Annotated in this window: 64 protein-coding genes and 1 tRNA gene (1 of these 65 running past the window's edge); 50 read left to right on the top strand and 15 right to left on the bottom strand. The window is 34.9% G+C overall.

Translation table 11 applies throughout. The features are described 5' to 3' along the window. From CDIMF43_RS07675 to CDIMF43_RS07715, 10 genes are all read left to right on the top strand, one after another. The coding region (locus tag CDIMF43_RS07675; RefSeq protein WP_269845350.1) for a GH25 family lysozyme at nt 1-865 on the top strand (865 nt) is incomplete at its 5' end. A gap of 5 nt (nt 866-870) precedes the next feature. Continuing rightward, nucleotides 871-1,440 (top strand): hypothetical protein, encoded by a 570-nt coding sequence (locus CDIMF43_RS07680; protein WP_109841660.1) that lies wholly within the window; start codon nt 871-873, stop codon nt 1,438-1,440. Continuing rightward, nucleotides 1,440-1,751: a hypothetical protein gene (locus CDIMF43_RS07685; RefSeq protein WP_109841661.1), complete on the top strand. Its 312-nt coding sequence runs from the start codon at nt 1,440-1,442 to the stop codon at nt 1,749-1,751. The genes CDIMF43_RS07680 and CDIMF43_RS07685 overlap by 1 nt, the downstream gene beginning before the upstream one ends. 13 nt (nt 1,752-1,764) lie before the next feature. Next, a complete protein-coding gene (locus tag CDIMF43_RS07690) occupies nt 1,765-2,049 on the top strand; it encodes a collagen-like protein (protein WP_109841662.1) in 285 nt (94 codons plus the stop codon). Beyond that, on the top strand, nt 2,049-2,510 hold the full coding sequence (locus CDIMF43_RS07695; RefSeq protein WP_109841663.1) for a hypothetical protein: 462 nt from the start codon (nt 2,049-2,051) through the stop codon (nt 2,508-2,510). Before CDIMF43_RS07690 ends, CDIMF43_RS07695 begins: the two co-directional genes overlap by 1 nt. A gap of 15 nt (nt 2,511-2,525) precedes the next feature. Beyond that, entirely contained in the window at nt 2,526-2,873 is a 348-nt protein-coding gene (locus CDIMF43_RS07700) for a hypothetical protein (RefSeq protein ID WP_193553794.1), read from the top strand. Next, nucleotides 2,866-3,030 carry a hypothetical protein gene (locus tag CDIMF43_RS13735; RefSeq protein WP_167554797.1) on the top strand — a complete coding sequence of 55 codons (165 nt, stop codon included), beginning with the start codon at nt 2,866-2,868 and terminating at the stop codon, nt 3,028-3,030. The genes CDIMF43_RS07700 and CDIMF43_RS13735 overlap by 8 nt, the downstream gene beginning before the upstream one ends. A 30-nt stretch (nt 3,031-3,060) precedes the next feature. After that, nucleotides 3,061-3,276, top strand: coding sequence for a BhlA/UviB family holin-like peptide (locus CDIMF43_RS07705; protein ID WP_109841664.1), 216 nt, complete (start codon nt 3,061-3,063; stop codon nt 3,274-3,276). Between the two features lie 42 nt (nt 3,277-3,318). Then, nucleotides 3,319-4,554 (top strand): GH25 family lysozyme, encoded by a 1,236-nt coding sequence (locus CDIMF43_RS07710; RefSeq protein ID WP_109841665.1) that lies wholly within the window; start codon nt 3,319-3,321, stop codon nt 4,552-4,554. 108 nt (nt 4,555-4,662) lie between these two features. Further along, complete coding sequence (locus tag CDIMF43_RS07715; RefSeq protein WP_109841666.1) at nt 4,663-5,127, top strand: hypothetical protein; 465 nt, start codon at nt 4,663-4,665, stop codon at nt 5,125-5,127. A 65-nt stretch (nt 5,128-5,192) separates the two neighbouring features. On the opposite strand, the gene CDIMF43_RS07720 is transcribed toward CDIMF43_RS07715, so the two are convergent. The 4 genes from CDIMF43_RS07720 to CDIMF43_RS07735 form a co-directional block, all read right to left on the bottom strand. Then, a complete protein-coding gene (locus tag CDIMF43_RS07720) occupies nt 5,193-5,726 on the bottom strand; it encodes a hypothetical protein (protein WP_109841667.1) in 534 nt (177 codons plus the stop codon). 18 nt (nt 5,727-5,744) lie between these two features. Continuing rightward, nucleotides 5,745-5,975: a hypothetical protein gene (locus CDIMF43_RS07725; RefSeq protein ID WP_109841668.1), complete on the bottom strand. Its 231-nt coding sequence runs from the start codon at nt 5,973-5,975 to the stop codon at nt 5,745-5,747. A 612-nt stretch (nt 5,976-6,587) separates the two neighbouring features. Beyond that, entirely contained in the window at nt 6,588-7,178 is a 591-nt protein-coding gene (locus CDIMF43_RS07730; protein ID WP_109841669.1) for a hypothetical protein, read from the bottom strand. A 130-nt stretch (nt 7,179-7,308) separates the two neighbouring features. Continuing rightward, nucleotides 7,309-7,382, bottom strand: a tRNA-Ile gene (locus CDIMF43_RS07735). Between the two features lie 554 nt (nt 7,383-7,936). Here CDIMF43_RS07735 and CDIMF43_RS07740 point away from each other — a divergent pair. After that, on the top strand, nt 7,937-8,092 hold the full coding sequence (locus tag CDIMF43_RS07740) for a phage terminase small subunit-related protein (protein ID WP_109841670.1): 156 nt from the start codon (nt 7,937-7,939) through the stop codon (nt 8,090-8,092). 168 nt (nt 8,093-8,260) lie between these two features. Further along, nucleotides 8,261-9,271, top strand: a complete 1,011-nt coding sequence (locus tag CDIMF43_RS13740; RefSeq protein WP_199198161.1) for a phage tail tip lysozyme — start codon at nt 8,261-8,263, stop codon at nt 9,269-9,271. 74 nt (nt 9,272-9,345) lie between these two features. Here CDIMF43_RS13740 and CDIMF43_RS07750 read toward each other — a convergent pair whose 3' ends face one another. After that, a complete protein-coding gene (locus CDIMF43_RS07750; RefSeq protein ID WP_109841671.1) occupies nt 9,346-10,383 on the bottom strand; it encodes a hypothetical protein in 1,038 nt (345 codons plus the stop codon). 143 nt (nt 10,384-10,526) lie between these two features. Here CDIMF43_RS07750 and CDIMF43_RS07755 point away from each other — a divergent pair, with 143 nt between their 5' ends. Then, entirely contained in the window at nt 10,527-11,291 is a 765-nt protein-coding gene (locus tag CDIMF43_RS07755; RefSeq protein WP_109841672.1) for an NAD-dependent protein deacylase, read from the top strand. 44 nt (nt 11,292-11,335) lie between these two features. Here the strand turns inward: CDIMF43_RS07755 and CDIMF43_RS07760 are convergent, their stop codons facing one another. Beyond that, complete coding sequence (locus CDIMF43_RS07760) at nt 11,336-12,355, bottom strand: S66 family peptidase (RefSeq protein ID WP_109841673.1); 1,020 nt, start codon at nt 12,353-12,355, stop codon at nt 11,336-11,338. 144 nt (nt 12,356-12,499) lie between these two features. Here CDIMF43_RS07760 and CDIMF43_RS07765 point away from each other — a divergent pair, with 144 nt between their 5' ends. The 7 genes from CDIMF43_RS07765 to dtd all read left to right on the top strand — a co-directional run bounded on the left by CDIMF43_RS07765 (nt 12,500) and on the right by dtd (nt 18,998). Further along, a complete protein-coding gene (locus CDIMF43_RS07765; RefSeq protein WP_109841674.1) occupies nt 12,500-13,120 on the top strand; it encodes a DNA-3-methyladenine glycosylase in 621 nt (206 codons plus the stop codon). A 17-nt stretch (nt 13,121-13,137) separates the two neighbouring features. Continuing rightward, the gene (locus tag CDIMF43_RS07770; protein WP_034569947.1) at nt 13,138-13,632 is read left to right on the top strand and encodes a DUF3013 family protein; all 495 of its coding nucleotides are present in this window, start codon (nt 13,138-13,140) and stop codon (nt 13,630-13,632) included. 21 nt (nt 13,633-13,653) lie between these two features. Then, the gene (gene prmA, locus CDIMF43_RS07775; RefSeq protein WP_109841675.1) at nt 13,654-14,604 is read left to right on the top strand and encodes a 50S ribosomal protein L11 methyltransferase; all 951 of its coding nucleotides are present in this window, start codon (nt 13,654-13,656) and stop codon (nt 14,602-14,604) included. After that, the gene (locus tag CDIMF43_RS07780; RefSeq protein WP_109841676.1) at nt 14,605-15,363 is read left to right on the top strand and encodes a 16S rRNA (uracil(1498)-N(3))-methyltransferase; all 759 of its coding nucleotides are present in this window, start codon (nt 14,605-14,607) and stop codon (nt 15,361-15,363) included. Between the two features lie 66 nt (nt 15,364-15,429). Next, nucleotides 15,430-16,101 carry a deoxyribose-phosphate aldolase gene (deoC, locus tag CDIMF43_RS07785; protein WP_109841677.1) on the top strand — a complete coding sequence of 224 codons (672 nt, stop codon included), beginning with the start codon at nt 15,430-15,432 and terminating at the stop codon, nt 16,099-16,101. A gap of 223 nt (nt 16,102-16,324) precedes the next feature. Next, nucleotides 16,325-18,535: a RelA/SpoT family protein gene (locus CDIMF43_RS07790; RefSeq protein WP_074402827.1), complete on the top strand. Its 2,211-nt coding sequence runs from the start codon at nt 16,325-16,327 to the stop codon at nt 18,533-18,535. Nucleotides 18,536-18,551: 16 nt separating this feature from the next. Continuing rightward, nucleotides 18,552-18,998 carry a D-aminoacyl-tRNA deacylase gene (gene dtd, locus CDIMF43_RS07795; RefSeq protein ID WP_109841678.1) on the top strand — a complete coding sequence of 149 codons (447 nt, stop codon included), beginning with the start codon at nt 18,552-18,554 and terminating at the stop codon, nt 18,996-18,998. Between the two features lie 36 nt (nt 18,999-19,034). Here dtd and CDIMF43_RS07800 read toward each other — a convergent pair whose 3' ends face one another. Continuing rightward, nucleotides 19,035-20,354, bottom strand: coding sequence for an N-acetylmuramoyl-L-alanine amidase (locus CDIMF43_RS07800; protein WP_109841679.1), 1,320 nt, complete (start codon nt 20,352-20,354; stop codon nt 19,035-19,037). A gap of 504 nt (nt 20,355-20,858) precedes the next feature. Here CDIMF43_RS07800 and hisS point away from each other — a divergent pair. The 4 genes from hisS to CDIMF43_RS07820 all read left to right on the top strand — a co-directional run bounded on the left by hisS (nt 20,859) and on the right by CDIMF43_RS07820 (nt 25,956). Beyond that, a complete protein-coding gene (hisS, locus tag CDIMF43_RS07805) occupies nt 20,859-22,181 on the top strand; it encodes a histidine--tRNA ligase (protein ID WP_109841680.1) in 1,323 nt (440 codons plus the stop codon). Between the two features lie 26 nt (nt 22,182-22,207). Next, a complete protein-coding gene (aspS, locus tag CDIMF43_RS07810; protein WP_074402823.1) occupies nt 22,208-23,995 on the top strand; it encodes an aspartate--tRNA ligase in 1,788 nt (595 codons plus the stop codon). Between the two features lie 148 nt (nt 23,996-24,143). Beyond that, nucleotides 24,144-25,181, top strand: a complete 1,038-nt coding sequence (gene sppA / locus CDIMF43_RS07815) for a signal peptide peptidase SppA (RefSeq protein ID WP_109841681.1) — start codon at nt 24,144-24,146, stop codon at nt 25,179-25,181. Nucleotide 25,182: 1 nt separating this feature from the next. Next, nucleotides 25,183-25,956, top strand: a complete 774-nt coding sequence (locus CDIMF43_RS07820) for an RDD family protein (RefSeq protein WP_109841682.1) — start codon at nt 25,183-25,185, stop codon at nt 25,954-25,956. A gap of 304 nt (nt 25,957-26,260) precedes the next feature. Here the strand turns inward: CDIMF43_RS07820 and CDIMF43_RS13615 are convergent, their stop codons facing one another. Beyond that, nucleotides 26,261-26,398, bottom strand: coding sequence for a hypothetical protein (locus CDIMF43_RS13615; RefSeq protein ID WP_162532925.1), 138 nt, complete (start codon nt 26,396-26,398; stop codon nt 26,261-26,263). Between the two features lie 185 nt (nt 26,399-26,583). Between CDIMF43_RS13615 and CDIMF43_RS07825 the strand changes: the two genes are divergently transcribed. From CDIMF43_RS07825 to CDIMF43_RS07840, 4 genes are all read left to right on the top strand, one after another. Further along, on the top strand, nt 26,584-27,486 hold the full coding sequence (locus CDIMF43_RS07825; protein ID WP_074403108.1) for a deoxyribonuclease IV: 903 nt from the start codon (nt 26,584-26,586) through the stop codon (nt 27,484-27,486). A 117-nt stretch (nt 27,487-27,603) separates the two neighbouring features. Continuing rightward, nucleotides 27,604-29,478 (top strand): DUF2207 domain-containing protein, encoded by a 1,875-nt coding sequence (locus CDIMF43_RS07830; protein ID WP_109841683.1) that lies wholly within the window; start codon nt 27,604-27,606, stop codon nt 29,476-29,478. A gap of 201 nt (nt 29,479-29,679) precedes the next feature. Further along, nucleotides 29,680-30,036: a PadR family transcriptional regulator gene (locus tag CDIMF43_RS07835; protein ID WP_074402819.1), complete on the top strand. Its 357-nt coding sequence runs from the start codon at nt 29,680-29,682 to the stop codon at nt 30,034-30,036. Next, nucleotides 30,011-30,679 carry a DUF1129 domain-containing protein gene (locus CDIMF43_RS07840; RefSeq protein WP_109841684.1) on the top strand — a complete coding sequence of 223 codons (669 nt, stop codon included), beginning with the start codon at nt 30,011-30,013 and terminating at the stop codon, nt 30,677-30,679. The genes CDIMF43_RS07835 and CDIMF43_RS07840 overlap by 26 nt, the downstream gene beginning before the upstream one ends. A 131-nt stretch (nt 30,680-30,810) precedes the next feature. On the opposite strand, the gene CDIMF43_RS07845 is transcribed toward CDIMF43_RS07840, so the two are convergent. Next, complete coding sequence (locus tag CDIMF43_RS07845) at nt 30,811-31,503, bottom strand: response regulator transcription factor (protein WP_109841685.1); 693 nt, start codon at nt 31,501-31,503, stop codon at nt 30,811-30,813. Nucleotides 31,504-31,744: 241 nt separating this feature from the next. On the opposite strand from CDIMF43_RS07845, the gene psiE reads away from it, so the two are divergent. The 3 genes from psiE (at nt 31,745) to CDIMF43_RS07860 (ending at nt 33,717) form a co-directional block, all read left to right on the top strand. Beyond that, the gene (psiE, locus tag CDIMF43_RS07850) at nt 31,745-32,158 is read left to right on the top strand and encodes a phosphate-starvation-inducible protein PsiE (protein WP_109841686.1); all 414 of its coding nucleotides are present in this window, start codon (nt 31,745-31,747) and stop codon (nt 32,156-32,158) included. A 114-nt stretch (nt 32,159-32,272) separates the two neighbouring features. Next, on the top strand, nt 32,273-32,845 hold the full coding sequence (locus CDIMF43_RS07855) for a LemA family protein (RefSeq protein ID WP_109841687.1): 573 nt from the start codon (nt 32,273-32,275) through the stop codon (nt 32,843-32,845). A 29-nt stretch (nt 32,846-32,874) separates the two neighbouring features. Then, entirely contained in the window at nt 32,875-33,717 is an 843-nt protein-coding gene (locus CDIMF43_RS07860) for a TPM domain-containing protein (protein WP_109841688.1), read from the top strand. Nucleotides 33,718-33,764: 47 nt separating this feature from the next. Here CDIMF43_RS07860 and CDIMF43_RS07865 read toward each other — a convergent pair whose 3' ends face one another. The 3 genes from CDIMF43_RS07865 to CDIMF43_RS07875 all read right to left on the bottom strand — a co-directional run bounded on the left by CDIMF43_RS07865 (nt 33,765) and on the right by CDIMF43_RS07875 (nt 36,221). After that, on the bottom strand, nt 33,765-34,592 hold the full coding sequence (locus tag CDIMF43_RS07865) for a pyruvate, water dikinase regulatory protein (protein WP_074402813.1): 828 nt from the start codon (nt 34,590-34,592) through the stop codon (nt 33,765-33,767). A 176-nt stretch (nt 34,593-34,768) separates the two neighbouring features. Next, nucleotides 34,769-35,569, bottom strand: coding sequence for a pyruvate, water dikinase regulatory protein (locus tag CDIMF43_RS07870; RefSeq protein WP_109841689.1), 801 nt, complete (start codon nt 35,567-35,569; stop codon nt 34,769-34,771). Nucleotides 35,570-35,597: 28 nt separating this feature from the next. Further along, complete coding sequence (locus tag CDIMF43_RS07875) at nt 35,598-36,221, bottom strand: helix-turn-helix transcriptional regulator (protein ID WP_074402811.1); 624 nt, start codon at nt 36,219-36,221, stop codon at nt 35,598-35,600. Between the two features lie 212 nt (nt 36,222-36,433). Between CDIMF43_RS07875 and CDIMF43_RS07880 the strand changes: the two genes are divergently transcribed. The 14 genes from CDIMF43_RS07880 to glyS all read left to right on the top strand — a co-directional run bounded on the left by CDIMF43_RS07880 (nt 36,434) and on the right by glyS (nt 49,952). Then, the gene (locus CDIMF43_RS07880) at nt 36,434-36,859 is read left to right on the top strand and encodes a Fur family transcriptional regulator (protein WP_074402810.1); all 426 of its coding nucleotides are present in this window, start codon (nt 36,434-36,436) and stop codon (nt 36,857-36,859) included. Between the two features lie 254 nt (nt 36,860-37,113). Beyond that, the gene (gene rpsU / locus CDIMF43_RS07885; protein WP_010053707.1) at nt 37,114-37,287 is read left to right on the top strand and encodes a 30S ribosomal protein S21; all 174 of its coding nucleotides are present in this window, start codon (nt 37,114-37,116) and stop codon (nt 37,285-37,287) included. A gap of 29 nt (nt 37,288-37,316) precedes the next feature. Further along, a complete protein-coding gene (locus CDIMF43_RS07890; protein WP_074402809.1) occupies nt 37,317-37,760 on the top strand; it encodes a GatB/YqeY domain-containing protein in 444 nt (147 codons plus the stop codon). A gap of 261 nt (nt 37,761-38,021) precedes the next feature. Further along, entirely contained in the window at nt 38,022-38,963 is a 942-nt protein-coding gene (locus CDIMF43_RS07895) for a PhoH family protein (protein ID WP_376711450.1), read from the top strand. Nucleotides 38,964-38,974: 11 nt separating this feature from the next. Then, on the top strand, nt 38,975-41,161 hold the full coding sequence (locus CDIMF43_RS07900; RefSeq protein ID WP_109841690.1) for an HD family phosphohydrolase: 2,187 nt from the start codon (nt 38,975-38,977) through the stop codon (nt 41,159-41,161). 1 nt (nt 41,162) lies between these two features. Next, nucleotides 41,163-41,639 (top strand): rRNA maturation RNase YbeY, encoded by a 477-nt coding sequence (ybeY, locus tag CDIMF43_RS07905; protein ID WP_074402806.1) that lies wholly within the window; start codon nt 41,163-41,165, stop codon nt 41,637-41,639. Then, complete coding sequence (locus CDIMF43_RS07910) at nt 41,617-42,018, top strand: diacylglycerol kinase family protein (protein WP_109841691.1); 402 nt, start codon at nt 41,617-41,619, stop codon at nt 42,016-42,018. Before ybeY ends, CDIMF43_RS07910 begins: the two co-directional genes overlap by 23 nt. 13 nt (nt 42,019-42,031) lie before the next feature. Next, a complete protein-coding gene (locus CDIMF43_RS07915; RefSeq protein WP_227001161.1) occupies nt 42,032-42,442 on the top strand; it encodes a cytidine deaminase in 411 nt (136 codons plus the stop codon). Then, on the top strand, nt 42,442-43,341 hold the full coding sequence (gene era, locus CDIMF43_RS07920; RefSeq protein WP_074402804.1) for a GTPase Era: 900 nt from the start codon (nt 42,442-42,444) through the stop codon (nt 43,339-43,341). Before CDIMF43_RS07915 ends, era begins: the two co-directional genes overlap by 1 nt. A gap of 69 nt (nt 43,342-43,410) precedes the next feature. After that, entirely contained in the window at nt 43,411-44,199 is a 789-nt protein-coding gene (recO, locus tag CDIMF43_RS07925) for a DNA repair protein RecO (RefSeq protein WP_109841692.1), read from the top strand. Between the two features lie 260 nt (nt 44,200-44,459). Then, a complete protein-coding gene (locus CDIMF43_RS07930) occupies nt 44,460-45,653 on the top strand; it encodes a hypothetical protein (protein ID WP_109841693.1) in 1,194 nt (397 codons plus the stop codon). A gap of 75 nt (nt 45,654-45,728) precedes the next feature. Continuing rightward, nucleotides 45,729-46,571 carry a class A sortase gene (locus tag CDIMF43_RS07935; protein WP_162532926.1) on the top strand — a complete coding sequence of 281 codons (843 nt, stop codon included), beginning with the start codon at nt 45,729-45,731 and terminating at the stop codon, nt 46,569-46,571. A 392-nt stretch (nt 46,572-46,963) separates the two neighbouring features. Then, a complete protein-coding gene (gene glyQ / locus CDIMF43_RS07940) occupies nt 46,964-47,866 on the top strand; it encodes a glycine--tRNA ligase subunit alpha (protein ID WP_074402800.1) in 903 nt (300 codons plus the stop codon). 1 nt (nt 47,867) lies between these two features. Further along, nucleotides 47,868-49,952 carry a glycine--tRNA ligase subunit beta gene (gene glyS, locus CDIMF43_RS07945; protein WP_109841695.1) on the top strand — a complete coding sequence of 695 codons (2,085 nt, stop codon included), beginning with the start codon at nt 47,868-47,870 and terminating at the stop codon, nt 49,950-49,952. A gap of 56 nt (nt 49,953-50,008) precedes the next feature. Here glyS and CDIMF43_RS07950 read toward each other — a convergent pair whose 3' ends face one another. The 3 genes from CDIMF43_RS07950 to CDIMF43_RS07960 form a co-directional block, all read right to left on the bottom strand. Continuing rightward, nucleotides 50,009-50,341 (bottom strand): hypothetical protein, encoded by a 333-nt coding sequence (locus CDIMF43_RS07950; RefSeq protein WP_109841696.1) that lies wholly within the window; start codon nt 50,339-50,341, stop codon nt 50,009-50,011. Between the two features lie 13 nt (nt 50,342-50,354). Beyond that, entirely contained in the window at nt 50,355-50,873 is a 519-nt protein-coding gene (locus CDIMF43_RS07955) for a DUF5067 domain-containing protein (protein ID WP_109841697.1), read from the bottom strand. Nucleotides 50,874-50,968: 95 nt separating this feature from the next. Next, nucleotides 50,969-52,153, bottom strand: coding sequence for a serine/threonine-protein kinase (locus tag CDIMF43_RS07960; protein ID WP_233218305.1), 1,185 nt, complete (start codon nt 52,151-52,153; stop codon nt 50,969-50,971). Between the two features lie 132 nt (nt 52,154-52,285). Here CDIMF43_RS07960 and CDIMF43_RS07965 point away from each other — a divergent pair, with 132 nt between their 5' ends. From CDIMF43_RS07965 to CDIMF43_RS07985, 5 genes are all read left to right on the top strand, one after another. Continuing rightward, nucleotides 52,286-52,711 (top strand): helix-turn-helix domain-containing protein, encoded by a 426-nt coding sequence (locus CDIMF43_RS07965; protein WP_233218306.1) that lies wholly within the window; start codon nt 52,286-52,288, stop codon nt 52,709-52,711. Between the two features lie 295 nt (nt 52,712-53,006). After that, the gene (gene dnaG / locus CDIMF43_RS07970; protein ID WP_109841698.1) at nt 53,007-54,902 is read left to right on the top strand and encodes a DNA primase; all 1,896 of its coding nucleotides are present in this window, start codon (nt 53,007-53,009) and stop codon (nt 54,900-54,902) included. 40 nt (nt 54,903-54,942) lie between these two features. After that, nucleotides 54,943-56,061: an RNA polymerase sigma factor RpoD gene (gene rpoD / locus CDIMF43_RS07975; RefSeq protein WP_074402795.1), complete on the top strand. Its 1,119-nt coding sequence runs from the start codon at nt 54,943-54,945 to the stop codon at nt 56,059-56,061. Between the two features lie 110 nt (nt 56,062-56,171). Next, nucleotides 56,172-56,594 (top strand): hypothetical protein, encoded by a 423-nt coding sequence (locus CDIMF43_RS07980; protein WP_082985776.1) that lies wholly within the window; start codon nt 56,172-56,174, stop codon nt 56,592-56,594. Between the two features lie 34 nt (nt 56,595-56,628). Further along, nucleotides 56,629-56,768, top strand: the 5' portion of a protein-coding gene (locus CDIMF43_RS07985; RefSeq protein WP_074402793.1) for a hypothetical protein. The gene runs 94 nt beyond the window's last position; only the first 140 of its 234 coding nucleotides appear in the window; it begins with the start codon at nt 56,629-56,631; its stop codon lies off the right edge, out of view.

The following is a 56,768-nucleotide window of genomic DNA, read 5'->3' on the forward strand; positions in this document are numbered from 1 at the left end:
AGAAACGTCTGAACTGACAATTGGTGATCGTTTTATTTCATTATCACAGTACCAAGCAGAATTAAAAAAGAAAAATAACGCGTTGAATGATATTGCCGGTAAAACAAACTCTTTAATCAAACGCACCAATAATCTTGATAAAACAACAGCTGGATTGGGAAAAGAATTAATTGAAAGTAATAAAATTATTTCCCAACAACAGCAACTAATTGAGGATGCGCTTCGACGTATCAAAGAACTTGAAAATGGAACAGACCCAGAACGTCCAATAGGCAAAATTATTGATGTTTCGGAACATCAAGGGCAAATTGATTGGGTAAAAGTAAAAGCGGATGATATCGAACTTGCGATTATAAGAGTTCAAGATGGCAGCTCTTACGTTGATAACTATTACCGTTATAACATCCAACAATGCCAACAACTTAATATCACTTATGCAGTCTATGCTTTTGCACGATATGTCAACGAAGCTGATGCAGGGCAAGAAGCAACTGACTTCTATAATCGTACAAAATCTATTTCCGGAACAGGTAAGCAACCTTTATTTTATATGATTGATGTTGAAGTGGCCACGATGGAAAACATGAGACAAGGAACTGAAGCGTGGCAAAATAAAATGATTTCATTTGGAATTTCCCAAACGAATCAAGTCGCTTATATCGCAAATCATTTATACGATCAATTTAATATAAATGTAGCTCGCTTTGGAAGCATTGTAATACCTGCTTATCGTAGCACTCCGCCAGATCATCCGTGGGATTTATGGCAATACAGCGACAAAGGAAGCGTACAGGGAATTAATGGCAATGTTGATGTTAACAAAGATCCATCAGAAAGATTTAAAAAACAATATTTAGGTAGGTGAAAAAAATGCCCGTAAATTATAGAGACCCAACTCATATAACTGAAGAAAATTGGGTTGATATGAATAAGGTAGACGAAGTTCATAGATTGTTAGCAAAGTGGTTAAGAGAAAAAATGTATGGAAGAGATGTTCGTGAAGCCTTGGCACGATTGGCAGAACAAGTATCATCTGATATTTATGACGACAGACAAGTTGCTTTAGCTCTTGAAAAGCTAGCAAAAGAATTACAAGCTAAATGGGGTAGAGACACTCAAAAAATTATCGACGAATGGAAAAATACACTTGGCGGATTAACAGTTGACAGCGAAGTGATCAATGCTCGTATAGATGTAAAAGGCGTTGTGTATAAAACGCTTAAAGAGCGCCTTGATGCAATGGAAAATGAACGATTTACCATAAAAAGCGGAGAGAGCGATGTTCTTATCACTTTACAAGACGATAGATTTAGCCAAAACCATATACTCGTTAAAGAGGGGGAAGTTAATAACTCAAAGGGGTTATCTGGTTTGATTATCGCAGAAGTTGATAATGTGAAACAAGATACATTTTATTTAAAAAAAGTAGGTGAGATTTAATGGCAATTGATGTTGTAAAAATGATGGAAACTGATGAAAAGGATATTAATCGACAAGTATATCCAGAAACTACCGTCAATGCAGTTACGGGTTTAAGTGAGGCTTTAGGGACCGCTGGAAAAGGGCAAGTGACATCTGTTAATGGGAAAATTGGAGCTGTAAATTTGACCCCAAAAGATATCGGATTAACTGGTTCTGGGGTACCGTATGCATCTGCAACGACAGATGGAATAATCACGAAAGAAATGTATGTACAATTGCAACGATTAATTAGCGCCGAAAAAAATAGTGTCACCATCGAAAAAGTATAGGGGGAATTGAAAAATGGCAGATATAGTAAAAGTTTTAAATAATGGAGTGGAAGTTTATCCGCGAACCCATGCAAGTGCAGTGCTTGGATTAACAAATATTAAAGGAGATAAAGGAGACACTGGACCAACAGGTCCGGCGGGTCCAAAAGGAGCAACTGGTGCAACGGGACCAGCTGGTCAAAATGCTACAACAACTGCAGTAGCGACAACAACGGCAAATGGATTAATGGCTGCAGCTGATAAAGCAAAGTTGAATAACTTACCGATAATCACATTTGAGAAAGTGGGGACAGTTTAATGGCAGATATTGTACAATTAGCAGAAAATGGGGTATTAAAATATTTAAAAACCCACACAAAAGCGGTAGAAGGGTTGGATAAAGAACTTGCTAAAAAACAAGATATGATAAAAGATACTGGTTGGATTAAAGCGGCGACTGTCGGTAGTAACGTACTTTATTATCGTAGAATTGGAGACGTGGTCTTTATGAATGGCCAAGGAGACAAAACATTGCCAAGAACATCTAATGCGCTTATTTGGGCAATTCCGCTAGGGTTCAGACCTGATTTACCAGCAGCTAAAGCAGAATCTTTTTTTACATTAGATAATACAGATTCAACACCAACGAATATGACGATTGTACGATTGAGAACTGATGCAATAACAATGATTTACAGAAATAATGATATGGGGTGTGCTTTCAGTCGCGTAATTTTCCCGACAAGTGATCCGTTCCCAAATTTAATAACAAATAAATAATAAAGGAGAAAATATATGGAATTTATTGAGGTAATCAATGTTGATGAAAAAGGAAACATTGTAGGTTCTGATTTAGCAGGAAAAGAAATGTTTAAAGAAACAGAATTTACGAAGTTTCAGTGGGAAGGATTTTTCTTGAAGCCTAGATGGTCTTTTTCGCTAAACAAATGGATTGAAACGGCAACGGATGATGAACTTAATCCACCAGTTGAAGAGGAAGAGTTGACGAGTGAAGAAGAATTAGCTCAACAGGTTTCAGAGTTGGAAATTAAAGATATGGAAAAAGATATCTTAATTGAGAACTTGGGACAACAGTTATCAGATTTAGAAATTATGGTATTAGGAGGAAACGGAAATGAGTAAAGCTTATGTAAAATGGTTAGATCGATTTTTAATTAATTGGTGCACGTTGGAACAATTAGAAAAATTAGTAAAGATAAAACAATTAACTGAATCAGAAGTGCAATTGATGGTCAAAGAAAAAGATGCCAAAGACAAAGAAGAAGCTATTGAAATTTAATAGCTTCTTTATTTTTCAGAAAGGAGGTGAATCATGGAAACAATTGAAAAATTATTGACAAATCCAGAACAAATATCTTTTGCAGTTTTATTTGTAGGGCTGTTGGTCTATGTAATGAAGACCAATGATAAAAGAGAGCAGAACTATCGTAATACGATAGACAAGCTCACACAGGCTTTAAGTAACTTTGATGAAGTTAAAAATAAAGTGGAAGAAATTCATAAAAAGATTAGCTCTCATTCATGAGGGCTATTTTTTTATAAATAAAAAAAATTAGGAGAGTGTAAAATGAAAAAATTAAACAAGAATATCTTTGCGGTGTTAATGGTTATGGTTATGTTAGTGCCAACGGTGACGGCAGAAGCTGCACTCAATAAGTACAGTCAAGGTTTACCTAACAAAGATTTTATCGACGTTGCTAGTCATCAAGGATCAATTTCAACAAATGATTATCAAATTATCAAAAACGAAGGTGTAAAAGGCGTATCAGTCAAATTAACTGAAGGTACTAGCTATGTAAATCCGTATGCTCAAGCACAGATCAACAATGCTAAAGCAGTTGGATTACAAGTTTCAGCCTATCACTTCTCACGTTATATCAGCGTGCAAGATGCGAAGAATGAAGCTAATTTCTTTGTGAATACAGCTAAACGTTTTGGTTTGTCAACAGATACACTTATGGTTAATGATGCGGAAGCTTCGGAATTTATGCGTGACAAATTGACTAACAATGTATTTAACAAAGCCTTTGACGATCAAATGCGATCATATGGATTTAAAAATACTGAAATTTATACGATGGGGTCATGGGTAAATACTCGCTTTAACATTAATGATGGGGAGGGCTGGATTGCTAACTATCCTGGTTATCCAACATCAACAATGAACTTGTATTCCAATCGGTCAGCTTGGCAATTTGCTTCTGATTATCAATTTATTGGGATCAATAATACTGGAACGAAAAACTTTGATGTCAGTGTAGATTATAAAGGTAACTTTACTCGTGGGGTAAAAGACCAAAATAAACCAGTACCGACTGATCCAGTAGCACCTTTACCTACAAATGAATATGTAGTTGTAAGTGGAGATACTTTAGGAGGAATTGGCTCTAAAGTAAATAAAAATTGGCAAGATATTGCACGTACAAATAATATCTTACCACCTTATACGATTTTCCCTGGTCAAGTTTTGAAGTTAGCAGGAACAAACTCAAATGGTGGAGGAACAAATCAATTTTACTATAAAGTAGTTTCTGGTGACTCGTTAAGTGCAATTGGTAATAAGTTAGGAGTATCATGGCAAGCTATTGCTCAAACAAATGGAAAAGTTAGTCCATTTGTAATTTATCCAGGAGAGAACTTAAAAGTCCCAAATAGTTCATCTAATCGTTCTTATACTGTAAAAGCTGGTGACTCATTAAGTGGCATTGCTCAAACTATTGGAGTATCAATTAATGAGTTAGCTTCTAAAAATAACATTACAAACGTCAATCTCATATTTCCTAATCAAGTGTTAAATTATTAATATCAAGAAAGAACCTCCTACTTTGTGGGAGGGTACATAATTAAAATAAATCTGTAGATTAAATATGATATAATGACCAATATAGATTATAAAATGGAGGGTTTTTAATTGGAGAAAAAACAAATATTAGGCTGGGTTTTGCTGGTTTTTATTACAGCAGTCGTTTCTATAGCGATGTTTGATGAATTTACAAAAGATGCTGAGAAAGCTGAGATTGGAGAAGAGATAATCCAAGATGATTTTAATTATAAAGTCAATAAATTTGAAATAAAAAATGATAACGATAGAAAAGATATTGTTGTATCTATTGAAGCAAAGAGCAATAATGACGAAACTGTCAGCAATGTATTTTCAAATAATTTTATTTTAAAAATAGATGATAAAACATTTAAACCTGATAATATAAAAAGTAGAAGTATCGTTAATGGAAAGGTGAATTATTTAAATATTAATCAAATAAATCCAGAACAAACAGTGACGTGTTTATTGGTTTTTAATGTTTCAGCGAAACAATCAGAGTCAAAAAAATTCGAGTTATTAATCAATGATAATGTAGTTGTAAATTTAAAGTAAATTATTCAACTTAGATATTTTGCAATAAAAAGACCACCTATAAAAACAGGTGGCATACATACTGGTTAATCAAGTATTTTATGCAAGAAATAGGGGATAACTTTTCTAGTTGATTTAATTTTCGTTTTATTAACATCTCCAAAGCGTCCGTTATAATTTAAAGGTATATCAGCTGAACCATATGGAGTAGATGCTTTTAGTTGATATTTAGGAATACCTTCACCTTCTAAATACGAAATTTTTAACGTATCTCCCGGTTCTACAGTTTTTATTTTTCCAGTACTTTTAAATGAAAGATCACCATCGCTACTTATAGATTCAAATTCCATTACTTCTATTTCTAAAGGTACATCACTAGCAGTAACAAATACAATTTTATTTGATTGTTCATCAGCAATAAGTTCTTCAGCAAGAGTATTTTTGTAAGTAGTATCTTCTTCAGCTTTACTATAAAATTCTAATGAAATATTTTCATAGTAAGTTTTATTTAATAAAAATCCAAGACATAAAATTGTTATAGCTATAAAAATTTTAAAGAACAAAAGTATAAAATCTATCATATCCTTGTTTGATTTATATAATTCAAATAGATTCGTCATGTAAGTCTCCTTGTTAAATTATTTTTCATTTTTTAAATGTTCTTCAAAATTTAAAAGTTCGTCCAATGTTTCCCCGGGCGTTTTGTTTATTGCTTTAGATATAGCGATAATCGTTTTAACTTTAAAGTTGTCAATCGTTTGATTACGTTCAATAGCACTTGAAATTCCAGTTTGAGAAATATTCCCAATTTTTGAGATTGAGTATTTTGTGACATTATATTTTTTAGCAATTGAATCGATAGGATGCAATTAGATCACTTCTTTCTGTAGTTGTTAATAGCGATTATTAAGCCCGCCACGGCTAGTATTAAGATTGCGATGTAAATGAATGTACTCATTTTAAATTCCTCCATTATCATGTTATAATAAGGATAGAGGGGCTTTTGCCCCGTCTATCATTTTTTATTTTTGCGTTTCTTTTTCTTGGACTGTTTCGACGCGGTTACCAAGTTGAGAATCGCTGTGACTAACAGTACTATTGCTGTTAGTCCTTTTATTATATCGTCTAACACTTTTTCACCTCCCCCTTACTCTTATAATTATACTACTCTACAGAGTAGTAGTCAAGTGTTTAACTCAATTAATTTAATAAAGTACTCAAAAGCTTCTTTTTTACTATTAAAGCGTATTATGATTTCAGATTTACAACTATCTACTATAATAGTACAATCCGATAACGTGATGATAATATCTCCATTTGTATACATAAAAACACCTCCTACGGATAATATACGCAGAAGGTGAGATTACATATTAATATATAGGTGGTTAAGATAGCTATATCAGAAGAGGCAACAGTGAAACTAAACTAGCAAAAAGCTTCTCATTCCTAATTGGTTTGAGAAGTTTTTTACGTTGATTCTATTCAAAATGTGTCTCGCCTATTTCTTCAATCGGTCCATTGTCACTTAAGTTAAAACTAGAAATGTATTGTCTTTTTTCAGCATCTTTAACCATTGGGTCTAGAGTAGCAGTAAAAATATACAAATTAATATCTTTTTTGCTACTAACATCTGAGATCAAGGCTTCAGCATTTTGTTTAAATTTTAATAAGTCTTCTTCAGAACTAACATTTAAATTTGTTATTGATAAGGAGAAAAAATCTTGCGATTCATCAGGATTAGTAAATGTTATCGATGCTTGATTCCCGATACCAAAATATTTTTGAAGAGAAATTTCTAAAATTAATTGAGCATCAGCAACTGCTTTTGGCAAATTATCTGGGTACGTACTTTTAAAGCCATTCCAATCAAATTTTGTGAGAGTCCAATCCTCGGAACCGTACGTTTTTAGCTCACTTATGGTAGTTTCCTCAATAGGAGGAGTACTTTCCGCTAAGGTTTTGCTTTGAGTGGTGGCACTATTATCTTTTGTTTCGTTTGTTAATGTAGAGCAACCCACTAAAAATATACTAATCAAACCTACAAAAAAACTTTTAAAAAATGTATTCATTATTATCCTCCAAATAAATTATTTACATAAACAAGCTTACCATAATCAATATGTTTAAACTACTATAATTACAAATGAAAAAAGCTTCTCAACCCTAATCGGAAGAGAAGCTTTTTAAATTACCCCAATATGGACCTTGTAGGACTTGAACCTACGACCGAACGGTTATGAGCCGTTTGCTCTAACCAACTGAGCTAAAGGTCAGTTTCAATAGTATAACACGATGTTTTTTGTAAGTAATGTGATAAAATAATATCAAGGTGCTAGTTTACACCGATCTAATGTCTCCCCTATTTTTTGTCGTAGAGGGGTTTTTTATGAAAATTAGGATCAAGTGTTTAACTCAATTAATTTAATAAAGTTTTCAAAAGCTTCTTTTTATAAAGGGTTGCTAAAAATGTAAGGAAATTGTATAAAAGTTTAAGAATGAGAGGAATCCCACTAGATGGTTTGGTGGGCTTAAATAACTAACTACACAATAGTAGGGATTTGAAATAGGTGTTACCACATTTTGACCACAGCGTATAAAAATCTGACAGATATTCTAATTATCTCTTAAATGTTATAATTATTTTAAAAGCCAATGAAACATTTACATATCAATGTTTATAAATAGTTATTGAACGCTCTAAAATGTTGTGGAAATTTTGCAATCTATAAGAAGCCTTCATGGTAGTTCTGAAAATGGATGAGAATCAACCTAAGAAATAGCATGGGAGTTAATTGATGAGAAAAGATGAAATAGAGCTGATAGTGCAATTGGATTGAAGAAGTCATCTAGCACTATCCGAAAATGGAAATCAACAGATAAGTGGGACGATGAATTGAAAGGGAGCGCTCCCTTAAAAAAAAATCAGAATGCTATGACACATGGTTTGTTTTCTAAATGGCTACCAAAGGAAACTGTGGAGTAGTTCCACTTAATAATCTAGTATTTAAAAAGACTTTTGAAAGAACTTAGTTAGAATATTAAAAGATTCTAGATAGGAAGAGTATCCCTAAAAAAGATATGATTGAGTCAGTAAGAAAATAGTACAAACGATCGTTAGTTTTCTTATAAAAATTATTTGGAGGGAAAAACAATGGTAGAAAATGCAACAGAGAACGCAAAAGCAATTTATTTATTTTTTAGAAATAAAGGATGGACAGCACAGGCCATTTCTGGATTACTTGGGAATATGCAAGGGGAGTCAGGCATTATTGCAGATAAAGACGAGCTTGGCGGTGGGGGTGGCTATGGTCTTGTACAATGGACACCGAAATCAAATTTAGTTAACTGGGCGAATAGCAATGGACTCAATTATCGTACGGTAGAAACACAATGTAAAAGAATTCAGTGGGAACTTGAAAATGGACAACAATTTTATGCGACGACTGCTTACCCACTAAATTTTAGACAATTTACTCAAAGTACGCAAAGTCCAACCTATTTAGCAAGTGTCTTTATTCATAATTATGAGCGTCCAGCAAATCCAAATCAACCACAAAGAGGAGTTTGGGCAGAAGAATGGTTCCGTTTATTGTCAGGAAATGATGGTGGAACTGTTGAAAAACCTCACTTATATCGTGCGGCAATTCGCAATCTTTCTCCTCAAGCTGCAGAAATTTTAAAAACAAGATTTACCCAAGAAATGGCAGAAAATGGCAAAAGAATTTGCCAATCTAGTGATATCACAATTAATTATAGAGACAACGGTTCATCTGCCATTGTGATGATTAATGGCATTGCAGAAGGTGTTGCAAATTGGTTGCAATCAATCTGGATCAATCAATATGTTAATATTGAACATTTAGTAAATGCAGAGAGTATTTATGTAGAAAAAACAATTCAAGAAGTCTATAAGGTTGAATTTAGAGGATTGAATTTAAATGATGCTCGAAATATTCGGAATGAATTACGTAGAGATTATGGAAATGCAGGTGTACGTTACATGAACAATCCCGAATTTATTACAGACGGGGATGGTAAAGTGACAATATTTAATATTTCTTTATATAATGCAGCTCAATTAGTTCCAATTTTTCAAGATGATTATGCTTTAAAACGTAAATTACTACCATCTGAAAATATCCAAGGTGTTAAAATCAGTTAAATTAAAGTTTAAAAATTAAAATAGAGCAAAGAGGATGACAATACTCTCTTTGCTCTATTTTATTATTAATGAATTTAATAACAAAACTTACAAGGCGTTAATCCACGATTCTGTGCTTCTTCAAGCGTAGCTGAACGGGTAGAATTAGCATTGTTCAAACCGCGACAATTAGGCGAAGCATGATAACGATGCCCAGTATTTGTAACGTATACAGTATTTCCGACGGGTGTTTGTGCTGCCTGAGCCGCTTGAGCTTGTTCGTTGGCAATACGATTTGCTTCAGCAAGTTGCGCTTGTTCTGCTGCAACTCGTGCAGCTTCTTTTTGTTCATTAGCAACGCGTTCAGCCTCCGCTTTTTCGGCTGCTAGTCGATCTTCTTCAGCCTTCTTTTCAGCAGCAAGACGGTCGGCTTCAGCTTTTTCGCTCGCTAAGATAGCGGAGTTTACAGTTGTTAGACGATCAGATAGCCCCTTATTTTTTTGACTTAATGATGCTACCAATGTATTGGCTTTATCATAATTTTCTCTGGTAGGCGTTGCTTCAGCAAGCTCAACAGCTTTTACAGCTGCTTCAAGTTGTTCTTTTGCAATCTTTTCCGCTTTAGCCTTTTTCTTTGCTGCTGCTGTTGCAACTTTTTGTTCGTTTATTAATTTTTCATTTTTACTTTGTTGTTTAACGGCTACTTGTTTTTTTCCCTTTTGGACAGTCAACTTTTCTGCATAGGTGCCAGTTCCTTTGTAAACAAATTTCCCAGTTAAATTAGAACCATTTTTTCCTAATTTTTTTTGAACATTGCTGGGTTGTTTTTTTGCTACTTGAGTAGCATACGTGATTTTATAGGTACCGTATTTTTTTCCTTTAAATGCTTGTTTGACAAACCCTTTTTTGTCGACTTTTAAGTTGAATTTTTCTTTAAACTCTTTTGGACCCTCCACAGTCGTTTGAATTTTAGTATCCTTTGGTAAATTCGTTTTAACTGCTAAATCCACGTTCTTTTTAGTTGCTGATGAAGTTGATTTAAATGTTAAATCCAAAGTGTCTTTTGCTAGAGCTGGAGTTGCAAGGGTAAAGAGCGTTGCAATCGTCACCAACTGTAAAATCATTTTTTTCACGTTTTATTCCTCCAAAGTTCATGTTATGATAAGACTTAACCATTAAAGAATTTGAGTTATCATCTTATATAAGATATGTTATCATAATTGAGTTTCAGAAACTATTGCATTTCCTATCAAAAAAGACAGAAAAAGCGACGTTTATGACAAATTCAGCTAGAAAGGTTGTGGGAATATTGGGAAATAAAGCACTTATTTTAAAAAATTTAATCGAAGGCCATCAAAAAATTGTTTTTTTTGGTGGAGCAGGAGTTTCAACTGAAAGTGGCATTCCAGACTTTAGATCTGCAGATGGGCTGTTTAACCAAGAATTAAATACGACGGTCACACCAGAAGAGATTGTCAGTCATTCTTTTTTGAAAAAGCATCCTCAGTTGTTTTTTGATTATTACTTTAAGCATTTGATTTATCCATCTGCTAAACCAAATCCAGCACATGCTTATTTAGCGGCTTTGGAACAGCAAGACAAATCAGTGACCATCATTACTCAAAATATTGATGGTCTGCATCAAGCAGCAGGCAGTCAAAAAGTATTGGAATTACACGGAAGTGTTCAGCATAATCATTGTGAGTTATGTCAAAAAAAATATTCTTTAAATGAGTTAGTACGTGATGAAAATGGGATTCCTCGTTGTGATGCGGATAATGGCATTGTGCGACCAGCTGTTGTTCTTTATGGAGAGGCATTAGAGGATGTTGTCATTGATCAAAGTATCCAAGCCATTAAAGAGGCTGATTTATTAATTATTGCGGGTACGTCCCTTTCAGTCTATCCTTCTAGTGGCTTGATTGACTTCTATCAAGGAGAAGACTTAGTATTAATTAATAAAAGTAGCTTAACCGCTGAAAGCCAAGCGACATTAGTTATTCATCAACCAGTAGGCGAGTTATTTCAACAGCTTAACTAAAAAAAAACAAGACTAAACAGGGATAAACTGACTAGTCTTGTTTTTTAATTAAATGTTTGAATCACAGTGGCGTGTCCATTTGAATAGCTTACTTCAAGATAGGCACCATTAATAAACGTTAACTGTGGAGGAACATGACCACAATCAATGTCGTAAAGAATAGGAATCTGTAATTCCTCCGCAAGCATTTGATAGACATCTATAAAATGATAATCCTCAAAAACCTCATTGGCATTGCTACGACCAAATAAAATTCCAGTGCAATGCTTAAACCAGCCTGTATAGTGCATTTGAAGCAAGCTTCTTCTCAAATCAGCACTATTGAGTTCACAATTTTCAAGCACCCAAAGCACAGGTTCATCAGGTATATGCTCTTGCCAAAAAGCTTCTACATCTCCAAAAGGAGTGCCAATTAAATGGCGAATAATGTCAATACAGCCACAAAGAACGCGTCCTTCCAAATGCTGACTAGTTATTGTGGGATCAATATGACGCCAATTTGTAGGTGTATCGAGATGAAACGGGCTATCATTGGTTTTTTCAAAATCCCATTTTGATTGATAAAAGGAGGAAGACTGTTGCGTGACACTTTTACCAGGTAATGTAGTTAATACCGTTTGATAACTTGCCGTTGTATCATCCATTGTTGTTCCACGCAAATCAATAAAATTTGTTCCATGAGCCGTTGCGATACCTGTTTTTAAAGTAACAGCTAATAACAAGCCACTAATATCGGAATACCCTAAAAGCCACTTTGTTGGAAGTGAATCAAAATCAATTAACGGCAACATTTCCAATAATAATTCACCACCCCATGGCGGAATAATTAAGCTAACTTCTTGATTTTTAAGTAGTGCGTTTAACTCGTTATTTCGCACATAAGCTGAACTGGAGACGGCTTTTTCTTGCGTCCAAACGTTAGGTGTTACGATGACTTCTTGCCCTTGATTTTTAAAATAGTTAATAGCCATCCAAAGCATGGGATGCAACTCTTTTTGAACGCCACTTGATGGTGCTGTGACACCGATTTTTTTCTGACGATCCCAAATTGGATAACGAATCATAAAAAATTCCCCTTTCTTACAATTGTTCTTTCTATATATTGAAATAATTAAGCTCGTTTGTCAAGAAAGCTTAATTTATAGTAACAGAATAAAGGATTTTCATGTATACTATAATGGAGGAAATGAAAGGAATCGTATTGGGATATGGAGCCATGGTTAGATAGCAGTAAAACAACTGAAGAAATTGCAAAATCTTTGTTAGGCAGATTGCTTGTAAAAGAAACACCTGAGGGCACTGTTAGTGGATGGATTGTTGAAACCGAAGCTTATTTAGGTGTAATCGATGAAGCAGCTCACAGTTTTAATGGGAAAAATACTCCCCGTTTAAAATCCATGTACGAAGAAGCAGGTACGATTTACATCTATCAAATGCATACCCATCAAATGTTAAATTTAGTCGTCAAAGAAGCTGGCACTCCAGAAGCTGTTTTAATTCGTGGTATTGAACCTTTTGTCGGGTTGGAACTCATGGAGACTAGAAGAGGCAAAACAGACATTGACGTTTCGAATGGACCAGGAAAACTAACAAAAGCCTTTGGCATTACCCAAATGGATGATGGCAGTAAAATTTATGAAAAACCTTTGTATCTAGCTAAAGAAAGAAGAAAAATCCCATTGTCCATTGATGCGACACCACGAATTGGGATTCCTAATAAAGGCACATGGACAGAGGCCCCCTTGCGTTATAGTGTTGCAGGAAATCCTTATGTCTCTAAACGTAGAGGAAAAATAGACGGAAATAATGGTTGGTTAGAAAATAATTGATGAAAAGAGGAATCGAAATGGCAAAATTAGATTGTGTAACGTATATTGAGGAAGTAATGGACGAGGCTCATTTAGAATTTGATTGGATGGTACAATGGAATAAACGCCAAACAGCAGTTGAAATTTTTTGTTCTATCTTTGCAGAAGTTGACTTAGCAGAGACTGTTATCGAAGATGTAGAGGGCACCGTTACGGAAAATGATATTATTGAATTTGAAGATGCTATCATTTTCTATGACCCTAAAAAAACGACATTGGATTTAGCAGACTACTTAGTAGCTATTCCATTTGATAGTAAAAAAGGGATAGAAAAAGGATTAATTGATGCTGTGATTAAACAATTACGCATTGTGATGACAGAAGGACAATCAGACTTATTAGATTTTGCAACAGATCCAACAATCGAAACATTTGAATTGAACTGGAATGAGGCAGACTTTAAGGGAACCCTTGAAACGTATCGTGAAACAGGACGATACAACACTGAATTGGCAGCATATCCTAAATTTTAAAAAGCGTTGGAGGAATGAAACATGAAATGGACAGAAGTGAGTGTATTAACAGCAAGCGAAGCGGTTGAAGCCGTTTCGAATATATTAGTGGAAGCAGGAACAAGCGGTGTATCAATTGAAGATCTTTCTGATTTTGAAAATACACCAGACGATGGATTTGGTCAAATTTGGGCATTAGATGAAGCGGACTACTCAAAAGAAGGGGTCGTCATTAAAGCCTATTTTCCAGAAACGATTTTCTTACCAGAAATTTTACCAAGCATTCAGCAACGAATTCTTGAGTTGAAAACCTTTGGCTTAGATATTGGACCAAATGAAGTTAAAACAAGTGAAGTCAGCGATACAAGTTGGGCAACGGCTTGGAAAAAATACTATCATCCATTGCAAGTAACGCGTTTTATGACAGTTGTTCCAAGCTGGGAAGAATACACACCTAAATTTTCTGATGAACGTATTATTCGTCTCGATCCAGGTTTAGCCTTTGGAACAGGAACACATCCTACCACACGTTTATCGATGCAAGCATTAGAAACATCGATTGTCGGTGGCGAAACGATTTTAGATGTAGGAACAGGTTCTGGTGTGTTAAGCATTGCCAGTAAAGCGCTAGGAGCAGGAAATGTCTACGCGTATGACTTAGATGAAGTAGCTGTTAGAGCAGCAAAAGAAAATATGGATTTAAATGACTATGCAAAAGAAGTTCAAGTTGCAGCGAATGATTTACTTAAAGGTATTGCAATTGAAGCAGATATTGTTATGGCGAATATTTTAGCTGAAATTATTTTATTATTAATTGAAGATGCGTGGCGCGTGTTAAAACCAAATGGGTTGTTTATCACTTCTGGAATTATCGATAGTAAAAAAGATACGGTATTAGAGCAGTTATTAGCTCAGGGATTTGAAATTGAACAAGTTCAACAAATGAAAGATTGGTTTGCTATCATTGCTAGAAAACCGTTGGAGGAAGACTAAATGCAACGTTACTTTCTTGAAGAATCTCTTTCCGATTACCAAACACAGCCAATTGAGATAGAGGGAGAACAATACCATCATATGGTGCGCGTAATGAGGATGAAAGAAGGGGAGACTGTTTTTCTAGTCTTACCTAAAGGTCCCTCCTTTATTGCAGAAATTAAAAAAATTCAATCGGATAAAGTCATTTGTAAATGGCTTTACGATGAAGAACAAACAAAGGAATTGCCAGTTGAAGTCGCAATCGTTAGTGGCTTGCCAAAAGGTGATAAGCTAGAATTGATTGTCCAAAAGGGGACTGAGCTTGGAGCAAGCGAATTTATTCCTTTTGCAGCAACCTACTCCATTTCAAAGTGGGAACCTAAAAAAGTTAGCAAAAAAATTCAACGTTTAGAAAAAATTGCCTTAGAAGCAGCAGAACAGTCTCACCGAACGCAAGTCCCAGTCATTTCAACCGTTCTTTCTTTAACCGAGTTGATCGCTAAAAGTCGCTCATATGATGTCTGTTTAGTGGCATATGAAGAAAGTGCCAAACAAAGTGAAGGTAGCCAATTTGCCACAGCCTTAAAAAAATTAAAGCCTGGTGAAAAAGTCCTACTTGTTTTTGGACCAGAAGGCGGGTTATCTGAAAAAGAAATTGCCAAACTTAGTGAAGCTGGATTTGTTTTATGCGCATTAGGACCACGGATTTTACGAACAGAAACAGCTCCTTTATATGCACTATCTGCAATTTCCTATCAATTAGAACTCAATCACTAAGAGTTGATAAACGCATATAGGTTCAAGTATAATAAAACTATAAAATAACAGAAAGTAGGAATCGATATGATAGAAAAATTAAACAAGTACATTGATCATACCTTACTAAAACCAGAGGCTACGGAAGATCAAATCAAACTTCTTTGTGAAGAAGCGGTACAATACGATTTTATGTCAGTCTGCGTGAATCCAACTTGGGTTAAAAAAGCAACAGCTTTTTTAGAAGGTAGTCAAGTAAAAGTCTGTACGGTTATCGGTTTTCCTTTAGGAGCTAATACACCAGAAACAAAAGCATATGAAGCTACTGATGCGATTCGTAATGGTGCAACAGAAGTTGATATGGTAATTAATATCGGTGCACTAAAAGATCATGACGATGAACTTGTATTACGTGATATAAAAGGCGTTGTGGATGCTGCCAAAGACCAAGCACTTTCAAAAGTGATTATTGAAACAGCACTTTTGACGGAGGAAGAAAAAGTAAGAGCATGTGAACTTGCTAAGAAAGCAGAGGCAGATTTTGTTAAAACATCAACTGGTTTTTCAACTGGCGGCGCCACTGTTGCTGATATTCGTCTAATGCGTGGAACGGTTGGACCAGAAATGGGTGTCAAAGCAAGTGGTGGAGTTCGTAGTTTGGAAGATGCAATAGCTCTTATAGAAGCTGGTGCAACTCGTTTAGGTGCTTCAAGCGGTGTGGCAATTATGGAAGGACAAGTAGCTACAACGGACTATTAAGAATATCATCAAACTCTTTTAAAACACATTTTTAAAAGAGTTTTTTTCTTTGGAAAAACGCTAAAAATTATTATTCTGTTTGAATTTAAGAGAAATTAAAGTTATAATTAATAAAAGTGTAAAAAGTAAAGAAGCGCTCTTTTTGAGCGCTTCTTTTTACAACAAGCCTAACGATAAGTCGTTGAAGGCCCTACTTACAAAAAGAGGAAAAGAAGGTGACGTTATGCCCAAAAATAAAGATTATTCTGCTGGTGAAGTAATCGCATTGACCACAACTTATATGAACAGTAGCCATGTGGCATTTGTCAAAAAAGCATGTGATTATGCGACTCATGCTCATGAAGGACAATTTAGAAAATCAGGAGAGCCTTACATTATTCATCCGATTCAAGTAGCTGGAATTTTAGCAGAACTAAAAATGGATCCTGCAACCGTTGCAACTGGATTTTTACATGACGTTGTAGAAGATACCGATATGACCTTAGAAGATATTTCAAGAGAATTTTCACCAGAAGTAGCCATGCTAGTAGACGGAGTCACTAAATTAGGGAAAATAAAATACAAATCTCATGAAGAGCAGCAAGCTGAAAATCACCGTAAAATGTTATTAGCAATGGCGCAAGATTTACGTGTGATTATGGTGAAATTAGCCGACCGATTGCATAATTTGCGTACTTTAAAACACCACCGTCCAGATAAGCAACGAAGAATCGCCAATGAGACCCTTGAAATATACGCACCATTAGCTCATCGATTAGGGATTAGTCGTATCAAGTGGGAGCTAGAGGATACTTCCTTACGCTACTTAAATCCACAACAGTATTACCGAATTGTTCATCTAATGAATTCTAAAAGAGAGGAACGAGAGGCTTATATCGCAGACTCTATTGCCAAAATTCAAGAATCGGTAGATGAGTTAAATATGAAAGCTGAAATTTATGGGCGTCCAAAACATATCTATTCCATTTATCGTAAAATGAAAGATCAAAAGAAACAATTTAATGAAATCTATGATTTACTTGCAATTCGAGTAATGGTGGATTCTATCAAAGATTGTTACGCTGTTTTAGGAGCAATTCACACACGTTGGAAACCAATGCCAGGGCGTTTCAAGGATTATATTGCCATGCCAAAGGCGAATATGTACCAGTCACTACACACCACAGTGATTGGTCCCAATGGAAATCCTGTTGAAGTTCAAATTAGAACCTTTGAAATGCATCAAGTAGCCGAGTTTGGGGTAGCCGCGCATTGGGCGTATAAAGAAGGCATCACTAAAAAAGTCGACAACGATCCAGTTGGAACGAAATTAAGTTGGTTTAGAGACATTATTGAGTTACAAGATGAAGCTAATGACGCAAGTGACTTTATGGAAAGTGTAAAAGAGGATATCTTTAAAGACAAGGTATATGTCTTTACACCAAAGGGCGACGTTAGTGAATTGCCATCAGGAGCAGGTCCTTTAGATTTTGCTTATAACATTCACACTGAAATTGGCAATAAAACAATTGGAGCTAAGGTGAATAGTAAAATTGTTCCTCTAAATTACAAGCTTAAAAATGGCGATATCGTTGAAGTGATGACGTCGCCAAATTCATTCGGTCCAAGTCGAGACTGGGTTAATTTAGTATCCACAAGTAAGGCGAAAAATAAAATCAAACGTTTCTTCAAATTACAAGACCGAGAAGTGAACATCGACAAGGGTCGCGACATGGTGGAAAAACAATTACAAGAAATGCAATTTACACCAAAAGACTTTCTAACAAAACAACACATCAAAGAACTTTTGGAACGGTTTAACTTTACAAGTGAAGACGATTTATTTGCAGCGGTAGGCTATGGAGAATTAACGGCCTTAATTATCGCAAACCGTTTAACAGAAAAAGAACGTCGTGAACGGGATCTTGAAAAACAAACGCAAACCATGAATCAAATGGATAAAAAGACCAAAAAAGAGCCAGAAAAAATGAAAGTTCGTCACGAAGGTGGCATTGTGATTCAAGGCGTTGATAACTTATTAGTTCGGATTAGTCGTTGTTGCAGCCCCGTACCTGGAGATAAAATCGTTGGCTATATTACGAAGGGACGAGGAGTTTCAATCCATCGTGCAGATTGTCCGAATATCAAAGGCGCAGATGATATCGAGAATCGATTAATCGATGTGGAATGGGAAGATGCGGCTTCAAAAGGCCATGACTATGATGCAGAACTTCAAGTAGAAGGCTATAATAGAACAGGCTTATTAAATGAGGTTCTGCAAGTTGTAAATAGCATGACGCGAAATTTAACAAGTGTCAATGGGAAAATCGATAACAATAAAATGGCAACAATTACGTTGACGATTGGCATTCAAAACTTAAACCAATTACAAAAAATTGTAGACAAAATTAAAACGATTCCAGATGTGTACAGCGTTAGACGGATGACATCTTAAAAGTGGAGGCGATGAGTTGAGAGTTGTAATTCAACGAAGTAAAAAAGCAGAAGTTGCCATTGCGGGAACGGTAGTAGGAGAGATATCAAAGGGATTAGTCCTATTAGTTGGCATTAACGAAGAGGATACTCAAGAAGATGTGGACTATTTAGTAGGAAAAATAACGAAGATGCGTATTTTTGAAGATGAAAATGAAAAAATGAATTTAGCTATTACCGATGTAGCTGGCGCAATTTTATCAATTTCACAATTTACATTGTTTGCTGATACAAAAAAGGGCAACCGACCAAGTTTTATAAAAGCAGCCAGACCAGAACAAGCAATTCCTTTATATGAAGCGTTTAATCAAGGTTTGAAAGAAGCTGGGATTACTGTTTCAACCGGTGAATTTGGCGCCGATATGCAAGTCTCGTTAGTGAATGATGGCCCAGTTACAATCCTGCTAGACAGCCAAGCAAAATAAAAAAAGGATTTGATCCACGGATCAAATCCTTTTTTATTATTTTTTAAAGTATTGATTTAAAGATTGAACAATAGTATTTGAAATTTTTTCCCGATAACTGTCTGTATTGATCATCGAACTATCTGTTGTGTTATTAACATAGCCTAGTTCTAACAATAAAGCAGGTTGGGTGTTTTCTCTTGTTACTTGGAAATCACCAAAACGCACACCATTATTAGGTAACGGCCCATTAGCCAGTCCATCATTGACTACTTTAGCAAGAGCTTTATCACGTTCATGGTAATAATACGTGGTTGTTCCGCTTCCGTCATTTGCGTTTTCTGTTGAATCATAGTGAATACTAATAAAGACATCAGCTTTTGCTTGATTACTAATAGCCGGGCGTTGACGAAGACTCACACTCTTGTCTGAATCACGAGTTAAAATAACGTTGGCACCAACAGCTTTTAATTTAGCAGCTAATGTTTGAGCCGTTTTTAACGTGGCTTCTTTTTCGTAAAACGTAGTGGCTTCTGCCCCAGGATCATCTCCGCCATGACCTGCATCAATGACGACTGTTGCTTCAGCTAACGAAGACACATTTGCCAGCGGTGCAGAAGAAGTATCCGCTGATAAATCGACTAACCAACTAGCGACATACCCATCTATACCAGCATCATTTCGAATATGGTACCAATCCCCACTTGTTCCAACATAGTCAAAATTTTGACCTTTGGTAGCAGTGGTGACTAAACTAGAAGTTGTACCCGGTGCACTTCGAATATTAGCTTCTTCATTTCGAATTGTAATAGTCTTGATTGAAGCTGATTTTTCATCGGTTGTACTAACAGTCGTTGGAGCTTCTTGTTGAACAGAAGCTGGTTTTACATCGATGAATTTTGAATTAATCCAAGCTACTTGTTGATTGTATTGAATCTGGGTCCATCCATTTTCTTGATACAATACGGTTAATTCGGTTCCTTTTGTAACGGAACCAATAATTTCTGACTGATCGTTACTTTCACTTCTTATATTGATTTTTTCTCCTGTAACGGTCCCCATGGTATTCGTAGCAGCACTGATTTCAGTATTGTTTACAAGCCAGCTTGCAACCCAACCGATTTTATCATTGCTTAAGCGTACTTTATACCAATTGTTTTTTTCTTCTAAAATATTGACTCGATCTCCAGCACCGATTTGGGTCATTGTATCATAAGACAACCCTGGTCCAGTTCGTACGTTTACTACAGCAGCGTCAATTTTAATGGTACTATAATTTGCTAAGGCCATTGTAGCAAAAGCAGTGAGGCTAATTAATAGAATGAAAAAAAATAAAAAAGTCTTTTTATGTTTCCTAGGCATTGTTGTCTGTTCCATTCATTTATCCACTACTTTCTACTTATCCAAATCCATCAAATTCTAAAAAATGATTTCCCTTTAATTATAGCAATACTTCCTAGTAATTAGCAATTTTTTTAGATGAAAAATAACAAAAATTTAGCGAATTCTCAAAATAGTTTATAAAAATTGCGGATAATCTCTTGACAAGGGGAGGTGTTTCTTGTAATCTTGTTATAATCTAATAAGTTACCTGATGAAAGAAAAAGTAAACAAAATTAGCGAGTATAAAGAGAGGATCTTCGATGGCTGAAAAAGATTCCCGTAATTTTGATTGAAAGACACTCTGGAGGGTTAGCAGTGCAAAGCTGTTACGTTTACGAGCGTTAATCGTTGAGGAAAGCATCCATTGCTTTCAAAAAAAGGTGGTACCACGGTCTAATTCATTTCGCTCGTCCTTATTCTATATAGAATAAGGGCGGGCTTTTTTTATTTTACAAATAGCATTATTCAACTAATTATTATCTAAGGAGTGTTTTAAAAATGGCAATTCAAAGACCAAAAGGCACAGCAGATTTATTACCAGGAAATTCAAAAAAATGGCAATATGTGGAAGAAATTGCACGTATGATTATGAGAGACTACCAATTCCATGAAATGAGAACACCAATTTTTGAAAGTTATGATTTGTTCTCACGTGGAGTAGGAGAAACCAGCGATATTGTTTCCAAGGAAATGTATGACTTTATGGATAAAAAGAATCGTCATATGGCCCTTCGTCCAGAAGGGACAGCAGCAATCGTTCGTGCATTTGTTGAAAATAAATTATTTGGACCAGAATTTGCAAAACCATACAAAGTGTATTATATGGGGCCTATGTTTCGCTATGAACGTCCACAAGGCGGTCGTATGCGTCAATTCCACCAATTAGGTGCAGAAGTATTTGGTAGTGATAATCCAGCAACAGATGTTGAAACAATGGCATTGGCAATGGATATTTTCAATCAACTAGGATTAAAAAATATTAAATTGGTTATTAATACATTAGGGGATAAAGAAAGTCGTGATGCCTATCGCGCGGCGTTGATTGCATTTTTAGAACCTCATTTTGATGAGTTGAGCCATGACTCACAAGTTCGCTTACACAAAAATCCATTACGTGTATTAGATAGTAAAGATCCAAAAGATAAAGACATTGTCGCAAATGCTCCTTCTATTTTAGATTTCTTAAATGAAGTATCCGCAACTTATTTTAATTCCGTGAAAACTTTATTAGAAGCGTTAGAGATTCCTTACGAAATTGATTCAAACATGGTCCGTGGCTTGGATTACTACAATCACACTATTTTTGAAATTATGAGTGACGCTAAGAGTTTTGGAGCTATTACAACGCTATGTGCAGGTGGACGTTACAACGGTTTAGTCGAAGAAGTTGGCGGACCTGAAACCCCTGGATTTGGTTTTGGAATGGGCTTGGAACGGTTAATGTTAGCTCTAGAAGCTGAGGAAATTGAAATTCCTGATTTGGATGAGTTAGATGTGTATGTGGTTGGCTTAGGAGAAGAAACCAATATCGAAACCTTAAAATTAGTTCAAACGATTCGTGAATCAGGTTTTTCAGCCGAGCGAGACTATCTAAATCGAAAAATAAAAGCACAATTTAAAACAGCAGATAAATTAGGTGCTAAAGTTGTAATTACTATTGGAGAAGAAGAACTTGCAAATGGCGAAGTGAATTTCAAAGTGATGAAAACTGGGAAACAAGAAAAAGTGTCATTAAAAAATATTTACCGCGATTTTGACAAAGTCTATAATTTACAAACAACAGATATGACGGCATTTAACGAATTTTTTAACAAAGACTAAAACCAACTAAAAAAGGAGCAACTCAAATGGCAAAACGTACAGTTTATTGTGGGAAAGTTTCAGAAGATTTATTAGGAGAAGTTATTACAGTTAAAGGTTGGGTGCAAAAACGTAGAGATTTAGGTGGCTTAATCTTTATCGATTTGCGTGACCGCGAAGGCATTATTCAAGTTGTTTTCAATCCAGATTTTTCAAAAGAAGCACTAGAAATTGCCGAAAATGTTCGAAGTGAATATGTCCTTGAAATCACAGGGAAAGTTGTAAATAGAGATGCTGCAGTCATTAACAAAAATATTGCAACAGGAATGCTCGAAATTGAAGCAAATGAAATTACGATTTTAAATAAAGCTAAAACGACCCCATTCTACATTGAAGATGGCGTCAGCGTTTCAGACGATAAAAGAATGCAATACCGTTATTTAGACTTACGTCGCCCAGAAATGACTAAAAGCTTTATTTTACGTCATGAAATCACTAAATCCATTCGCAACTATCTTGACAACACTGGTTTTATTGATATTGAAACCCCCTATTTAACGAAATCAACTCCCGAAGGTGCAAGAGATTATTTAGTCCCTTCAAGAGTACATCCAGGCCATTTTTATGCATTGCCACAATCCCCACAACTATTTAAACAGTTACTGATGGGAGCTGGATTTGATCGTTATTACCAAGTTGTTCGCTGTTTTAGAGATGAAGATTTACGTGGCGATCGACAACCTGAATTTACACAAATTGATATTGAAACGAGTTTCTTAGAAGCCGATGAAATTCAAGGGTTCACAGAACAATTATTGAAAAAAGTAATGAAAGAAACAAAAGGCATTGAGATCACATTGCCACTTCCACAAATGGGGTATGACGAAGCGATGAGCCGATATGGTTCAGATAAGCCAGATATTCGTTTTGATTTAGAATTAATCCAATTAAGTGAGATAGTAAAAGAGTCTAGCTTTAAAGTCTTTAGCGGAGCTATTGAAAATGGTGGTGAAGTAAAAGCGATTAATGCCAAAGGGGCAGCTAGCAAGTACTCAAGAAAAGACATTGATGGCTTAGGAGAATTTGTTGGCAGATACGGTGCGAAAGGTTTGGCTTGGCTAAAAATGGAAGAGGATGGCTTAAAAGGCCCAATCGCTAAATTCTTTACTGAAGACGCAGAACGCTTAATTGCGGCAACGAATGCAGAACCAGGTGACTTATTATTATTTGTAGCCGATAAAAAATCAATTGTAGCCGACGCTTTAGGAGCCTTGAGAAATAAACTAGGAAAAGAGTTAGAATTAATCGATGAAACTAAATTTGCTTTTCTTTGGGTCATTGATTGGCCACTATTGGAATATGATGAAGAAAATGGCCGCTATTCAGCCGCACATCATCCGTTTACAATGCCAAAAGAGAGTGATATTGAAAAATTAACAACGAGTCCGGGAGAAGTTTACGCACAAGCTTACGATATCGTTTTAAATGGGTATGAATTAGGTGGAGGGTCTCTTCGTATTCATACAAGAGAGCTGCAAGAGAAAATGTTTGCAGCGTTAGGATTCTCAAAAGAAGAAGCAGAAGATCAATTTGGTTTCTTATTAGAAGCATTAGACTATGGATTCCCACCACACGGCGGAATTGCTCTAGGTCTAGATCGCTTAGCGATGTTATTAGCCGGCAAAGAGAATATTCGTGAAGTGATTGCATTCCCTAAAAATGGACGTGCAGCAGATCCGTTAACATCAGCACCAAGTGTTGTTAGCGAAATGCAATTAGATGAATTATCCATTGCAACAACAAGAATTGAAGAAGAAATAACCGAAGAAGAATAAAAAAACGAGTCTTGTGAGAAATGAAAACATTCTTACAAGGCTTTTCTTTCATTAAGAGAATACATTTTAGGATAAAGCTTGTAATGTGTCTTGAAATTTGTCAAAATAAAGAGAATAAGAATTTAAATGAATAGGGGAGGAATAGAAAATGAATAAAAAAAGATGGATCGCAGTTGTTTCTGCAACTATATTATTTGTAGCATCAATTGTTGCAACTGGGGTTATGGAAATTTCAAAAAAGAATGCAAGTTCTACAAATTCAATCAATGAATTATCTTCAATGTTTGGCGGAACAGACCCACTTTCAGAAAATGTCATTGAGTCGGGTAAAGCCAATCAACGAATTGTCTTATTAACGATTGAAGGAACAATTTTATCAAATGGGGCATCGGGTCTGTTTAATACAGCTAGTTATGACCACCAATTATTTATGAATGAATTGCAAAGCATTGAAGATGACGACTCAATCAAAGGAATCATTTTATCTGTAAATTCACCAGGTGGTGGAACGTATGAAAGTGCTCAAATTAAAGATAAATTAGTAGAAATTAAAGAAAAAACAAAGAAACCCCTTTATGTGTCGATGAAAAATACAGCTGCTAGCGGTGGGTACTATGTATCTGCAAATGCTGAAAAGATTTTTGCTACAGATGAAACTTTGACAGGTTCAATTGGAGTGATTATGTCTGGTTCAAATTATAGTGGACTGTTTGAAAAATTGGGCATTAGTGACACAACAATTAAAAGTGGTGAATTTAAAGACATCGGTTCCGCTAGCCGTCCAATGACAGAAGGCGATCGTGCGATTTTGCAACAAATGATTGACGATTCTTATAGTCGCTTTGTAAATGTTGTTGCTACAGGTCGTCACATGGATGAATCTCGTGTGAGAGAATTAGCAGATGGTCGAATTTATGATGGGGCACAAGCCAAAGCAGCTGGTTTAGTAGATGAGATTGGTTACCAAGAAGATGTCATTAAAGCGATGAGAAAAGATTACAACTTAAAAGATGCAGAATTATTTGAATATCAAGCAGCTAGTCCAAGTTTATCAAGTTTATTCACTTCAAAAGCAAGTCAATTGATCGCACCAAAAAGTTCAGTGGTAAGCGAATTAGATGGTATGATGAGTAAATTTGGAACAATCAATTCTCCTAAAATGATGTATTTGTACGGAGGTGAGTAACATGCCAAATGATTTCTTAGATAAAAAAATTGATGGAGAAATTGATGAAACAAAACACTTTGATTTAAATGATTTTCAAAAGGAAATCGAAATGGAGGAATTTGCTCAATCCTTGAATCGTCCTGTTGTCGAAGAAGAAGCAAGCAATGCGACGGATCAAGAGGAGATACCCTCACGAACGAAGGAAATTCTTTTTGATTTAGAAGCTGAAAAAATGAAAGAAAAAGAATTAGCATTAAATCGTGAGATTAGAAGACAGTATAGTCATGAAAAACAGCGGGAAGAAGAGTTAGCTGAAAAACCGTATCACCGCTATCCAAGTTATTTTTACACTGGATTTTGGTTGCGATTCTTTGCTTATTTAGTGGATTTAGTTGTAGTCGGGAGTATCGGAAGAATTTTAGTAGATCCTATTTTTTCAGCTTTTCAATTAGAAAAATCGACAGTACCGTACTCTCCTTATGCATTAGCACATCTTGCAGTTTTTCTGCTGTATTTTATTTTAATGACGAAACTAAGCAATGGCCAGACGATTGGGAAAATGATTTTTGGCATACGTGTAGTTTGTTTTAGAGAAGAAAATTTAAGTTGGGCAACCGTTATTGTAAGAGAAGGTTTTGGGCGCTATTTAATGCAAGTTTGGTTCTTTATGTATGGATTATATTTAATTCTATTTTTTAATGAACGCAAACAGCAAGCAGCAGATTTATTTTGCGACACTAGTGTAGTGACTGAAAACCTAGTCAAGGCAAGTCAAGTAACAGTTGCAAATTAAAAAAGTATGCTTGAAATGGGAATGCAACTACTTTTTGACACAATTTAAAAAGAGCCACTCATTAAGTCCTCTTTTTTGCGGTAATCTACTGGTGAAAGACAAGCTAACTTCGTTAAGACTTGTTTGTTATTCTAGCATGTTTAGACTTTAGTGAGGAACGAAACGATTCTATTAGTGCGTTATCTGTGGATGTCTATTTACGGGACATCCACAGATAATGTTTTTTTATGGGTTGCTTAAAAATTTTTTTGAAGTATAAGTTGAACCTCGATCATTATGCAACATTGCTCTTTTTGGAAATTTTTCAATGTGATTTTAAGGTATCTACGGCTAATTTAGTATCTGGATAATCTGAAATTTTATAGGTGACAATTTCAGCAGTAAGAAAGCGTTTAGTAAGTTGAATCTTTAATTCAACAGGATAACACTTATGTTTTGACATTAGAAAACAACTCTAAATTTGAGGTGCTCTTTTATAGTTGTATCTATTTATAGTGGCAGTTCTCAAATAAAGTCTCCTTTTTTTTAAACCTTGAAATTAAGCAAAAGAAAATAAATAATTTGTACTTTTTAGAAATATCACATACAATGATTAAGAGTACAATGGGAAAAGGGAGAAGTGAAAAAATGGTTTTATTAGGAAGTCACGTTTCAATGAGCGGAAAAAAAATGTTGCTAGGATCAGCTGAAGAAGCAGCCAGTTATCAAGCGGATACATTTATGATTTATACAGGAGCTCCACAAAATACTAGAAGAAAACCAATTGAAGAAATGAATATTCCACTTGGTCAAGAGTATATGAAGGAGCATCACTTATCTAATATCGTGGTTCATGCCCCGTATATCATCAATTTAGGAAATACCATTAAACCAGAAAATTTTGGTTTTGCAACAGAGTTTTTACGGCAAGAAATTGTTCGTGCAGAAGCATTAGGCGCAACTCAAATTACGTTGCATCCAGGAGCACACGTTGGAGCAGGGGTAGATGCTGGGCTTGCCCAAATCGTTAAGGGACTTAACGAAGTCTTACACAAAGATCAAGTCGCTCAAATTGCATTAGAAACAATGGCAGGAAAAGGGACTGAAATTGGACGTTCCTTTGATGAGTTGGCTCGAATTATTGATGGCGTGACACTTAATGACAAATTATCTGTCACATTTGATACATGCCACACCAATGATGCAGGTTACAATATCCGTGAAGATTTTGACGGAGTTTTGGTAGAATTTGATAAAATTATTGGCTTGGATCGCTTGAAAGTAATGCATATCAACGATTCAAAAAATCCACAAGGTAGCCACAAAGATCGCCATGCCAATATTGGATTTGGTACAATCGGTTTTGACGCCTTAAATAAAATTGTTCATCATCCAGAATTAAAAGAGTTAGCTAAAATTCTAGAAACGCCTTATGTTGGTGAAGAAAAAAAAGACAAAAAAGCTCCTTACGGTTATGAAATTAAAATGCTCCGTGAGCAAAAATTCAATCCGAATTTGTTAGAAGATATTTTGAATCAAGTTGGATTTTAACGTAAAAAGACTCTTTTAAGAGTCTTTTTTTACTGGAATCAGCATAGTATAGCTACCGAAAGAAGGATATCTGTGTCATAATGGAACTAAGAGGACAATGAAAGGTGGAGGGGGAAAATGAAAAAATATTTAGTTGGTTTTATTGTCATTATTGGAATAGGGCTCGCTTTTCCAAATCAGGTAGCAGCGGATCGTTCCTATACAATTGATCAATATGATGTTGACATTCAATTGCAAAAAGATGGCAGTGCAAACTATGAAGAGCGGATTTTGTATCAATTTGACGGAGCCTTTAACGGTGTTTTTTATGATTTAAATTTAACAGGTAGACGCAATGATTCAGACATTTCAGCTGTGGAAGTTCGAACACAGCCATTTAAAGGAAAAGAAACAGCGCCTTACAAAGAAAATTCTTCAGGGGAAAATCAAACCTATCAACTGACAAAGAACAATGGAATCGCTAAGTTTAAAGTATTCAATCAAGTAACAAATGCAAAACAAACGGTGATTTATCGGTATCATTTAAGGAACGTAGTAACCAACTATCGGGATATAGCAGAACTAAATCAAATGGTTATTGGAAAAGAGTGGCAAGACACACTAAATAATGTTCAAGTAACGATACACTTACCTGAAGGAACAACTAGTGGCGATTTACGAGCGTGGGCACACGGCTCCTTGAATGGAAATGTAAAATTAGAAAATAATCACACAGTTCGGCTAACAAGTAATAAGAATCCAGCGAATAGTCCTATTGAGGCCAGAGTTATCTTTCCTACATCCATCACCAGCGACAATCAAAATAAAGTAGACTCGAATCAATTAGATAAAATTCTTTCTTCAGAAAAAACAGCAGCAGAAAACGCGAATAAAAAGCGGAAAACAGTGATGGGTGTTAGTTACAGTCTTGCGGGGCTTGCTGTTATTATTTTAATTGTGGGTTCATTTCATGTTCGAAAAATAGCTAAAAAAGAAAAATTTTCACTTTTAGTTCCAGAGCATCTGTATGACATTCCAGTGGATATTACCCCTGCGGTGATGTATCACGCGACAACGAATCAGTTGCCACGAACAACGGATTTAACGGCAACCATCATGGATTTGGTTCGTAAAGGTCAGCTCACAATTGAAGAAATAGAAATTGACATTCCAAGTATAAGACGAAATAAAAAACGTGAAAAAACCTTCTTAATTAAAAAAGTGACAACGCCTAAACCCGTTCAGTTGCTTGAACATGAACGCTATTTACAAACATGGTTGATTGAGGAAGTTGGAAATGGACAAGAAGTAACCTTAAAACAGATTGAAGATTATGGGAAAAAAGATGTTAAAAAAGCAGAAATTTTCACGAAAAAATATTCAAACTGGCAACAAAAAGTAAAACAAGCGTCGATTAATTTAGGCTATATCAAGTCAAACAGTCAAAAAGCGCTTGCTGTTGCGATGACTTATGGAGTGGTCTTAGTTTTACTTGGCATAGGGACAATACTAACGATGTTGATGTTAAATGGCTTTTATCCAATAGTGGCAGTAGCTGTTAGTGTGGCAGCAATTCTTAGTTTTGTTCAATGGATTGGATATTTTCCAGTCCGTACTTTAGAAGGTGAGACAGCGATTAAACAATGGGCTGCGTTTAAACAGATGCTAAAAGACGTTAGCAATTTGAAAATGGCAGATGTTGGTTCGGTAATTTTATGGGATCATTTCCTTGTATATGCGATTTCATTGGGAGTTTCAAAAGAAGTCATTAATGCTTTAGCAGTCCAATTTCCACAAGCGGACTTGGGAACGATGAATGTAGGGCATTATTATCTATATGGAGCTGCTTGGAATATGGGAGCCAATGGTGCCTTTAATCATGCCTTTGAAAGTAGTTTTACGAATGCAATGGGCAGTGCGATTTCAAATTCAAGTAATGCCAGTGGAACTGGCGGAGGATTTAGTGGCGGTTCTTCAGGAGGATTTGGTGGTGGAGGCGGAGGCGCTTTTTAGTCAGTGATCACGCCTGAAAAGATTCTTTGTTCGTGAAATTTTATGAAGTTTGATCTGTTTTTTCTCTGACGGTCAATCGCTAGCCTTTAAAGTAAAAAGCAAAATTTTTATCCACTAGGATGCTTTACAAACTAGTGGATTTTTTTTATACTATAAGTAACTAGTAGGTAAAACATACTAGCGGTTAAGGAGGGTGTTTTTTTGAAAGAAACGCAATTACTAAAAGGGGTATTAGAAGGTTGTGTCCTGTCAATTATTGCGGATCATGAAGTTTATGGATACGAACTTGTTCAAATATTAAAAAGCTATGGTTTTACTACTATTGTTGCAGGAACTGTTTATCCTTTGTTACAAAAATTAGAGAAACAAAAGTGCATAAAAAGTAAAACCCTTCCTTCCCGTGATGGTCCTGACCGTAAGTATTTCTTCATAACAAAAGAGGGGCTACTATCTTTACAAGAATTTGAAAACCAGTGGAAGGGGTTAGTTAACAAAGTAAATCAAATTGTACGATCAGAAAGGACATCTATAGATGAACAAAGAAATAAATCATGCTAAACAATGGTTTTTAAAAAACAATCGTCTGCGAGAACAACTAACTAATGAAAATAAAGCATACTACGAAAAATTACTACTTTATATTCGAACAGCTGGCATTTTTTATGAGGAAGAGGAAGTTGAGCAGTTGTTATATGCAATTTTAAGTGATATTGTAATGGCACAAGAAAATAACGAGACCGCAGTTGATTATTTTGAGGAAAATCCTAAAGAAATGGCAAATTTGATAATTTTGAGACTAGAAAAACCTAAATTTAAAAAGAAATTGACAATAGCAGGGAATGTTTTTTTGATTAGTTCATTTTTTTATTTAATCGGAAATTTTTCAATGGCTAAAGTCAATTTTAATCCGATTCTTTTTTTCTTGCAGGGAATTTTAAGTTTTATCGTTGTTTATTTCACTTTTTTCTACATCCATAAAAAAGTGTATTTAAATGATTTTCCAACTAAAAAAAGTTTGCTAGTGAATACTTTTTATTTAGGATTGATTGGTTGTTGTGTTATCGGGTCTTTTATTTTGACTGATTTAGTTACGCCTCCCAATCTAATTGTTACTATTTCTAATCCATTTCATTTTATCCTTATTGGAATTTTGACGATCGTTGGTGCAAGTTATATAGGTTTAAAAAAGTTAAATAAGTAGTTGTCGAGTCTCTTTATTGCTGGAAATTTGGCTGATTGAATCGACAAAAAGAGCATTGTCTTTTGAGAAAATGCTCTGCAATAATAGCTTTAGTAGCTGTTCAATTCATTTCGTTTAGGCTCTTTTTTTAGCTAACCTTCATCCTCACTCATTTTAAAACCGACGCCCCAAACTGTATCAATATAAGTCATTTGCGGGTTTGCTTTTAATAACTTAGCACGTAAATGGCTAATATGTACATTGATTGTTCCCTCAGTACCAACAAAAGAATGAACTTTCCAAACATAACAAAAAATTTCCTTTTTTGTAAAAACTTTTTTAGGATTTGACATCAGAAAGGACAAAATATCAAATTCAGAATTGGTTAAGTGAATTTCTTTACCTTGAATATACAAGCTACGATTTTCAGGATAAATAATCAAATCTTTATGTTGAATCATTGTTTCTTTTTTTTCAAAAATAATGGGCTGTGTTCTTCTTAAAGCAACTTCTATTCGTGTCAATGAAAGTTCAATATCGGAAGGGTCTGAAATAAAATCGTCAGCACCATCTTTTAATATACTGATTTTTGATTGTTTGTCCCAAGACTCAGAAAGGACAATAACAGGCATTTGATCAATGCTGTGAATTAAATGCAGACTTTTTTGTACTTGGTCTAGGGAAGACAAACTTATTAAAACTAAATCAAATTCAATTTGTTCAATAAATAATTTTAACTCATCACTGCTGGATGTTTTTTTTACTAGATAGCCTGTTTTTTTTAATTGATCTACTAAGCGATTAGTTGTATTTTGTAATTCTTCAACGATTAAAATCTTTTTCATGTAAGCCTCCTAAGTGATTCTAAGTATCTTACTATAGTATACTTTATTTAGAAGTATTTTTATGGAGATACTACATTTTTCTTATTCTTTTTTTTCCGTTAATTGAATATAATTAAAAAAAGTAATATTATTCCTTGAGTTAAAGAAATAAATTTTTCTTTTTTTTTTTTCCTAAAACGGTTATTATGTAATAGAAGCAGAAAGATCGTTAAGAAATTTAAATAGAAAAGAGATGATCATCATGGAACATGAACAAAATAAGCTAACACTAAAAATTGCAAAAGGTTTGAGATTTATCTTGAATGTCTCATTGTCTATCCTGGGACTAGTCCTTGCTTACTGCATTGCAAAAGAAGTGGTCTATATCTTTTTGATGATTGCTAAATCTGGATTTAATGATTATTATGTTTTAATCCAAGAAGTCCTCGTCTTTTTCTTATATTTCGAGTTTATTTCATTAGTAGTAAAGTATTTTGAATCAAATTATCATTTTCCGTTGGATTACTTTATCTACATTGGCATTACAGCGATTGTCCGTATTATTATTACGGATCATGGCAGTCCTTGGGATACCTTGATTTTAGCGTGTGCAATTGTCGTATTATTAATCGCGCTCGTAATTGTCAATCGACATAAACTGGATGATAAGCGGTAATTAGCTAAAAGATAGGTCTTTGGGTGGATTTACTTTGATTAGAAATAGTGTAACATTAAGAACATTAGCAGTGATTACTTCTAGTGTCACTATAAAAAGAAAGAAGGAATGAAAATGAAAAATTGGATGAAAATTGTTATTGGAATTGTGATTGCAGTTGTAATTTTAGTAGTCCCATTTGCAAGTTCTTATAATGGGTTAGTTAGTGCTGAAAGTGAAGTAGATGCTCAATGGGCAAAAGTGGAGTCAAAATTACAACGTCGTTATGATTTAATTCCGAATCTTGTTAATTCTGTTAAAGGTAGCATGACTCAAGAAAAGGAAGTTTTCGGAAAGATTGCAGATGCTCGTTCAAAATTAAGCAATGCTTCAACAACGGATGACAAAGTTCAAGCAAATAATGAATTAGATTCTGCAGTGTCTCGTTTATTAGTTGTTGTTGAAAATTATCCAGATCTTAAATCAGACAAAAATGTTCAAGCGTTGATGGATGAATTAGCTGGAACGGAAAATCGAATTTCAACTGAACGCGATCGTTACAACGATACTGTTAAAACTTACAACAATAAAGTTAAAAGATTCCCAGGATCAATCGTAGCTAAAATGAGCGGATTTGATTCTAAAACTTATTTTAAAGCAGTTGAAGGAGCTCAAAATGCTCCAAGTGTCAACTTTGATACGAAATAAGCGATTAATGGGAAAGGAGCTGTTTGATTGTGAAGAAGGGATCTAAAAAACTAAGTCTCTATTTGCTCGTAATGGCAATGGCCTCATTTTGTTTAATACTGTTTCCCAAAATAAGTCAGGCAGCAGTTACTTATCCAGAAGCGTCCAAAGCCTTTTATGTGTATGATGAAGCGTCTATTTTATCGCAAACCACCAACAAATTTATTGTTGATGTAAACAAACATTATGAAGAAACAAAAGAAAAGCCTCAAATTGTTGTAGCAACAGTCAATAATTTACAAGGTTTAACGATAGAAGAATATGCCTCTCATTTATTTGAAAAATGGAAAATTGGAAACAAAGCAGAAGATAATGGCGTCCTTATCTTATTTTCAAAAGAAGACCGTAAAATTCGATTTGAAGTTGGTTATGGTTTAGAAGGAGCACTAACGGATAGTGGAACAGGGCAGATTTTGGATCGCAATATTGAGTTATTAAAAAGCGATCAGTTTGATGAAGCATTAAAACAAATTTTTACTGAAACAGCGTTGAAAGTCAATAAAGAATATGGATATAAAGACGATACGATTTTTGCTGGTTATGCAGTAGATGCGTCTGATTACAAAGAAGAAGACAGTCAAGATTCTCCGTTTTCTATTGTGACCATTTTATTCATTATTATTCTAGCTGTCTTTTTCTTTGGAGGCGGCGGAAGTAATGGTGGATCTGGTGGTAGACGAAGGGGAAATAATGTCAGTACAGCGCTACTTTATGGATTGTCTAGCGGCATTTTCAGAGGTGGCGGAGGCTCATCTGGCGGAGGTTTTGGCGGTGGAGGGTCTTTCGGAGGCGGAGGAAGCTCTGGCGGTGGAGGCTCTAGTCGAGGATTCTAAAAATATAAAAAAAGCGAGCTAAACAATTATTGTTTAGCTCACTTTTTTTAATTATCGTAACTCATATCATTTAGTTGTAACGTATTTAAAATAATAGCTGCAGTTTCTTCAATTGAACGATTCGAAACATTAATAACAAGGCAGTCCAATTTATTGTATAAATCTTGTGCAAACGCCAGTTCATCATCAATGCGCTTCATATCAGAATAAGCAGTATCTGGGTTTAAACCATAAGCAATCATTCTTTCACGACGAATCGAATTTAAAATTTTCGGATCATTGGTTAATCCAACGATTTTTTTCGGATTTACTTTCCACAATTGATCAGGAATATGTGCTTCAGGCACGAGTGGTAAATTCGCAACTTTTAAATTTTTATTGGCTAAAAACATACTTAAGGGGGTCTTTGATGTTCTAGAGACACCTAGTAGAACAATATCAGCCTCAAGAAAACCTTTTGGGTCTTTGCCGTCATCGTATTTTACAGCGAATTCAATTGCGCTGATTCGATGGAAGTAATTATCGTTTAGTTGATGTAACGCTCCAGCTTCTTTTGTAGGCACAGCGCCTGTTCGTTTTTCAATTTCTTCAATCACAGGGTTTAATAAATCAAAACAGTACAAGTTATTTTCTTTACAAAATTGATTTGCAGCAGAACTCAAACCGTTTGTGATTAACGTATGAAGAATCATCGCATTTTCTTCTTTAGCTTTTTCTAAAATTGAAATAAGAGTGTCTTCTCCTCGAACAAATGGATAGCGGGAAACATCCACTTCTAAATCAGGAAATTGTGCTAGGGCTGCTTGAATCAGTTTATTGGCTGTTTCTCCAACAGAATCAGAAATAATGTATACATATTGCTCTTTTTTACTCATAATAAACTCCTTTGTTAAAAAATAATGTGATACTTCATTATACCTTATTCAAACGAACTTTAAAATAAAAGAAAAGACCTATTCCGAGGTAGAATAGGTCCAATAAAAGGACATAAAATTGAGGTGTTTTATGTCTATGAGGTATATATTGTACTCCAAGTGGAGGGACAAACAAATTAAGTTAAGGCACAAATCAATGCGGCGGTTTCTTCAATCGCACGATGTTCGACATCAATGACTTGAATGCCTAATTGTTGATAAAGTTCATTTGCAAAAGCGAGTTCTTCTGCAATTCGTGTTTCACTGGAATAGCTTGCATTTTCATTTAAGCCAAGTGTGCGTAACCTTGATTTTCGAATTTTCATCAAGGAATGAGCGCTACTGGTTAACCCAATGATTTTGGCTGGATCTATTTCAAACAATTCTTTTGGCACGGCAGCTTCTGGAATAATCGGAAGATTTGCCACTTTAAAATTATTATTTGCTAGATACATACTTAAAGGTGTTTTTGAGGTTCTTGAAACACCCAGTAAAACAAAATCTGCTAGTAAAAAGCTTCGAGGGTCTTTGCCGTCGTCATACTTTACTGCAAATTCAATCGCAGAAACTCTGCTAAAATAATGCTCGTCTAACTTATGAAGAGCACCAGGTTCTTCTAACGGGGACGTTCCTGTTTTAGCATGTAGAACACGAGTAAGCGGACTCATCACATCAACATAGGATAATCCTGTCTCTTTACAAAAATCTACTACAAGACGTACAAATTTTTTTGAGACCAAAGTATGCACGATAATGCCATTTTCTTTTAATACTTCATTTAAAATATCAAGTAACATTTTTTCATCTTCGATAAATGGATAGCGTCTGATGTCTGTTAATTTAAGTTCTGGGAACTGAACCAATACGGCAGAAACGACTTTTTGAGCGGTTTCGCCTATAGAATCAGATAAAATATAAATAATGGGTTGTTTGCTCATAAATAGTGAACTCCTTCGAGGGTACGTCTTATTTCTTCATGTGTATCGCTTCATCAATAAAATGTTTTAAGACTACTGTTTTAGAAACTTTTCCGATCACTAAAGCGGGGTTATCTTTACTCACAACCGGCAGAGAATCGATTTGATGTTGAATGATTTTATATCCAGCGTCTAAAATTCGTTCGTCTTCTTGAAGGGTCACGACATTTGGCATTCTTGTCATAATCATCGCAACTGGAACTTGATTTAGTGAGGTAGTGGAAATTGTACTACGCAATAAGTCTTTTCTTGAAATAATTCCAAGCAAGACTTGATTTTCTGTTACGTACAGGGTTCCAACATCATGCATAAACAACATAGTCACGGCGTCATTTATGGTTGCCTCTTTTTTTATCACAACAGGTGGAACCATAATTTCGGAAATGCTTTTTTCATATAAATCCTCAAATAGCAAAGGTTCAAAATTTTGACCTGCAAAGAAATAGCCAACTTTAGGCCTAGCATCGAGAATTCCTGTCATGGTTAAGATCGTTAAATCTGTTCGTAAAGTTGGTTTTGATAAACACAGTTGTTTTGCAATATTATCGGCACTAATGGGTTCACTGTCTTTCACGATCTGGATAATGTTCTTTTGACGTTCTGTTAGCTCCATTGTGCACCTCGATTCTTAAGTGTTGCTTATACAACTTATTATATAGTAGGTCACAAATAAAATCAATAAGACGTGTTAATTGATTTAATAAACGGATAAATAGCGTTATTCCAAAAAAATAATTTCCACACTTCTTTTAAGTAAGCAAATTTGCTAATTGAGGGTGAAATAGGGTATAATAATCAAGAAGAATGTAGATGGGAGGCAGAAAAATGCTTGAAACAGCTGTTAAAAGAGCAATAGATGTTTTAAAAGATCATGGTTATAAATATACCGATAAACGCGAAGGAATGTTGTTGCTTTTTGCGAATGAAAATCGTTATTTGACTGCTAAAGATGTACAAAATGGATTGAAAGAAAGTTTTCCAAATTTAAGTTATGATACTATTTATCGAAATTTATATACATTTGTTGAAGTAAATGTTTTAGAAGAAACCGAACTAAATGGTGAAAAAATGTTTCGTTTCGCCTGTGTTCATGAAGGACATCATCATCATTTTATTTGTACAATTTGTGGCAATACAAAAGAAATCCATATGTGTCCAATGAATTTCTTTGAAGAACAACTAACGGGTTGTGAGATTGAAAGCCATCGGTTTGAAATTTTTGGTAAATGTGAAAAATGCTCTCTCTTATAAAATAAAGCCTGCTATGTCAGTTCTAAGAGCTAACTCAGTGCGCTTTTTTTAATAGAATTGCCTTGTTTTATTATTTTTTCATTACGAAAAGCTAAAAACAATTCCACTTTTTTTAAAAGAATTTCCAATGTCTTATTGACGTAATTTTATTCATTCGATATAATGAAGAAGGACAGTTATTATTTATGTAGTAGATTGTTAGTTGCATAATGAAAAACGGTTACTTTTATAAGCTCGGAGGGAGGGAATTTAATATGTCAAAAACAGTCGTTCGTAAAAACGAATCTCTTGATGATGCTCTTCGTCGCTTCAAACGTACCGTATCTAAAACAGGTACTTTGCAAGAAGCTCGCAAACGCGAATTCTATGAAAAACCAAGTGTGAAGCGTAAGAAAAAATCTGAAGCTGCTAGAAAACGTAAATTCTAATCAGTTGCTTTTTAATGAGGGTGGATAATATGTCTCTTCTAACTACGTTAAATGAAGACATGAAAACAGCGATGAAAGCCAAAGATAAAGAAACTTTGACGGTTATTCGTATGTTGAAAGCTTCATTACAAAACGAACAAATTAAAACAGGCAAAGAATTAAGCGAGGATGAAGAATTAACGATTCTTGCTCGTGAGATGAAACAACGTCGTGATTCTTTAGCAGAGTTTAAGAATGCTGATCGAGAAGATTTAGTTGAAAAAACAGAAGCTGAGATCGTGATTGTTGAAAAATATTTGCCAAAACAACTTTCTGAAACTGAGATTAAAGCAATAGTCACTGAAGCAATTGCAACAGTTGAAGCCTCTTCTATGAAGGACTTTGGCAAAGTAATGGGTGCTGTTATGCCTAAAACTAAGGGAATTGCAGATGGAAATGTGGTTAATCGTATTGTGAAAGAATCGTTAAGTTAAGATTTGAAGAACATTATTGGAGTGCGAATTCTGATAGTGTTCTTTTTGTTTACAATCATAGTCAGTTAGATAGGAAGATTTTTTTTACATAATAAATCAACATGTAACGGCTTTTATTGTGGTAGTGGAATACTTCTTTTTGTTGAAAAAATATGCTATCATTTCATTAAAGCCTATTCTAAAAACTAAAGGAGTGTCAGACGTTTGACCAAACTAAAAGATGCAACGCGAGAACTACAATTAAAAAATGAAGATTTAGCTATTGCCTTATTTGGCAATCATGATAAAAATTTGTTATTATTAGAAGAATCAATGAACGTGACGATTAATAGTCGTGGCGAAAAAATTGAATTAATAGGAGAAGAAAGCCAAATTCAATTAGTTGAAGAAATTCTGATTAAACTCCAAGAATTAATTAAAAGAGGGATTCGAGTAGGACAAGCTGATGTTTTAAGTGCAGTGAAAATGGCTGAAAAAGGTAGTTTAGAATACTTTATTAGTCTCTACGAAGAAGAGATTGGAAAAGACTTTAGTGGGAAACCGATTCGTGCTAAGAATAGTGGACAACGAGAGTATGTTCAAGCAGTTAAAAAAAATGACATTGTCTTTGGGATTGGACCTGCTGGAACAGGGAAAACGTATTTGGCCGTTGTGATGGCTATTTCAGCGTTGAAAAATGGCGACGTTAAGAAGATTATTTTAACTCGTCCTGCTGTCGAAGCCGGTGAAAGTTTGGGTTTCTTGCCAGGTGATTTAAAAGAGAAGGTAGATCCTTATTTACGACCTATCTATGATGCGTTAAATAGCGTCTTTGGTACAGAACACACCACTCGTTTAATGGAACGAGGGGTGATTGAAATTGCGCCACTTGCTTATATGCGTGGACGTACTTTAGAAGATGCCTTTATCATTCTTGATGAAGCTCAAAATGCAACAGCAGCCCAAATGAAAATGTTTTTAACAAGGCTAGGTTTTGGCTCAAAAATGATTGTGAACGGTGATAAGACCCAAATAGACTTACCAAGGGGCGCTAATAGCGGATTGATTCATGCTGAAAAAACGTTACAAGGAATTAAAGGCATTCGTTTTGTTCGATTTGATTCAAGCGATGTGGTGCGTCATCCAGTTGTGGCAAGTATTATTGAGGCTTATGAAAAAGAATCAAAAGATGAATTAAAAAATAGCAGAAACACAAAAGAATAGGATGTGTAAGAATGAAGCGAATAATAGTTAGCATACAAAAGAAAATGGGGAAATTTTACATTCCATTTGTACTTGCACTATTTTCCCTCATTCTTTTTTTCATTATTTTTGATAGCGTTAAACCAAAATCATTGGACTTGAGATTATATCAAGTAGCCGACGAAACGGTTCGCGCCAATGCAACAATTGAAGATAAAGAAAAAACGAAAGAGAATCAAAAAGCAGCCTCGGAGAGTGTTCAACCGGTTTATCAATTAAACAGCAATTTAGTGAATACTCAATTATCTAAACTTGAAATTTTATTCGCTACAATTGAAGACATTCGAACGCAATATCAAGATAAAACAAAAAAAATAGAAGAAACAACTGAAAATAGAGAGAGTGCAATTGATACATTAAATAAAGAAAAAACAGTGGCTTTTCGTGAAAAAATGAAATCCTCAACAGATCAAGCAAATGATTTTTCAAATGACTTACCTGATTGGGCAATCGTACAATTGCTAAATATGGAAAGTGCGACGTTAAAATCTGTAAAAGAAAATACTTGGAAAATTGTCAAAGAAAAAATGTCAAAAGCCATCCGAGATACAGATTTAACTGAAGTAAAACAAGAAGCAAAGGACAAATTAGAATATAGTAACTTAACAGGAAATAATCTGAGAACGGCCAGTTTAATTGTTGAAAATAGCATTGTCGAAAATGAAATTTTAAACGAAAAAGCAACAGAAGAACAAAAGCAAATGGCTGTTGAACGTGTTCAGCCAGCTATGATATTACAAGGACAAGTGCTGGTTCAAGAAGGACATATTGTGGATAGCAATGCAATGAATCAAATTGAATTGCTTGGACTATTAGATAAAACAGCTTCTTACCGTCCAATTTATGCGTTGATTTTAGTATTGATTACACAAATGCTCATTCTCTATTACTTGGAAATGAATAAAAAGAATCGTTTGATTGAAAGAGGTCAACATATTACGCTATACATCTTTGTCATGGTATTTGGTGTCATTGTCATGAAGGGATTGCAATTGATTCAGTCATCTGGCGCCAATTTCTTAGCCATGTTATATCCAGCAGCGTTGATTCCCTTACTTGTTACCGTATTTGTCTCTAGAAGATTTGGCATTATTGCAAATGGATTTTTAGCAGCGTTCTCTATTTTTATTTTTATTGGAGAAGCTGGAACTAGTTTTAGTTTAGTCGTAACACTCTTTTATTTATTAAGTGGTATGATGGGAACAATGCTAAGTAGAGCGAGAATCAATCGCCAATTGTGGCCAACGTTTATCTGGATAACAATTTTTAATAGTTTGTTTGTTATTGCATTTGTTCTCTATTTAAATATGCAACCATTGTCAAGAGACGGTTTACTGATTTTGCTTTACGGAGTATTAAGTGGGTTAGCGTCATATATCTTAGCGATTGTATTGAATCCGTATATAGAAGTATTGTTTGAAGACAATGCCGTTTTGACTTTGACAGAGTTAGCCAATCCGAATCAGCCTTTGTTAAAAGAACTTTTAATAAAAGCAGCAGGAACGTACCATCATAGTTTGATGGTGGCTAATCTAAGTGCGAATGCAGTCGAAGAAATTGGTGGAGATTCAATGTTTGCTAGAGTGGCTTGTTATTACCATGATGTTGGAAAAATAAAACATCCTTTCTTTTTCGTTGAAAATTTACCACCTGGGATGGAAAATCCTCATAATATCTTAAAACCAGAAGAGAGCAAAGAAATTATCTTTAATCATGTTACAGAAGGTGTTAAAATGTTAGAGGAAGCGAAGTTGCCAAAAGGAATTGTGGACATCTGTGCCCAACACCACGGCACTACGCTAATGAAATTTTTCTATGTAAAAGCCAAAGAAGCCAATCCGGATGTTTTGGAAAGTGATTTTCGTTATCCTGGACCAAAACCACAAACAAAGGAAGCCGCAGTTATCAATATTGCCGATAGTTGTGAAGCCGCCATCCGAGCAATGTCACAACCTACAACTGAAAAAATTGCGACTTTTGTTCATGAATTGATTAATGGACGAATTATCGATGGTCAATTTGATGAATGTGCAATCACTTTAAAAGAATTGCACCAAGTGGAATTATCAATTTGTGAAGGGTTAAATGGGACCTTTCATTCACGTATAGAATATCCAACGCTTAAGAAAAACAACGCTACAAATGAAGGGAAGTCCTAATATGGAACTTGATTTATATGATGAAACTGGAAAAGTAACTACTGAACAGCAGAAACTAGTAGAATCATTATTAGAATTTGCTGGAGGTCATTTAAATTTACCAGAGGATACAGAAATGTCAGTAACGTTTACTGATAATGAGGGAATTCAAACAATTAACCGTGACTATCGTGGAAAAGATCAGCCCACTGATGTCATTAGCTTTGCTTTGGAAGATGAAGTCGAAGGCGAAGAGGCGATTAATTTTGATTTACTAGATGAAAAAATGCCTCGTAATATAGGAGACATTATTATTTCTATCGATAAAACCGCAGAACAAGCAGCTGATTATGGTCATTCATTTGACCGTGAATTAGGGTTTCTAGCACTTCATGGTTTTCTTCATTTAAACGGATATGATCATATGGAGCTTGCTGATGAAAAAGAAATGTTTGGTTTGCAGAAAGTGATATTAGATGCCTATGGACTGGGAAGATAATAAAAATTGTGGGAAAAACAAGCACTTTTTAGACTCCTTCAAACATGCTTTTGAAGGAGTTGTGACGGTCTTTAAAGAAGAACGAAATATGCGTACGCATGTACTATTAGGACTGTTCGTTTTGATTATCTGTTGGTTTTTTCAAGTTAGTTGGTCAGAATGGCTATGGATGATTTTAAGTATTTTTCTTGTAATCGTCATGGAAGTGTGGAATACTGTCATAGAAAATGTCGTTGATTTAATAACAAATCATGACTATTATCCGTTGGCTAAAAAAGCAAAAGATATGGCCGCCGCTGCCGTATTAATGACGGCTGGATTTGCAGTAATAGTGGCAATTGTCATTTTTTTACCAAAAGTAATCAAATTATTTTTTTAAAGGAGAATCCCCGTTGAAAAAACACGTAGAAGATAGTCAAAAATGGATTGATGCAGCTAATGGAATGTTGGAAAAAGCCTATGTTCCTTATTCGAAATTTCCAGTTGGAGCAGCTTTGGTCACTAAAGAAGGACTTGTTTATACAGGATGTAATATTGAAAATGCTTCATATGGGTTAACGAATTGTGCCGAGCGTACAGCCTTTTTTAAAGCTGTTTCAGAAGGCCACAAGGAATTTAGTTATCTTGTCATAACAGGAGACACAGAAGGACCAATAGCGCCTTGTGGGGCATGTAGACAAGTAATGGCAGAGTTTTGTGAAAAAGATATGCCAGTATTATTAACAAATAAAAAAGGGGACCAATTTGAAACGACGATTGAACGTCTTTTACCTGGCGCCTTTACACCGGAGGATTTAGCATAATGAGTGAGTACAAATCGGGTTTTGTTGCCATCGTAGGCAGACCAAATGTAGGGAAATCGACCCTCTTAAATCGTGTAGTAGGTCAAAAAATTGCAATCATGAGTGATAAAGCACAGACGACTAGAAATAAAATTCAAGGAATTCATACAACGGATGAATCGCAAATTATTTTCATCGACACACCTGGTATCCACAAACCAAAACATCGGTTAGGTGACTTTATGGTAGACTCTGCTTTAAGTAGTCTTAGAGGCGTTGATGTAATTCTATTGATGGTAAATGCAGAAGAAAAACGTGGACCGGGTGACAATTTCATTATTGATAAATTAAAAGAAAATAAAACCCCAATATTTTTAATTATTAATAAAATTGACAAAATTCATCCAGAAAAATTATTGGAAATTATGAATGATTACCAAAGCCAATTAGAATTTGCAGAAATTATTCCAATCTCTGCAACTGAAGGAAATAATGTGGAAACACTCCTAAGTGAAATCACAAAACGTTTACCAGAAGGACCGCAATATTATCCTGAAGATCAAGTAACAGATCACCCTGAGTATTTTATTGTGTCTGAGTTGATTCGTGAAAAAGTACTAGAATTAACGCGAGAAGAGATTCCACATTCTGTTGCGGTAGTAGTAGAAAGCATGAAACGCAATGAGAATGATAAAGTACAAGTACAAGCTACTATTATCGTTGAACGTTCTTCGCAAAAAGGCATTATCATTGGTAAAGGTGGAAAAATGCTAAAAGATATTGGCATCAAGGCTAGAAAAGATATCGAAATTATGCTAGGCGATAAAATTTATCTAGAACTTTGGGTCAAAGTACAAAAAGATTGGCGCGACAAACAAAATTATTTAACTGACTATGGTTATAAAAAAGACGATTATTGATAGAAACTGGACCTTAAAAGAATTTTCTTTTAAGGTCTGCTTTTGTATAGATTGTAAGGGAGGCTAATGATGGGACCGCTTGAAGAGATTGAAGGGATAATCTTATCTGTTCGCAATCATCGTGAAAATGATCAACTAGTTAAAATCTTTACCAATCGGTTTGGCAAGCGAATGTTTTTTGTAAAAGGTACAAGAAAAGCAAATAGTAAAATAAAATCAGCCATTTTGCCTTTTACGAAAGCATCTTACATTGCAGATATTCGTGATTCAGGGTTGTGTTTTTTACGAGATGCCAAAGAAGTGACACATTTCAATGCGATGCAGACAGATATCTTTTTAAACGCCTATGCGACTTATGTATTAAATTTAGCGGATGCAGCCTTAGAAGATGGTGTCGTAGACCCTGTTTTATTTAATAAAGTGGAAATGACGTTAACGGATATTGATGAAGGCTATGATCCAGAAATTATGGTGAATATCTTTGAAGTCCAATTATTGCCTTACTTTGGTGTGGCCCCTGAACTGCGAGGTTGTACGGTTTGTGGTGAAATGGACGGAAATTTTGATTACTCTGATAGTTATGGCGGATTGTTATGTCAAAAGCATTGGAGTTTAGATGAGCATCGCTACCATGCAAGTCCAAGAGCCATCTATTTTTTACAAATTTTCTCAAGGATTTCATTGGACAAATTAGGAACAATTACCGTAAAAGAAGAGACAAAAAAAGAGTTGCGACATTTAATTGATATGATTTATGATGAATCAGTAGGTATTAAATTGAAAAGTAAGTCCTTTATTGATCAAATGTATACTTGGGGCGATATGCTCTTAAAGAAAGATAAAAATTCACTAAATTAAAAAACGTTAATCATTCATTAGAAAAATGGTTGACGTTTTTTTGTTTGTGATTGACTACTTTAAAGTCTTTTCCTCGTATAAACATTAAGTATAATTAATAAAGCGGTCACAAAAGCGTCATAAAGTAAGGTTAATTAAATTCTAGGTGTTTTTCAATATAGTAAAAAAACGACCGATTTGTTAAAATTTAAATAGTGCACAATAAATTTAATTGCGAATTTTTTGTACATATTTATTTTTTTAGGGGGAGAACAAGAATTATGACAAATTTTAAAAAGCGGTTAATCAAAGGAGTAGTAGCAAGTTCTTTTATTTTAGGGGTAGGATTTAGTTCAACAAGTGGCTTATTAAGCAACAATGAAGTTCAAGCCGCACCGAAAAATGTTCATACTATTACAAAACCAAACGGTGTGCAACGCATTGACCCAGGCTATACGCAAGTAGTTCATATAGGGAATGGACTTTCGCTAAGCGTTACAATGACAGATGAAGAAAACTTCACATGGGAATTGTTTTCAGATGAAGAACCAGAAACGGTTTTAGCTACAGGAGTAGCTCAATTAAATGTTGAGTTTACAATCACGTATCAAGATCCAGTGACGGGTGAAGAGGAAACAATTGTTGAAACACTTGTTGAAAATAAACCAGAAAAACCAGCTGAACCTGTTCAAAATATTACGGATTTCTCATTTATGTATAATGGCAAAGCGGTTTCAGAAAATAATTTTGCAACCTCATATGTCGGAGAAGCTTTTGATCCATTAAAAGGAATTACTTTTGTAGATGCTTCAGGTAAGGCTTTTGATGGAACTATTACAGCTGATGTTTCACAAGTGGATACCTCAAAAATTGGTGTTTACCCAGTTAAATATACCATCACTGAAAATGTTGCAGCAGATGAACAACGTGCTTCCGCTGAACCACAAGTGATGGAATTTCAATCAGCTGTTGCGATTATGAATGCATCGATGGTAGAAAAAATAGTGGAAGAAACAACCTTAACAATCAATAAAACAACTAATACAGAAGCAAACAAAGCAACTCATACGTCAAAAGATGGCTTGTTAAAATTTGAGGTTTGGTATATTTCAGAAACAAATTATGGATTAAGAGTCACTAATTTAGATTCTGGTGAGGTGGTAAAAGACGATATAATCTCTTCTACTATTTATAATTCTCTTATATTTACTGTTGAAATGCCTCTATTAAATGCTAAAGATGTTTATGTAATCAAGTTTAACTTCACAGAAGGCGGAACAGGTACTGAGGTGTTGAATGAAACGGTTTCAGCAAACGCGGCATCTGGAAATCAAACGCCTGCTAAATCAGCAGCATCTACAAAACCAACAAAATTAGCACAAACAAATGCAGGATTTGGATTTATGCCAACATTCAGCAGTATTGGTTTATTAGGTGGTTCACTTGCAGCTTTTGTTAGAAGCCGTAAAAAATAAGTACAATAAATTGAATATAAATGAGTGTCAGTCATCTGATACTCATTTTTGTTCGTTTTGGAGGTGAACAGTTCATTGGGGAATTCAAATGAAAATCAAGAAATAAAGTCAACCAAAAAAATTAATTTCATTTTGATTGATTATCAAGAACCACAAAAAAAAGAGCAAACAAATTATGAATTGATTGTACAACCAACAAATCCAAATAAAAGAAAAAAGACAAAGAATAAATGGTACTACATAAGTATTTTACTCCTTCTTTTAGCTCTGTTTATTACGTTTGGTAACCAAATCTATCAAAAGAGTGAAGCTCAAAAAACAAATGAACGGATTGAAAGGGTAAAACAAGCATTAATAAAAAAACAATATGAAAAAAAAGAAATCGCTGAGATAAAGAAAAAAAATACTCAATCTAAGGTTGAATTTACGTATCAACCTCAGGAAACTTTTTTAGACGATTCAGATGAAGAAGTTTATTTAGGTCAAGTTTCAATTCCTAAGGTTCACCTTCAGTTGCCAATTGTGAAGGGGGTCGGAGAAAAAAACCTTTATCGAGGAGCGGCTACTAATAAGGTTGGTCAACTAATGGGAAAGGGAAATTACCCAATGGCTGCTCATAAAGTTCCTGGAGACGACACATCTTTGTTTGGACCTTTATTTAATGTGAAAAATGGAGATTTGATTTATTTACAAGACAGTCAGTTTATTTATACGTATCGGGTGAACAACATAGAAATCGTGGCACCAGACAGAGTTGATATTTTAGATGATAGAGCCAATAAAACCATGATTACAATGTACACTTGTAGTACAGATGCTGGTGTAGAGCGCTTAGTTGTTCAAGGAGAATTTGAAAAAAAGACAGAACTTGCAAAAGCCTCCCAACAAGAACAAGCAGCTTTTACTGACAAGAGTTAAATTTTTAAAACAAAGGCAATAAAAGATTGACAAACAAGATTATTTTGCGCTATTATTAAGACAACTTAATACGAAGCGTTGAGAGAAAAAAGTAATGATTTATGGCTAGCATAGCGAGTCTGGGAGAGTGAGAGCCAGAACTAGAGGAAATTGTGAAAGGCATTCTTGAGCTTGTTCAATGAAGATGCTAGCGATTGTGCTAGAATTAGGGTGGAACCGCGATGTTAAATCGTCCCTATGTTAACAAAGAGTCTTGTTAACATAGGGACTTTTTGTTGTATTTTTTAAAGGAGATGGAAAATTCATTTGGAATAAAAAATATGAAGTAAGAAGAAAAGAAATTGTTTTTTTATGAACATCAACTATAATCCAACAAAAGGAGTTTATCATTTATGAGTAAAAAATTAACAATCCAAGAGATGATTTTGACATTGCAAAAATTTTGGTCTGAGCAAGGTTGTATGCTGATGCAATCGTACGATACTGAAAAAGGGGCAGGTACTATGAGTCCCTATACTTTTTTACGGGCTATTGGACCAGAACCATGGAATGCGGCTTATGTGGAGCCTTCAAGAAGACCTGCAGATGGACGTTATGGAGAAAATCCGAATCGTTTATTCCAACATCATCAATTTCAAGTTGTTATGAAGCCTTCTCCAGAAAATATTCAAGAATTGTATCTAGAAAGTTTGCAATTATTAGGGATTGATCCATTAGAACACGATATTCGTTTTGTTGAAGATAACTGGGAAAACCCATCAATGGGATGTGCTGGTTTAGGCTGGGAAGTTTGGTTAGACGGAATGGAAATCACACAATTCACTTATTTTCAACAAGTGGGCGGGTTAGAATGCAAACCTGTAACAAGTGAAATCACATATGGAATTGAACGTTTGGCTTCTTATATTCAAGAAGTCGATAGTGTGTATGATTTGGAATGGACGAACGGCGTAAAATATGGTGAAATTTTTATCGAACCTGAATACGAGCATTCTAAATATGCTTTTGAAACAAGCAATCAAGAATTATTGTTGCATTTATTCGATGCATACGAAAAAGAAGCACAAGTCCAAATTGAAAATGGCTTAGTGCATCCAGCCTATGATTATGTTTTAAAATGTAGTCATACCTTTAACCTTTTAGATGCACGTGGAGCAGTCTCTGTAACAGAACGTGCGGGTTACTTGGCTCGTATTCGTAAAATGGCGCGTGCTTTAGCTAAAGCCTTTGTAGCAGAGCGTGAAAAATTAGGGTTCCCATTACTTCAAAAAGAAACAACAAAGGAGGCTAATTAAGATGGCGAAAGATTTATTATTAGAAATTGGACTAGAAGAGATGCCTGCTCAATATGTGTCTCCAAGCAGTGAGCAATTAGCAAAACGAGTGGCTGATTTTTTAACTGAAAACAAATTAGAATTTACTGAAATAGAGCGTTTTTCAACACCTAGAAGATTAGCTGTAATTGTTAAAGATGTTGCAGATAAACAAAAAGACGTTAGTGAAGTTGTCAAAGGGCCTGCTAAAAAAATTGCTCTTGATAGTGAAGGCAATTGGAGCAAGGCTGCGATGGGATTTGTTAAAGGACAAGGGTTATCTGTGGAAGATATTACGTTTAAAGAACTTAATGGCGTTGAATATGTTCATGTAGATAAATTTACAGCAGGCAAACCAGCAAAAGAAATTTTGGCCGGAATAGAAAAAGTCATTACGTCTATGACGTTTCCTGTCAGTATGCACTGGGCAAATCATAGCTTTAAATACATTCGTCCGATTCACTGGATTACAGTGATGCTAGACAATGAAATTATTCCGTTTAAACTATTAGATATTGAAACAAGCAACACAAGCCGTGGTCATCGCTTTTTAGGAGATACAACGTCTTTTAATGGCGCAGCGGATTATGAAGAAAAATTAAAAGCGCAATTTGTTGTTGCAAATAGTTCAACTCGTAAAGAAATGATTATGAAACAAATTGAAGAGATTGCGAAAGAAAAACAATGGCAAGTTAGTTTAGACAAAGAATTGTTAGAAGAAGTAACCAATTTAGTTGAGTACCCAACGGCTTTTTCTGGGAACTTTGATGAAAAATATCTAGCCATTCCAGAAGAAGTGCTAGTGACTTCAATGAAAGAACATCAACGTTACTTTGAAGTGCGTGATTTAGCTGGGAATTTACTTCCTCACTTTATTTCAGTTCGCAATGGGAATAGTAGCCATATTGAGAATGTCGCTAAAGGCAATGAAAAAGTGTTAACTGCTCGTTTAGATGATGGCGCCTTTTTCTATGAGGAAGACCAACAAATGACGATCAAAGATGCCGTTGAACGATTGAAAACAGTGACATTCCACGAAAAAATCGGAACCATGTTTGAAAAAATGGAACGTGTAGGCTATTTTGCTGAAACAATTGGGAAAATTGTCGGACTTACCCAGCAAGAATTAACTGAGTTAAAAAGAGCTAGTGAAATTTATAAATTTGATTTAGTCACAAACATGGTGGGTGAATTTCCTGAGTTGCAAGGGATTATGGGTGAAAAATATGCGCTAATGCAAGGGGAAGAATCTGCAGTTGCGACAGCGATTAGAGAGCATTATTTACCAATTTCAAGTGAAGGTGAGTTGCCACAATCTAATGTGGGTGCAGTTCTTGCGATTGCGGATAAATTAGACAGCGTTATGAGTTTCTTTGCAGTAGGTATGATTCCAACTGGGTCAAATGATCCTTATGCATTAAGAAGACAAGCCTATGGCGTGGTGCGGATTGTTGAAAACAAAGGCTGGTATTTCCCAATTGAAACCATTCGTTCAGAAATGATTATAGCTGCTACTCAGCACAAAGAAGAATTAAGCAAACGATTAGCTGAAAGTGCTCCTGAGGTAATTGACTTTATTAAAGCTAGAATGCGTCAACATTTAATCGGACTAAATATACGACATGATGTGATTGAAGCAGTTTTAACTTCAAATCAAGAAGATTTAATTAAAATCACAGAAGCAGCTGCTGTTTTAGAAAAACATTTAGCAGAACCGACCTTTAAGCCGACGATTGAAGCGATGACTCGTGTGATGAATTTAGCGAAAAAAGGCAAAGAATTAGTTGCTCAAAAACAGTTGCAAATAGATTCAGCTTTATTTGAGACAGCATCAGAAGCTACTCTTTTCAAGGCTCTAGAAGAAGCAGAAAAAGCTTTTGAAAGTAGCAATATGGAGAACGATTACCAAACATTAGAATCATTGCGGACTAAAATTGAAGCATTCTTTGATGAAAATATGGTTATGGCAGATAATGAAGCAATTCGTAACAACCGTTTAATTTTATTAATGAATTTAGCTGATTTAGCGTTGTCATTTGCTAATGTAGATGAATTAATTGTAAAATAACCACAAAAAAAGTAACGCACTTGCGTTACTTTTTTTGTGGTTTGAGCAAGAAATAGTTAAGCCGTTTTTCGTATTTGAAAAAAGAGCAGAAGGGCAAAGAGTAAGCTGATTACGGACCAAATAACTAAATCTTTGTAGCTACCAGCTCCAATCATTCCTAATAATCCACCTAGTAGATAGAAAATCATGCTAAAAGTGAGCATGCCTTTTGCTCCTTTAGAAGCTAAAAGTATGACTCCTGCTGTCAATAAGATAAAAGACAGTAAAATACCTACCGAACCACCTGTTTCTCCATTGTCAGAAAGTGTATTCGCAAGTCCCGCCATTAAAGATTGAAGACCGACGATAATGCTAATCATAATAGATAAAATTCCAATTGTTTTTCTCATTGTTTCCCCTCACTTACTGTAATGTAAATTCTTTTTTTAAGACATCTTTTCCGATTCCAAATGATTGTTTGACTTCAACACTAACTGGGGTCGAAGTATCTTGTAATTTATAAGGAACTTTTACTACAATCGTAGCACCAGGTTGAATATCTGTTGATTGATCGTTGTAGCCGTCTTCAGTCATAACCGCACTTTCTAAAGCAATGCCATTTTGAAAGACTTTTGCTTGAGTTGCGATCATAAACATGGCATTTTTATCACTATTATTTATAAATTCATATTGGACAATGCCTACATCTGCTCCATTGTAATCTTGAGCTAGCGTAAAATCTTGAATAGCGACATGGTATTTTCCTAAATCCCCATTATCCGTTGGTGTTTTTGCTTCGTTCTTTTTAACTTGTTCCGTTGGTGCTTTTTCTTTTGTTTCTTTTTTTGTGTCGGTTGTAGATGAGGAGTCGCCACAAGCAACTGCCATTACCGAAACTCCTGCTACCATTAAACCAATAAGTACCTTTTTATTTTTTTTCATTTCAATCGTCTCCTTTGTGAGTTAGTCCGTCTGACAAGAACTATTATGCAAAAAAATAAAACGAAAGTCTTATGCAAAAAGCATAGGCCATCGTTTTAGTTGTTTTGAGTTTTTGATTCTAAATATTCATGTGAGTACAAAGGAGTTGCAATTGATGTAAAAGCACTGTACATAAGTATCCAAATCACAATAGCAAGTAAAAATCCAGGTAGTTTACGATAGAGTTTTTTAGTCGCTAAAAATGGAATTTGATTTTGGATGTCCATAAAATTAGTTGCGATGATTGTGGGCAATACGAACAAAATGGTTGTATCAAAAGTTGCGAGCACTTTATCAAAAAAGGTTCCTGCTGACCAAGAAGTGACGATGGCTAAAAATAAAATAAGGTACCAAATTGTTGCAATGATTTTTTTCCAGTAGTAACCCGTTCTAAATCCAGGTACAACACTTAAAAATTTAGTTGAAAAAGAAGAAGTAGTCGCTCTTTTTGTTATAGCCAAGTCAGCAGACCGTTTTGTTAAGGAAGGATGTCTTTGTACAATTTTAGTTGACTCGTTTAAGTGATTTAATTGAGTTACAATGGCAGTATGCATCTCGGCTGCTGTTTGATAACGGTTTAGGGGATCTATTTTGGTCGCTTTAACAACCAGTTCTTTTAAAAATGGATTGGTTGTCAGGTGTTCCTTTGGAAAAGAATTTGTGCTGCAGACATTTAACACAATGCCGAGTGAATAAAGGTCGCTTCGCTCATCTGTTTCTGCAAAGCCATATTGTTCAGGTGAAGCGAACCCGATAGTTCCTAGATGAATGGTGTCATTTTCTTTGGAGCCATCATAAAAACGGATGGCATCAAAATCTACTAATTTCACAATTCCATCATTGGTAACCATAATATTAGAGGGTTTGATGTCACGATGAATAATATTTTTCTCATGCAAAACCATTAATGCTTCAGTAACAGCTTTCCCTAACTCTAAAATTAATTGAGTATCTGTTAACTGATTTTGTAGCAGCAATTCATTTCCATTTTTTCCATGAATGTATTCTTCGTAAAGCCATAATTCTTGGTCATTTTTGACAATTTCTAAAATTTTAGGTAAGTGAGGATGGTTGATTTCTTTCAATCGTTCTAAATTCGTGTAAAGACTAACATCGTATCTTTTTTTTACTAAAAATTCTTTAGTACTAGTATTCCGTACTAAAATCGGACTATTTTCTTTATGTGTTAAGGGTTCTAATTCTTTATAGTGAAGCGCGGAAGGTTCTTCATTTTGCATCATTAATGTCGGCTCCTTTAGATTCAGTCAGTCTCAATTCTATTATAGCAAAAAATAATTGAATAAAAAGTCCTGTTTGCGATTTAAGTATTGTATACTATAATAGAAGGCTATAAAATTTGTGGAGTGATTGATTTGTTGGAAAAAGACACGAATCAGCTGATTCATTCGTTAAAAAAAGCAGCTGATTTTAAAGTTGTAAGAAATGAACAACAGGACTATTTAATTGCAGAAGACATCAAAATACATTTAACAGAACTTTTGATTTTAAAAAATAAAAGCAAAGCTGATGTACTAAGAAGAGCTGAAATTACGGAAGCAACAGGGTATCAATATTTTGATGGCAAACGAAAACCTTCCCGTGAGAAAATGATTGCTTTAGCAATTGGATTGGAACTTACATTGGAAGAAACAGATTTACTGATGAAAAAAACAAGCTATGCTAAACTTTACCCTAAACATCAGTGGGATGCAGTGATTATTTATGGAATGACCCATCAATTGTCCATTCAACAACTGGATGAGTTGCTTTTTGAGGAAAAATTAAATACATTTTTATAAATAAGTTTACATAATAAAAAACCTGTAAACTAGTACCTCTTGGAAATAAAGATAATTTATTTTTTTGATAAGTTTTTTATTATGTATACAGATGATTTTAGTCATTAAAAACGGGGATTTTTAAATTGAAAATTAAATTTTAAACGTTGTTATAAAGGCTTTTTTATGCTACAATTAATTTCTTGTAGTAATATTTAATGAGAATAAAAATAAGTCCTTTTAGTTAGTTATTTAATCGAAATAATAAGAGGGATTTTTGACATTATATTTTTATCATGTAAAAGAGGTGAACTCCATGGCGATGATGATTCCTGATGAAGTAGTCAATCGAGTGAGGCAAGAAACAAATATTGTGGATGTTGTGAGTCAATACGTCCAATTAAAAAAAAGTGGCAAAAATTTATTTGGTTTCTGTCCATTCCATGATGAGAAGACCCCTTCTTTTTCGGTTGCAGAAGAAAAGCAAATTTTCCATTGTTTTAGTTGTGGCAGAGGTGGAAATGTTTTTACTTTTTTGATGGAAGTTGATGGATTATCATTTCCAGAAGCGGTATTTAAAACAGCTGAATTAAGTCATGTTAAGTTAGATGAACGTTTAACAACTAGTAATTTTGGCGAACAAAAAACCGATTCAAAAAAAGAAAAATTAATTAAGGCTCATGTTGAAACGGCCGAACTTTTTCATCATGTCTTACTAAATACTAAAGTCGGCGAAGAAGCGTTGCAATATTTGTTAGACCGTGGTTTAACTAGAGAGTTAATAGAAACCTTTAACATTGGTTTTGCTCCTGCTGAAAGAACCATGTTGTACCAGTATTTAACAGGCAAAGAATACGATAAGACTTTGTTAAGTGAAACAGGCTTATTTGTCGAACGAGATAGCGGAGAATTATTAGATCGTTTTTACAATCGGATTATGTTTCCTATTCGAAATCAGCAAGGGAAAACAATTGCGTTTTCTGGTCGAATTTTTAAAGTAGAGCCCACAGAAGGTAAAGCAGCACCAAAATATTTAAATAGTCCAGAAACCTATTTATTTAATAAACGAAATGTACTTTTTAACTATGATTTAGCACGGGCAAATATTCGACGTGAAAAAGAAGTGATATTATTTGAAGGCTTTATGGATGTGATTGCTTCCTGGGATGCAGGTGTTAAAAACGGCGTGGCTTCGATGGGGACGAGTTTGACTAATGAACAAATTCATATGTTGGATCGAGTGACGGATCATGTATTGATTGCTTACGATGGCGATAATGCAGGAATTGAAGCGACTAAGAGAGCCGTTGATTTATTAACAGAGGAGACTCATTTTGATTTAGATGTTCTGAGTTTGAATGAAGGCCTTGATCCAGATGAATTTATTCATAAATATGGTGCAGCATCCTATAAAGAAATGCTGGCTCATGGGCGAGATACCGTGTTTGCTTTTAAAATGCGTTATTACCGAAAAGGGATTAATTTGCAAAATGAAAGCGAACGGTTAGCCTATATTGAAGTGGTTTTAAATGAACTGCTTACGATAACGTCAGCTGTTGAACGAGAGGTTTATTTAAAACAATTATCAGCAGAATTTGATATTTCATTAGATTCATTAAATACCCAATACCATCAACTATACGAGCAAAAAAGAACGAAGAAAAAGGTAGATAAAAAAGAATATTATCCAGAACCACCAATGGAAATGCCCACGAATTATCAAGAAGAATATCCAGAACCGCATTTACAGATTCAACTGCACACTCAAAAACGTAAATTAAACGTGGTTGAAGTAGCTGAACGAAACTTGTTGAATCGTTTATTTCATCATGAGGAAGCTTGGATTCGAGTTCAGGCTCAAAAAACTACGTTTAATTTTGTGCATGAAGATTATGAAATGTTGTTTATTTTATTTGAGAATTTTAAAGAAACAGTTGATCAAGAGGACACAATTGAAGCCTTTATTGATTTTGTAAAGGAGCCTCATTTGAAAAATCTTTTAGTTGAAATTGAATTAATGGAATTGAGTGAAGACGTTTCGACAGGTGAGATTGAAGATTACCTTGATATGATTGGACGTAAATCTTCCTTACAAGAACAAATAGCAACTAAAAATGCTAAACTGATTGAAGTTAGTCGAATGGGCGATACGGATACAGCAAGGCAGTTATTAATGGAAATAACCAATCTGTCTCGGTTATTAAAACAGTAAAATTAAGTAATCATGTTGGATTTTAATTAGGAGGCTTTCGATGGCTAATGAAGAAGGAACAAAAAAACAAGAACTAAAAAAAGAAATCAAACTTTTAATCAAAGAAAATAAATTAAAAGGTACAATTCATTATGATGAACTTGCAAAACAAATTGCATTGCCTTATAAATTAACAGTCACTCAAATCGACGACTTAATTATGGAAGTTGAAGATGGTGGCGTGAGTGTTGTTGGAGACGATGGCGGACCAACAGATCGACAATTGTTAGTCAGAGAAAAAAATAAAAAAGATGCTGAAATAAAAGATGATTTAATGGCGCCTCCAGGAGTACAAATCAATGATCCTGTTCGGATGTATTTAAAAGAAATTGGTCGCGTGAAGTTGCTTAGCGGGCAAGAAGAAGTTGATTTGGCTATCTTAATAGAAGCAGGAGACCAAGAAGCAAAACAACGCCTAGCAGAAGCTAACTTACGTCTAGTAGTTAGCATTGCTAAGCGCTACGTTGGAAGAGGCATGCAGTTCTTAGATTTAATCCAAGAAGGAAATATGGGATTAATGAAAGCTGTTGAAAAGTTTGACTATCAAAAAGGGTTTAAATTTTCAACATATGCTACTTGGTGGATTCGCCAAGCCATTACACGAGCGATTGCAGATCAAGCAAGAACGATTCGTATTCCTGTTCATATGGTGGAGACCATCAATAAGTTAGTTCGGATTCAACGTCAATTGCATCAAGATTTAGGCCGCGAACCAACGCCAGAAGAGATTGGTGCGGAACTAGATTTGCCAACAGACAAAGTACGTGAAATTTTAAAAATCGCTCAAGAGCCAGTTTCGCTAGAAACGCCTATTGGTGCAGAGGACGATTCGCATCTAGGTGATTTCATCGAAGATCAAGATGCCACTAGTCCAGCAGCACATACTGATTTTGAACATCTTAAAGCGCAACTTGAAGATGTATTAGACACATTAACAGATCGTGAAGAAAATGTTCTCAGATTGCGTTTTGGACTTGATGATGGACGTACAAGAACACTAGAAGAAGTAGGGAAAGTGTTTGGTGTAACAAGAGAACGAATTCGTCAAATTGAAGCAAAAGCCTTACGCAAATTACGTCATCCAAGTCGTTCAAAACAATTAAAAGACTTTTTAGAATAAACATACGAAAACTATCTAAGACAATTTAGATAGTTTTTTTTTACCTTGTGAGTTGCATTTTTGTGTAATCTTTAAGATACTAGAGAAGAGCGAATGAAGGAGGAATAAAGATGAAAAAGATAAAAAGAGTCGTATTCTTAGCAATGGCTGTCCTAGTGCTAGCAGGATGTACACAAGTAGCAAAAGAATCATCAAAAACAGAGTCTTCAAAAAAAGAAACAAAAAATGAGTCAATTGTTTATACCGCAATTGTTAAAGAAGATGGTGTTGCTGAAAGAGGAGGGATTTTGGTAAAAGACATAACGCCTGTAGATTCAAAAAATACAACACCTCCAGTTTTAACTAATGATGTGATTCTAATTACAGATGGAACGAATTTATTGAATGCAAAAACAAAAGAAAAAGTCGATATGATCGATGTTAAAACCGGAATGACAGTGAAAGTAACCTTAGCCAAAGAACCCATTTCAACGATGTCATTACCTCCTCAAATTCCAGGAAAAGATGTTTACGAAATAGCCGTAGTTGAGTAAAAATTAAAATTACATTGAAAAGGTGGGGGAAAGAATGACACACTGTTTAGTAACGTTAAGCAACAATGAGCAAGTAACACTCATGATGTCTGAAAAAGAATTTTTTGAAAAAGTTTCAAATGGAGATGGCACACTTCATAGTCGATTAATCCGGTTCTATAATAAAGAAGCTCA

The sequence above is a fragment of the Carnobacterium divergens genome, assembly GCF_900258435.1.
In the GTDB taxonomy this organism is placed as follows: Bacteria; Bacillota; Bacilli; order Lactobacillales; family Carnobacteriaceae; genus Carnobacterium; species Carnobacterium divergens_A.

What these genes read in the sequence shown, in the direction of transcription:
- CDIMF43_RS07800 (WP_109841679.1), bottom strand. Translation starts at nt 20,354, where the DNA reads ATGGAACAGACAACAATGCCTAGGAAACATAAAAAGACTTTTTTATTT.
- CDIMF43_RS07960 (WP_233218305.1), bottom strand. Translation starts at nt 52,153, where the DNA reads ATGATGCAAAATGAAGAACCTTCCGCGCTTCACTATAAAGAATTAGAA.
- CDIMF43_RS07710 (WP_109841665.1), top strand. Translation starts at nt 3,319, where the DNA reads ATGAAAAAATTAAACAAGAATATCTTTGCGGTGTTAATGGTTATGGTT.
- glyS (WP_109841695.1), top strand. Translation starts at nt 47,868, where the DNA reads ATGGCGAAAGATTTATTATTAGAAATTGGACTAGAAGAGATGCCTGCT.
- CDIMF43_RS07765 (WP_109841674.1), top strand. Translation starts at nt 12,500, where the DNA reads ATGGAGCCATGGTTAGATAGCAGTAAAACAACTGAAGAAATTGCAAAA.
- CDIMF43_RS07730 (WP_109841669.1), bottom strand. Translation starts at nt 7,178, where the DNA reads ATGAATACATTTTTTAAAAGTTTTTTTGTAGGTTTGATTAGTATATTT.
- CDIMF43_RS07900 (WP_109841690.1), top strand. Translation starts at nt 38,975, where the DNA reads ATGAAGCGAATAATAGTTAGCATACAAAAGAAAATGGGGAAATTTTAC.
- CDIMF43_RS07950 (WP_109841696.1), bottom strand. Translation starts at nt 50,341, where the DNA reads ATGAGAAAAACAATTGGAATTTTATCTATTATGATTAGCATTATCGTC.
- ybeY (WP_074402806.1), top strand. Translation starts at nt 41,163, where the DNA reads ATGGAACTTGATTTATATGATGAAACTGGAAAAGTAACTACTGAACAG.
- CDIMF43_RS07760 (WP_109841673.1), bottom strand. Translation starts at nt 12,355, where the DNA reads ATGATTCGTTATCCAATTTGGGATCGTCAGAAAAAAATCGGTGTCACA.
- CDIMF43_RS07845 (WP_109841685.1), bottom strand. Translation starts at nt 31,503, where the DNA reads ATGAAAAAGATTTTAATCGTTGAAGAATTACAAAATACAACTAATCGC.
- CDIMF43_RS07755 (WP_109841672.1), top strand. Translation starts at nt 10,527, where the DNA reads ATGACAAATTCAGCTAGAAAGGTTGTGGGAATATTGGGAAATAAAGCA.
- CDIMF43_RS07955 (WP_109841697.1), bottom strand. Translation starts at nt 50,873, where the DNA reads ATGAAAAAAAATAAAAAGGTACTTATTGGTTTAATGGTAGCAGGAGTT.
- CDIMF43_RS13735 (WP_167554797.1), top strand. Translation starts at nt 2,866, where the DNA reads ATGAGTAAAGCTTATGTAAAATGGTTAGATCGATTTTTAATTAATTGG.
- CDIMF43_RS07690 (WP_109841662.1), top strand. Translation starts at nt 1,765, where the DNA reads ATGGCAGATATAGTAAAAGTTTTAAATAATGGAGTGGAAGTTTATCCG.
- CDIMF43_RS07890 (WP_074402809.1), top strand. Translation starts at nt 37,317, where the DNA reads ATGTCTCTTCTAACTACGTTAAATGAAGACATGAAAACAGCGATGAAA.
- CDIMF43_RS07685 (WP_109841661.1), top strand. Translation starts at nt 1,440, where the DNA reads ATGGCAATTGATGTTGTAAAAATGATGGAAACTGATGAAAAGGATATT.
- CDIMF43_RS07880 (WP_074402810.1), top strand. Translation starts at nt 36,434, where the DNA reads ATGCTTGAAACAGCTGTTAAAAGAGCAATAGATGTTTTAAAAGATCAT.
- rpoD (WP_074402795.1), top strand. Translation starts at nt 54,943, where the DNA reads ATGGCTAATGAAGAAGGAACAAAAAAACAAGAACTAAAAAAAGAAATC.
- rpsU (WP_010053707.1), top strand. Translation starts at nt 37,114, where the DNA reads ATGTCAAAAACAGTCGTTCGTAAAAACGAATCTCTTGATGATGCTCTT.
- psiE (WP_109841686.1), top strand. Translation starts at nt 31,745, where the DNA reads ATGGAACATGAACAAAATAAGCTAACACTAAAAATTGCAAAAGGTTTG.
- glyQ (WP_074402800.1), top strand. Translation starts at nt 46,964, where the DNA reads ATGAGTAAAAAATTAACAATCCAAGAGATGATTTTGACATTGCAAAAA.
- hisS (WP_109841680.1), top strand. Translation starts at nt 20,859, where the DNA reads ATGGCAATTCAAAGACCAAAAGGCACAGCAGATTTATTACCAGGAAAT.
- CDIMF43_RS07825 (WP_074403108.1), top strand. Translation starts at nt 26,584, where the DNA reads ATGGTTTTATTAGGAAGTCACGTTTCAATGAGCGGAAAAAAAATGTTG.
- CDIMF43_RS07875 (WP_074402811.1), bottom strand. Translation starts at nt 36,221, where the DNA reads ATGGAGCTAACAGAACGTCAAAAGAACATTATCCAGATCGTGAAAGAC.
- aspS (WP_074402823.1), top strand. Translation starts at nt 22,208, where the DNA reads ATGGCAAAACGTACAGTTTATTGTGGGAAAGTTTCAGAAGATTTATTA.
- CDIMF43_RS13615 (WP_162532925.1), bottom strand. Translation starts at nt 26,398, where the DNA reads ATGTCAAAACATAAGTGTTATCCTGTTGAATTAAAGATTCAACTTACT.
- CDIMF43_RS07930 (WP_109841693.1), top strand. Translation starts at nt 44,460, where the DNA reads ATGACAAATTTTAAAAAGCGGTTAATCAAAGGAGTAGTAGCAAGTTCT.
- CDIMF43_RS07910 (WP_109841691.1), top strand. Translation starts at nt 41,617, where the DNA reads ATGCCTATGGACTGGGAAGATAATAAAAATTGTGGGAAAAACAAGCAC.
- recO (WP_109841692.1), top strand. Translation starts at nt 43,411, where the DNA reads ATGGGACCGCTTGAAGAGATTGAAGGGATAATCTTATCTGTTCGCAAT.
- CDIMF43_RS07720 (WP_109841667.1), bottom strand. Translation starts at nt 5,726, where the DNA reads ATGACGAATCTATTTGAATTATATAAATCAAACAAGGATATGATAGAT.
- CDIMF43_RS07780 (WP_109841676.1), top strand. Translation starts at nt 14,605, where the DNA reads ATGCAACGTTACTTTCTTGAAGAATCTCTTTCCGATTACCAAACACAG.
- deoC (WP_109841677.1), top strand. Translation starts at nt 15,430, where the DNA reads ATGATAGAAAAATTAAACAAGTACATTGATCATACCTTACTAAAACCA.
- CDIMF43_RS07820 (WP_109841682.1), top strand. Translation starts at nt 25,183, where the DNA reads ATGCCAAATGATTTCTTAGATAAAAAAATTGATGGAGAAATTGATGAA.
- prmA (WP_109841675.1), top strand. Translation starts at nt 13,654, where the DNA reads ATGAAATGGACAGAAGTGAGTGTATTAACAGCAAGCGAAGCGGTTGAA.
- CDIMF43_RS07680 (WP_109841660.1), top strand. Translation starts at nt 871, where the DNA reads ATGCCCGTAAATTATAGAGACCCAACTCATATAACTGAAGAAAATTGG.
- era (WP_074402804.1), top strand. Translation starts at nt 42,442, where the DNA reads ATGAGTGAGTACAAATCGGGTTTTGTTGCCATCGTAGGCAGACCAAAT.
- sppA (WP_109841681.1), top strand. Translation starts at nt 24,144, where the DNA reads ATGAATAAAAAAAGATGGATCGCAGTTGTTTCTGCAACTATATTATTT.
- CDIMF43_RS07865 (WP_074402813.1), bottom strand. Translation starts at nt 34,592, where the DNA reads ATGAGTAAAAAAGAGCAATATGTATACATTATTTCTGATTCTGTTGGA.
- CDIMF43_RS07695 (WP_109841663.1), top strand. Translation starts at nt 2,049, where the DNA reads ATGGCAGATATTGTACAATTAGCAGAAAATGGGGTATTAAAATATTTA.
- CDIMF43_RS13740 (WP_199198161.1), top strand. Translation starts at nt 8,261, where the DNA reads ATGGTAGAAAATGCAACAGAGAACGCAAAAGCAATTTATTTATTTTTT.
- CDIMF43_RS07855 (WP_109841687.1), top strand. Translation starts at nt 32,273, where the DNA reads ATGAAAAATTGGATGAAAATTGTTATTGGAATTGTGATTGCAGTTGTA.
- dnaG (WP_109841698.1), top strand. Translation starts at nt 53,007, where the DNA reads ATGGCGATGATGATTCCTGATGAAGTAGTCAATCGAGTGAGGCAAGAA.
- CDIMF43_RS07870 (WP_109841689.1), bottom strand. Translation starts at nt 35,569, where the DNA reads ATGAGCAAACAACCCATTATTTATATTTTATCTGATTCTATAGGCGAA.
- CDIMF43_RS07830 (WP_109841683.1), top strand. Translation starts at nt 27,604, where the DNA reads ATGAAAAAATATTTAGTTGGTTTTATTGTCATTATTGGAATAGGGCTC.
- CDIMF43_RS07700 (WP_193553794.1), top strand. Translation starts at nt 2,526, where the DNA reads ATGGAATTTATTGAGGTAATCAATGTTGATGAAAAAGGAAACATTGTA.
- CDIMF43_RS07770 (WP_034569947.1), top strand. Translation starts at nt 13,138, where the DNA reads ATGGCAAAATTAGATTGTGTAACGTATATTGAGGAAGTAATGGACGAG.
- CDIMF43_RS07980 (WP_082985776.1), top strand. Translation starts at nt 56,172, where the DNA reads ATGAAAAAGATAAAAAGAGTCGTATTCTTAGCAATGGCTGTCCTAGTG.
- CDIMF43_RS07840 (WP_109841684.1), top strand. Translation starts at nt 30,011, where the DNA reads ATGAACAAAGAAATAAATCATGCTAAACAATGGTTTTTAAAAAACAAT.
- CDIMF43_RS07790 (WP_074402827.1), top strand. Translation starts at nt 16,325, where the DNA reads ATGCCCAAAAATAAAGATTATTCTGCTGGTGAAGTAATCGCATTGACC.